Consider the following 57,671-nt stretch of genomic DNA (forward strand, 5'->3'; position numbering starts at 1 on the left):
GCTGGCCGCACCAGGCCGTTCCTCGTCAGGCTCGCCTGGGATGACAGCCAACCTGACAGACGAGCCCACGGACGACGACGGACCGCTGTGGACCTCGGTGGACGCAAGGGCCGAGGTGGGCGGACCCAGTGGACGTCAGCGGACGTCAGCGGACGTCAGCGGACGCCCCTGGATGATCCAGATCAAACTACGGATCAAAAGGTTGGGGGTTCGAGTCCCTCCGAGCCCGGTTCGCCGTCTCCCGGCCCTTGTCGTCAGCCGCCAGCATCTGCGCGCTGTCGAAGTTCCACGACTCCGGCAGTTTCCCATCGCAGAGGGCGCAGACAAAGTCACCTTCACGCACGATGTTGCGCTCGCCGCACCGCGGGCAGCGGCGGAAGACGAACCCGTCGGTGAATTGCCCGGGATGGGGCACACCCGCTCGGTCGAGAGCGTCAGCGACCGCCGGCCAGGAGGCGACCTCCGGGCAATAGCCCGTCGACTGGTTGGTCACCGCGACGCATTCCCAACCCTCCGGCCCACGTGCGAAGGTGATCTCACCCGCGCTCAGAACCTGGCCGCCTCCCGCGCACGCCACGTGCTCGCTACGCCGCGGAGCCAGGCGCAGAACACCGTCCACGCCGATGACGAAGGTGAACGGCTCCCGCGCCTCGGCGCCCTCGGAGCTGGTCAACCACGCCTCCAGATCGCCTCGTGACCTGATCACCCGGCCAGCGGCGCCGTGCGCCGCGCTCGCCCGGACTTCAGCCGGACCGACATAGCGGTACGCCCACATCCCGCCCGCCGCTCCGCGCGATGACCAGGTCATCCGTCCGTCTGCTCCTCCGAGTCGAACCAGGCGTCGAGCTTCGAGGCCGCGGCGTGGCTGACGCCTTCGACCATGTCGACATAGATGTCCCCCGCCATCGAACTGGCACCAGCGACCGCCTGCCCCGCCTCCATGCCAGCGGGAGCGGCCGCGGCGCATCCGCCTGCGTCCGCGGACTATGCACGGACTGACGCCCGGTTGCGCAGGTCCTGCTGAGCAGCATCGCCGATCAGGGCACCATCTCAGCCGTAATCTCAGCAGGCTTAAAATCTGCCGCCCGAGAGCGTGGGGGCTGTTTAGTCTCGACGCGGGCAGGTCTGGGTCTGCGATCCTGATTGGGTGGAGAGCGCAGACGCGGGTGGGCGGCTAAGCGACGCGGAGTTGCGGGAGTTGGCCCGGCTACTGGCACGGCTCGCCGAGCATGATCTAGATCAGTGGGAGAACTGGCGGCTCCAGACCTCGCAGGGTCCGGTCTACGTCCGAGTGAGCCGGGCGTTGGAGTCGGACTGGCCGGAGGATGCGTTCACCACGATCTGGCCGCCGATGGCGCAGATGAGCGACGGCCATCCCGGGGACGGCCGGCCGGGAGGCTGGACGGTATGGCGGCAGGACGACAACGGCAACCGGTACGTGGTGTCGCGGCACGACGCCCGGCCGGAGGCCGATCGGGTGGCCGAGACGATGGAGAGCCGCGGCCATAAGCAGACCTATTGGGTCACCCGGTCGGCGTGAGCCCCGGACCCGGTCACGAGATCAAGCATCGAGCCGGTCGGTCGGTCGGTCGGTCGGTCGGTCGGTCGGTCGGTCGGCGAAGGTTAGCGACGAATCCAGCCATGACCTGGCCGATCACGCGCGGATCCCACCGACGTCTCGCCGCCGCTCGAGTACATAGCCAGTGCCACCAAGGTCACCGGGAGACTCGCCGGAGCGCTTCCGGCGGTCCGCCCAATGGGTCGCAGACGAGGACCAAGGCGGCTAACAACGCAGGTCAGGTCAGGAGTACCCTTCTTGTCTGCCCGTCTGGCACAGGGGTGAGCCAGCGGACGTCGGTATCGGGGGCTCGCATGGACCGTCCCGCAACCAGTCGGATCCGCGTCGCCGCTCGCGCGGGTCTGCCCGCGCTCGCGGTTCTCGTGGCCCTCGGCCTGTCCGGATGCGGCACCTCCGCTGACGATGACGCGGCGTCATCGCCGCCCAGGACAACACAGACCGGGGCGGCCACCGCGGGCACGGCTACCCCCGGTGCGTCGGTCACCGCCTCACCAGCGACCGGGCTTGTCGACGCCTCCGCGAATCCCTGTGGACTCGTGTCCCAGCAGGAGGCCGAGCGGCTCGCCGGAACGTCACTGGCCAGCCCGGTCGCGGTGGATGAGACGTGCACCTACACCGCGCCGCCCGCCGGGCCGACCGCCCAGGTCGAGGTCCGCGTCGGGCAGACGGCGCTGGACTTCTACACCGCCGAGCGCCAGTCCAACAGCAGGCTCCAGCCGCTCCCCGGAGTCGGCGACGACGCCTACGTCGGCGACTACACGGTCTTCATCGCCAAGAACGACTTCAACGTGTCCATCAACCTGGTACGCGGCAACGACCCAGCGGAGAACCGCGGCCCCCTCGAGAACCTGGCCCGCACCGTCGCCGGCCGGATCTGACCCGCGCCACGCCCGGCACCAACTCCGCGCGGCCGAAGGCCGACGGCCAGCCGGGGCCGGCCCAGCAGGCCAGACCGCCGGGGCGAGGCAGGGTCCACCGGGCCGCGATGGACCCGACGCCCCACATCGACGAATCGGGAAGACTCCGTGGCTCGTCGACGTCCATGGGACGATGCGTCGATGACGGACGACGGGTGTCATATCCGCCATGCTGGCGCGAGCGACGAAGAACCCACTCCGGGCCGGCGTCGAAGACGGCGGACGCCTATTGCGTGGGTTCGCGATGATCTAACGAAGATAACAGGACCCCGCACTATGGTGCACACCATTCAAGATCACCCAGGTATCATATTGCGCTGGATTTCCTACCTCGTCATAGCAAACGGGCTGACCGCGCTTTCGTTTTGGCTTCTGGGAAAACTCGATCTTTTCGAGCGCTACTTCTTCGTCCCGACGGTTCTCGCCAGTGCGCTGATCGGACAGCGACTCCACGATCTCAAGGCTCAAGAAGAAGAGCGGCGTTCGTGATGTCGCGAACGAAGCCAGAATCAGTGTTTCGTCCAGCCGTGGATGCGCGAATGGTGTGCCGGTATGCCTTGACAGCCGGATTGGCGGCCAGGCCGCCGCGCGACGGCAGACGAGCGTGGACGCCTGAAGTCGCCGCCGGTACGGGCCAGCTTCGCGGCGGCTGGGGACATCTCGACGGCGCCAGCCCGTACCGCTTCACCTTGATCGTCACTTTGTGTAGCCACCCGCATTTTACTCACCGTGTCATCTCAAGCGCGGATTGCGATCAGGGCGCGAGCGTTCCACCCTGGATCAGTGCGGCTCCGCCTCGGGGCCGCGCATCGAAGTCCATCCGCGCTTAGGAGGACATATGAGCAGAGACATGCGATCCATGCTCACCACCCTCGACCAGGACGAGCTTGCCTGGCACAAGAGCTCCGCCAGCCCCTACCGCCTCGACTGCGTCGAGGCGGCGCCCGTCGACGGCGGCATGCTGCTGCGTGACTCCACCGACCCGAAAGGCCCGATCCTCGCCTTCAGCGACTCCGAATGGAACGCGTTCCTCACCGGCGTCCGCAACGGCGAGTTCGACCCGAGCTGACCCAGCAGCAGGACAGCCCCGAAGGCCACCTCGGCCTTCGGGGCACCACCCGGTGCAGAGCCCCCGTTGCCGTCGCGGGTGCCACCCCGGCGCAGGTGGCACTGGCCCGGCTGCTGGCCAAGGGTTCCGACGTGGCGCCGATCCCAGGCGCCAAGCGGGTCTCCCAGGCCGAGGAGAACATCGCCGTCAGGCGCTGAACCGCCGCAACGCGGCGTCGAGCACCACGCGGGCCTCGCGGACGACGCGCGTGACGATCTCACCCGCCGGCGGCACGTCGCGGATGATGCCCTGCACGAGCCCGACCCCCCAGATGCCCGCCTCGAGGTCGCCGTCCTCGAACACGCGGCGGCCGCGCGAGCCAGCCACCAGCCCCTGGACGTCGGCGAAGGTCCCGCCGCCGTCGAGGATGCGCACGACCTCGTCGCTCACCGAGTTCTTCGCGACGCGGGCGGTGTTACGCAGCGGCCGGAAGATCAGGTTGGTGTCGAGCTCCGTCGCCGCGACGATGCGGCGCTTGACCTCCTCGGCGACGGGCGACTCCTCGCTGCACAGGAACCTGGTGCCCATGTTGACGCCGTCGGCGCCGAGCACGAGCGCCGCGGCGAGGCCGCGCCCGTCGGCGAACCCGCCCGAGGCGATGAACGGGATGCTCAGCGCGTCGGCGGCCGCGGGCACCAGGACGAGCCCGGGGATGTCGTCCTCGCCGGGGTGGCCGGCGCACTCGAATCCGTCGATCGACACCGCGGCCACGCCGACCCGCTCGGCCTTGCGCGCATGCCGCACGCTGGTGCACTTGTGGATCACCCTGACGCCGTGTTCGTGGAAGAAGTCCATGTAGGGCTCGGGGCTCGCCCCCGCCGTCTCGACGATCGTGACCCCGGAGTCGACGATCGCGCGCCGGTACTCGTCGTACGGCGGCGGACTGATCGACGGGAGGATCGTCAGGTTGACGCCGAACGGCTTGTCGGTGAGCTTGCGGGTCCTCGCGATCTCCGCGGCGAGGTCCGCCGGGGTCGGCTGGGTGAGCGCCGTGACGATGCCGAGGCCGCCGGCCTCGGAGACCGCCGCGGCGAGCTCCGCCCGGCCGACCCACATCATCCCGCCCTGCACCACGGGATGCTCGATGCCGAGCAGCTCCGTGAAGGGGGTGCGCAGCTCGCTCACGGCGGTCACTCGTAGAGGTCGCCGCGCTCGGCCCGCTCGACCAGCGACGCGGGCGGCAGGAAGCGGTCGCCGTAGGCCGCGGCGAGCGCACGCGCGCGGTCGACGAAGCCCGCCAGGCCGCCCTCGTACTGGTTGACGTACTGCAGGACTCCACCGGTCCACGCCGGGAACCCGATGCCGTAGAGCGAGCCGATGTTGGCGTCCGCGACGCTTGTGAGCACGCCGTCGTCGAGGCAGTCGATCGTGTCGAGCGCCTCCGCGAACAGCATGCGCTCCTGGAGGTCCGCCAGCGGCACGACCGTCCGGCCCGACCCGAACCGCTCGCGCACGCCGGGCCAGATACCCAGGCGCCCGCCGTTCGCGTCGTAGTCGTACCACCCGGCGCCCACGCGGCGCCCGGCCCGCCCCTGCTCGATCATCCAGTCCACGACCGGCTCCGACGGGTGCTCGACCCAGGTCTTGCCCTCGGCCTCCTCCGCTTCCCGCGTCTCGATCCGGATCTTCTGGGTGAGCGTGAGCGTCAGCTCGTCGAGCAGTTGCAGGGCGCCGACCGGGTAGCCGGCCTGCAGGGCCGCCTGCTCGACGCTCGCGGGCTCGATGCCCTCGCCGACGGCGGCCACCGCCTCGGCGATGAACCTGCCGATCACCCGGGAGGTGAAGAAGCCCCGGGAGTCGTTGACGACGATCGGCGTCTTGCGGATCCGCAGCACATAGTCGAAGACCTTGGCGAGGGTCTCGTCGCTGGTCTGCGCACCACGGACGATCTCGACCAGCGGCATCTTGTCGACCGGGCTGAAGAAGTGGATGCCGATGAAGGCGCTCTCGCGCTTCACTCCCCCGGCCATGATCGAGATCGGTAGCGTGGAGGTGTTCGAACCGAGGACCGCGTCGGGTTCCACGATCTCCTGGATCTCCCGGAACACCTCCTGCTTGAGCGGCATCGACTCGAAGACCGCCTCGATGACGAGGTCGACGCCGGCGAAGTCGGCCGGGTCGCCGGTCGTCGTGATCCGCGCGAGGAGCGCGTCCGACTTCTCCCGAGTCGTCCGCCCCCTGGCCACCGCCTTCGCCTCGAGGCCGCGCGCGTAGTCCTTGCCCTTCTCGGCGGCGTCCCGGGAGACGTCCTTCAGCACGACCTCGATGCCGGCCTTCGCGCTCACGTAGGCGATGCCGGCGCCCATCATGCCGGCACCGATGACACCGACCTTCTTCGCGGTGGACGTCGGGTGGCCGGCGGGACGGCTGCCACCAGAGTTGATGTGCTGCAGGTCGAAGAAGAACGCCTTGATCATATTCTTGGCGACCTGGCCGATGGTGAGGCTGACCAGATAGCGCGTCTCGATGAGCGAGGCGGTGTCGAGGTCGACGTACGCGCCTTCGACGGCGGCCGCGACCGCCGCGCGCGGCGCCGGCAGCGGAGCGCCCTTGAGCTGCTTGCGCAGCAGGGACGGCAGGGCTGGCAGCATCGTGGCGACCCGCGGGTCGCGGACGTCGCCACCGGGAAGCCGGAAGCCCTTGGCGTCCCAGGGCTTCACCGGGGCCGGGTTGTCGGCGATCCACTGGCGGGCGCGCTCCGCCATCTCCGCGGGATCGCCGACGACCTCGTCGACCAGGCCGATCTCCAGCGCCGCGCGCGGGCTGAACTTCGCGGCCGGCAGGATCACCTCCTGCAGGGCCTTCTGCAGGCCGAGCATCCGCACCGTCCGCGAGATGCCGCCGCCGCCGGGAAGCAGGCCGAGGGAGACCTCGGGCAGGCCGAGCTGACTGCCACGGACGTCCGCGGCGATCCGGTGGTGGGCGCACAGCGCGACCTCGAGCCCGCCCCCGAGCGCCGCGCCCCCGATGAGCGCGACAACCGGCCGGCCGAATTTCTCGAGCCGGCGCATGTCGGCCTTCATCGCGTTGATGTAGGCGGTCTCCTCGGCGGCGTGCGCCGCGTCGCTCGCGCGCAGGCGGTTGAGGTCACCGCCCGCGAAGAAGCTCTTCTTCGCCGAGGTGAGCAGGACGCCGACCACGTCGGCACGCTCGGACTCGAGGCGGTCGACCGCCTCGCGCAGGCCGAGCATGAAGTTGTCGTTCATGGTGTTCACGGGCGCGTCGGGGTCGTCCATCGTCAGGGTCACGATTCCGTCCGCGCCACGGCTGTACCTGATGGCTGAGCTGGTCATCCGTGTCCTCCGTCAGACGCGCTCGATGATGGTGGCGATGCCCATGCCCGCGCCGACGCACAGTGTCGCCAGGCCGCGGCGGCCGCCGGTGCGCTCGAGCTCGTCGAGCAGGGTGCCGAGGATCATGGCGCCGGTGGCGCCGAGCGGGTGCCCGAGCGCGATGGCCCCGCCGTTGACGTTGACCAACTCGGCGGGGACCTTGAGATCGCGCTGCCACTTCAGGACGACGGCGGCGAAGGCCTCGTTGAGCTCGAACAGATCGATGTCCTCGATCGTGCGGCCGGCCTTGGCGAGCGCCTTCTCGGTCGCCGGCGTGGGGCCGGTCAGCATGATCGTCGGGTCCGAGCCGGTGACGGCCGTCGCGACGACGCGAGCCCGCGGGGTGAGCCCGAGCCGCTCGCCCACCGCGGCGTCGCCGATGACCATGAGCGACGCGCCGTCGACGATGCCGGAGCTGTTGCCCGCGTGGTGAACGTGCTCGATCTTCTCGAGGTGGTGGTACTTCTGGAGGGCGACCGCGTCGAAGCCGGCCTGTTCGCCGAGGGCGGCGAAGGACGCGGGCAGCTGGCCGAGGGCCTCGACGGTGGTGCCCGGCCGGCGGTGCTCGTCGGTGTCCAGGACGACCACGCCGTTCAGGTCGGTGACGGGGATGATCGACCGGGCGAACCGCCCCTCGCGCCACGCGGTGTCGGCGCGCTCCTGGGAACGGGCGGCGAAGGCGTCGACGTCCTCGCGGGAGAACCCCTCGAGCGTCGCGATGAGGTCGGCGCTGATTCCCTGCGGGACGACGTACGAGTCGTAGACCGTGGTGGGGTCCTGCAGGTAGGCCCCGCCGTCGGAGCCGAGCGGCACCCGGGACATCGACTCGACCCCGCCGGCCAGCACGAGGCTTTCGAAACCCGAGCCGACCTTCTGCGCGGCGAGGTTGACCGCCTCCAGCCCGGAGGCGCAGAAGCGGTTGACCTGCACGCCGGCGACGGTCTCCGGCAGCCGCGCGACCATCGCCGCGGTCCGCGCGATGTCGCCGCCCTGCTCGCCGACCGGGGAGACGACGCCGAGGACGATGTCGTCGATCTGGCCCGGGTCCAGACCGGGGTTGCGCTCCTTCAGCGCGTGGATCAGGCCCACCACGAGGTCGACCGGCTTGGTGCCGTGCAGCGCCCCGCCCCGGTTCTTTCCACGGGGGGTGCGAACGGCGTCATAGATGAATGCCTCGGTCACGTGGTCCCCTTTCTCGCCTGGCCGTCCGCGTCACAGGCCCAGGTCACGGCCGACGATCTCCTTCATGATCTCCGTCGTGCCGCCGTAGATCGTGGTGATGCGCGCGTCGACGAAGTCGTGCGCGATGCGGTACTCGGCCATGTATCCGTAGCCGCCGTGCAACTGCAGGCAGCGGCCGACGATGTCGACCAGCTGCTCGGTCGTCCAGAACTTGGCCGCGGCGGCCTCGGCCGCCGTCACCTCGCCGCGCGTGTGCCGCGCGATCAGGTCGTCGACGTAGACCCGGCTGACCCGGGTGGCGGTGACCATCTCCGCCAGCTCGAACCGGGTGTTCTGGAACGAGCTGACGGGCTTGCCGAACGCCTTGCGCCCGGTCACGTAGGCGACGGTGCGTTCGAGGACACCCTCGGCCGCGGCGACGGCGCCGGCGGCGATCGTGAGCCGCTCCTGGGGAAGGTTTCGCATCAGCCCGGCGAAGCCGGAGCCCTCCTCGCCGAGGAGGTTCGTGACGGGCACCCGCAGGTCATCGAAGAACAGCTCGCTGGTGTCCTGGGCGTGCAGGCCGATCTTCTCCAGGTTGCGGCCGCGGCCGAACCCGGGGGTGTCGGCCTCGACGACCAGCAGGCTCAGGCCCCGGTGCGGGTCCTCGCCGGTCCGCACCGCGGTGACGACCAGGTCGGCGTTCTGCCCGTTCGAGATGAAGACCTTGCTGCCGTTGACGACGTAGTGCTCGCCGTGGCGCACCGCGCTCGTGCGGATGCCGGCCAGATCGCTGCCGGTACCCGGCTCGGTCATCGCGACGGCGACCACCAGCTCGCCGCTGGCGATCCCGGGAAGCCAACGGGCCTTCTGCTCGTCGTCGGCGAGGTCGGTGAAGTACGGGATGACGATGTCGTTGGACAGCCCGATGCCGGCCAGGCCGTCCGACACCGGGTTACGGCCGAGCTCCTCGGTGACTATCGCGTTGAAACGGAAGTCCCGGGTACCCCCGCCCCCGTACTCCTCGGGGATGTTGAAACCGAGGATGCCCACGCCCGCGGCCTCCTCGAACAGCCATCGGTCGACCTTCCCCTCGGCGCGCCAGCGCTCGGCGTTGGGCTTGGCGTGCTTGTCGACGAAGGCACGGACGGTCGCTCGGAAATGCTCGTGCTCATCGTCGTAGAGGGCGCGGCGCGTCGCGAAGACGCTGCTCATCGATTTCTCCGTTCAGCGTTTTCATGCCATGGCGGGCGGAAACGAAGGAGCTCAGTCGCGCTCCAGCCCGAAGTAGAAATGCCGCCCGCCGTCGAGAACCACGCTGGGCTTGCCGTTCATGATGCCCATCAGCGTGCGGTCGTCGAGCCTCTTGAAATGGTCCAGGACCGGCATCCCGTCGTAGACCATCGTCGCGGTGACCTCCCCTCGGAACTCGACGTTCCACAGGCTCGCCTCGCCCCGGCCGGACTCGACGTCGGAGAACAGCTCGCCGTCCTCGCCGACACACAGCAGCGGCCGCGCGTCGTCGAGCGCGACGAACCGCTTGCCGTACCAGCGGCTACGCCTCAGCACCCGTTCGATCCCGTGCCCGGTGGGGAAGGCGAAACCGCGCCACTGACCGAGGATCTCGAGCGCGTCGACCGGCTCGAGCAGCGCCCACAGGGCATCCAGCTCGGCGGGCTCCACCGGCGCGCCGGACTCCCGCAGCGCCGCCCAGCGCGCGGTGACCGCGGGCGCCACGCCGGTGCTCGCCGTGAACTGAGAATTGCTGGTCACACTGTCTCTCCATACAGCCGGAACATTCTTTGACGCGCCGACCGCCCATTACCCGGCGCTTCGGCCCGAGGAGAGGCAGGAGCTTCTCGCGCTCCTCCGCCCATCTTTCCCCTCTGTTCCAGACAACACCATGCCATCTTGTTGGCAGTCTGTCAACAAGGCCGGAAACCGTCCTGATCGAAGACGAACCGGCGGTCGGGAAAACCGGCCGGGATCCACCGTGAGGACCCTGGTGCCGCCTCAGGCAATGCCGGCCCGGTCGACGGCCCGGCAGCGCGGAACCCCCGTTACTCCCCTCCCTCGCCTCTCCCACGTCGAGGCGACATCCGAGGGATCCCGGACGTCCTGGCAGACACCAGGGTCACGAAACGGTGCCGGTCCTGGCTCTGGCGTCTGACACGATTCCCCGTGACGTCGGACAGGACGACCGCGCCTCCGCACGCTGGCCCAAGGCGAACGGTGCCGGGCATGGCACTAGGTAAGCCTGGCGGCCAGGCGGCGCGCGTTCATGTAGGCAATCGCCTCGATCGAGATCATGGGATTGACTCCCGACGAGGTGGGGAAGCAGGACGCGTCCACGACCACGACGTTCGGCACCTCCCAGGTGGTGCCGTCCGGATCGGTCGCGCTCATGTCCTTGGAGCCACCCATCCGCGCCGTGCCCATGAGGTGCAGCGCGGCGATGGCGCACTGGCCGGGGCCGTAGCCGGCGGAGTGGCACGCGGCGACGAACTCCTCGTAGGAACCACGCCTCCCGGGCTCGTACGACGGTCCGGCCTGGTGCGCGGAGTAGATCCTGCGCGCGCCCGCGGCCTCGATGATCCTGGTCGCCCCCTCGACTCCCGCCCTCAGGTGCGCGGCGTCGTGGTCCGAGAGCCGGTAGCGCGGGACCGGCTCCCCGTCCCGCCCGACCCTGACCTCGCCGGAGTCACGGTCACGGGTGATGATGCCGACGCCCCCGGTGTGCACGAGGTCCTTCATGGTGGCAAGGTGCGCCGCACCGCCCCGCCAGTTGAGGAAGCCCTGGAGGGCCGCCGGGTTGCCCGGGCCCGTCTCGTAGATCACGCCGTATCCGGCGCCGTCGAGATCGCTGTGCTCCCGGGAGTAGCGGGTCTGCAGGCCGCCCTCCCACGGCCGGACCTTCTCGTCGTACACGCCCCAGACGGCGGTCGCCGGGTGCAGGCGCAGGTAGCGGCCGATGTTGGGGTTGGACAGGCCCGAACGGCGCAGCAGCGCGGGAGTCTGGATGGCGCCGGCGGCGACGACGACCGCTCGGGCGCGCACCGTCACGGCGTGGCCGTCCCGCGTGGTGCCCTGGACGCCGACGGCGTGGCCCCCACGCACGTCGACCCGGCGCACGTCGACGTTCACGACGAGCCGGGCTCCGTGGGCCTCCGCGTCCGCGAGCCAGGTCTTCGTGACCGACTGCTTGGCGCCGAGGCGACAGCCGTAGCCGCACCGGCCGCAGTCGGTTCCCATGTCGCAGTTGGTGACGTTGCGCGGCATCGCGTCGACATGCCAGCCAAGGGCGGCCAGGCCGCGTTCCATCACCACGTCACGCGCGGAGGCGACGCTGTGGTCGGCGTTGACCGAGAGCCGGCGGGACACCGCGTCCAGCGCGTCGGAGAATTCCCGCTGGTCGAACTGCCCGGCCCCGAGGGCCGCCCACTCCGCGCGGATCCGCGGCGGGGTCGGGAACGAGGTGGTCCAGTTGACGACCGTCCCCCCGCCCAGGCAGGACCCGGCGACCAGGGCGACCTGCCCCTCGGCGGTCGTGGCCGGCCCCGCCGCGTACAGCCGGCTCAGGCCCGACAGCTCGCCGCCGTCGAAGTCCGCGTCGTCGTAGTAGCCGCCCCGTTCGAGCACGACGACGTCGAGACCGGCAGCGGCGAGTACGCCGGCCGCGGTGCCGCCACCGGCGCCCGAACCGACGATCACGACGTCGCAGTCGTACGCGGTGTCCGAGGTCGGGGTCAGGGGGGCCAGCGGGGGCCGGGGGGCGTCCGGCAGCACGCCGAGCGGTCCGGGGTAGCCGATCGCCTCCCAGACCGGTGACGACCCGGTGGGTCCGGGCGCGGCGAAGTACGACGACGTCGCCAGACCACGCAGGGCCTGGAAGATCACCCGCTTCTGGGCCGACGACGAGGCTCCCAGCCGCAGGAGCGCGTCTTCTCGCGCAGTGGGCCCGAGCGAGGAGAACCGTTTCGGCCCCGCGCCGAGGAGCAGGCCCATCAGCCGCGTGTCCCACAGCGAGAGCAGCGTCGAGAGCTGCCTGCGGTCGGCGGCCCGGGGCAGGCCCGCCGCCATGGCAGCGGCGATGTCGACCGCGCCGAGCGCGCTGGCGGACGGGATGTCCGCGCCGTCGCCGGGCGCGAAGGTGTCGCAGATAGCGGCGAGGGCCGCGAGCTGCTGGGGCTTGAGTGTCATAAGCACGCCCCAGGGCCTCGGCCGGGGACGTCGCGCCGGCTCTCGCCCGGTTCCCACTCGCTGGTGAGGTGCCGCGCCACAGGCGCGCACGTCCGGCGGTACGCGAGGCTCGCGACTCCGATGATCATCGGATCAGGTGACGGCGCCAAGGTGCACTCCCTGTCGAACCGGGCCGGCTGGACCCGGTGGGGCAAGCGTAAGCCGCTTGTTGGCACCATGACAACAAGTTGTTGGCGCTGCGACAACGATCTGCCCAGGAGTCGCCCAGGGCCAGGAGGAGAAGACGACCAGGTCAGGCGAGACGGGCGCGCCGCCGCCCACCCCGAGGGACAGTCGAAAGATCAATCAGATGTTCCGCGTCACGGGCGGCGCACTACGTCTGACTGATCTTGTCTTTACATATGCGGCTGGCGGGGCGAACGTTCGCCGAGGTGACACCGACCGCGTCTACCGCGCCGCCGACATACCCGGCAGGACGTCGCGGACGATGGACGTCAGTGCGTTGCTCAGCAGCAGATGAACGTCTTCCCGGGTGAGGGTTCCGCGTCTGATCCACTCGCGGATGGCCGCGCGCGCGAGGCCGCCGTACGCCCGAAGGACCGCGCGTTGCCGTTCGTCGTCGAGTTGCGCGGCGAACCCCACCGCCTCCAGCACCTTGCCCGCGGCAAGGTCGTCGGCCTCGTCGATGATCTGCTCCACCTCCGGGTCGTCCCCCACCCCGCCGGCACCGGTCACGGCGACGAAGGTCGGGCCGTAGGCGCTGACCGTGTCGAGGAACCACGTGACGCTGTGGTCGACCCGGCGCTTCAGCGGTCCGCGCATCGGCCCGATCGAATCGGCGTACGGAAGCATCACCATGCGGCGCACCACCTCGAGGTAGAGCTCCCGCTTGGTGCCGAAGTAGTGGTTCACGAGGCCTCTGGCCACGCCGGCCTCGCGCGCCACCTCCGTCATGGACACCTGCGCGTAGGGCCGCTCACCGAGCAGGCGCACCGCGCACTCGAGGATCTGCTCACGCCGTACGTCCGGCTCGAGGCGTCGCCAGCTCGCGCCGACGTCCTCGGAGGAGGTCGTCATCGCGCCGCGGTCCCGTGACGCCGGGTCGTCGAGCGCCCAGGCCGCGCCCGCCCCGGCCCGCTCCCCACCGCGCGGGCACCCGCCGGACGACGGCGCCGTTCACGGACGGGGCGCGGCCACCGCTGGCCACCGGCGGACCGAGCACGCGCCGACGCGCCGCCGCCGAGGGCGGACGGGATCTCCAGGAAGCTCACCGACGGCAGGTTAACAGCCTTGTTGGCGGTCGGCTCACGAGTGCCATCTCCTGATCACGCTGTCCGGTGACCGTGAAGCGGGGCCGGCGCGGTGGCCGGCGCGGGCGTGCTGAAGCCACTCACGGTCGGGCAGTCGCACGGGCCGCCGTCGTGGTCCGCGTCGGTGGTCAGGGCATGATCGGAGAGGTTCACCCGCAGGTTCCCGGAGCCGGGTCAGGCGCGGGCCGCGCCGGGGCGGAGCACGCGACGGGCGACGGCCGGGGCCAGCAGGCTCGCCGGCGGGGCGAGCAGGTTGGTGACCCGCAGGAACGCCCGCGCGACCTCCGGGTCTCGGGCGGCCACGCGTTGCAGCCGCCGGACGTAGCGCCCGACGGGTGTGTCGCCGCGGCGGACGTCGCCCTCGGCACCGGGCAGCCGCGAGACCGTTCCCTGGACCAGGGTCCAGGCGCCGTCGACGATCCGGGCGGCGCGGCGCGGGTAGGCGTCGCGGACCGCGGCGAGGCCGCCCGCCAGCTCCTCGGCGAGCGCGGCCGCCTCCAGCGCGGCGACGCTCATGCCCTGCCCGAACGTCGGGTCGAGGCTGCAGATCGCGTCCCCGACCGGCGCGTAGCCCAGCGGAAGGTCAGCGAGCAGCTCGAACCGGCGCCGGCGGGCGTCCGGGAACCGGTAGGTCAGGGGAACTCCCAGCGGCTCCCGGTCGGCCAGCAGCGTGGCCAGCTCGGGACCGACGAGCCCGGCCGCGAACCGGCGCATCCCATCCGGGTCGACCGGGATCGGCTCGTCGCCGTACCCGAACAGCGTGAGGCTCCAGGTCAGGTCCTCCTGCATGATCGCGATCCCGCCGCGCGGCACCGTCGGCGTCGCGCCCGACACGACGAGCCCCCATCCGACGAGGTCCGCGTCGAGGATCTTGACATGGGTCGTGACATAGCGGACGCCCACGTTGATCCGCTCCTCGGCCGGGGCGGAGGCGCCCACCGCGGGCAGCCAGCGGGCGGCCCGCCCGGACCGGCCCGAAGCATCGACGACGAGGTCGGCGGCGAACAGCCGGGGCGCGTCGTCACCGTTCCTGGCGCGCGTGTGTACGCCGGTGACGCGGCCGCCGTCGGCGCACAGCCCGGTGACGTCGACCTCGCCGAGCAGCTCCACGTTGGGGAGGTCGCGGATCCGCTCCCGCATCATGTGCTCGATCAGCGGACGGGAGGCCGCGAGTCCTTCCGCGCCCAGGTCGCAGCCGGCGATCAGATCGCCGCCGACCCACCACCGGCCCGACCTGCCCGTGTCGGCGCCGGAGAGCGCGCCCGCCTCGATCATCTGGGCCGTGAAACCGGGGAGCAGGGTCTCGACGGCCAGCCGGCCGCCGGCGAGCAGACCGTGGGAGTGCCGGGCCTGCGGGGTGCCCGGCCGGGGCTCGGGCCCCGAGGGCATCTGGTCGCGGTCGAGGACGACGACCCGGTCGGCGCTCGGGCTCGCGGCGGCGGCGGCGAGCAGACCGGCGACGCTGCCGCCGACGACCACGACGGTGTCGAGACGGGCGGGGCTTTGGGGCATGCGGACCTCCTCGGTGTCGGGAGGCCCAGCGTCATGGGATCAGGTGCTCACTTCCCAGGCCAGTTCCTGCCCACTTTCCGAGGCCGTTCCTGCTCACGGGCCGCTCGCGCGGCCCGATTCCCCTCCCCCGCAGTTGGTCCCCCGCCCGTTCGCGGCCGGGTCGCGCGGCCGGGTCGTGCGGCCGGGTGCCGCGCGGGTCGTCCGCCGCGACGGCGCCCGGTCAGTCGTCCGGAGCTGGCGGGCCGTGCAGCTCCCAGTCCCACAGGAGCGCCTCGAGGCGCTCGACGCCGGTGGCGAGATGGCGGCGGTAGGTGCTGAACGGCAGCCCGAGCACCTCGGCGGCCTTCTCCTGGGAGCCCGCCGGGCGCAGGAACGTCCGGTCCAGGGCCCGCGTGGCCGGCTCCATCCGGGGCGCCTCGGCGAGCGCGGCGACCCCCTGGTGGACCCGCTCCGCGAGCCGCGCCGCCGGGTCGGGGCCGGGCACCGCCAGCCGCGAGTCGACCAGGGGGTTCGCCCGCAGCCGGACCGGGTCGCGCAGGTCCTTGAGCAGCCTGCGCACGGCGTCGCGGAAGTCGGCCCTGGCCAGCGCGACGGGCGCGGCGACCGGCGGTGACGCCGTGCCCGTCGCGTCGAGTTCGAAGTCGGCCATCGCGGCGAGCCACTCGGCATACGGGCCGCGCAGGAAGTCACGAGCCCACACGGCGACGTCGACGCCGTCGACGGCGCAGGCGCCGAGCCGCTCGAAGCCGGCGTAGGACCAGTGCGGCGCCCAGCTGGCCTCGTTGGCCGACGTCAGCACCACCCAGCCAAGCCCGTGGACCGCCCACTCGCGCAGGGACAGCGCGGCCACATGGTCGCTGACCACGCCGACGTGACCCGGGCCAGCGACGACGAGGCCGATCTGGTGCACCACCGCCTCCCCGGGCTGCACCGGGCGCCTCGCGGCCAGCTCCCGCAGCGCCCAGCCGGCGACCGGGTCGTGCTCCGCGGCGTCCGGCCCTGCCTGGTCGAGCCGCGCCACCATGCACGCGCCGGCGCGGTGGCCGCGGGCGTCCTCGAAGATGGTCCACGCCCGCGGCTGGGCCCGCAGCCAGTAGGCCGTGGCGGCGGGCCGGCGCTCGACGTCGCCGTACGCCTCGGTGACCCAGGCGAGCTCCTCGGGGTCGTCGGCGCGCAGCGGGCGGGCGAGCACCGCCCCCAGGTCCTCGAACGCGTACAGGTGCTGGGCCCGCGGGTTGCCTCGGTGCAGGTGCAGCAGGTCGGCGGCGTGGCGGACGTGCTCGGCGGCCGGGGCCCTGGTCATCCGGTCGACGACCACGGCGCGGACGCGGCCGTGTAGGGACGCGAAGGCCTCCCGGTCGCGCCAGCGCAGGTCCGCCTCGAGCGCGTCACGGACCACGTCGTGCAGCGTCAGCCCGTCGGGATGGGACTCGGCGTACGGGCGTTCCCGCAGCCAGTCGAGCAGCTCGTCCGCCCCCGCGTCGTCGAGGTCGAGGACCTCGCGCAGCAGGGCCCGGTCGACCCGCCGGGCATGGCCGCAGACGTGCAGCGCGGCGCGCCGCACGGGGGTGACGCCTTCCTCCAGGAACCGGCCGAGCAGCCGCGCGGCGACGTCGGGATGCTCCAGGAGCGCCCCCGTGCCCGTGCGCGAGCCCGCCGGCGCCGGCGCGTCGGTGGCGATCACGATGGCGAGCGGATGCCCGCGGGTCGCGCGGACGAGGCTGGCCACCCGCTCGTCGTCCGCCACCCCGCGCGCCCGGACCAGCTCCCCGGCCGCGTCGGCGGGCAGGTTGCGCACGGGCAGCACCAGGCCGTGGTCCGCGAACGCCCGGTCCGCGCGCCACGACTCGTGCGGCGGCCGCCGCCCGGCCACCACGACCTTGACGTCGGCCGGCAGGGACGGCAGGAACGTCCGCCAGAACCACGGGGCGAGCGGCTCCAGCAGCTCGAACCGGTCCACCAGCAGGACGCCGTCGGCGGCGAGGGCGTCGCCCGGGCCGCCGAGCACCGCTTGGGCGAACGCGGCGGCGCCCGGCGGGAGATCCGCGCAGTCCAGTACCCGCGCCGGGCGGGCGAGGCCCGCCAACTCCCCCGCGACGGCGTCCAGCAGGGCCGACTTGCCCACGCCGCCCGGCCCGTGCAGGTAGGCCAGCACCCGGCCGTCGTCGTCGAGGAACCCGCGCAGGACCGCGAGCTCCTCGGCCCGCCCGACGAGGGATCGCCGGCGCGACCTGGCCAGCAGGTCCGCCACCGTCTCCACGGCGAACATCGTCGCGTGCTTGGCGGGCGCCGTCCATCGCCCGCCGGCCAGGTGGAAGCGGGTGCGGCGCCGACGTCCCGGCTGTCCGGTCCAGACTGCGGGGACGAGCGTCGAGACGAGGGAGCTGGCGATGACGGCGGGACTGGTTCGGCCCGGAGCGGGGACGCTGATCACCTACGCCAGCTCTCCGCTGGAGATACTCGCCGGCGGCGACGGGGAGGGCTCATGGGCCGCCGCCACCATCGAGATCCCGGCGTTCTTCCGCGGGCCCGTGCCGCACGTGCACGACACGTTCGACGAGGCGCTGTTCGTCGTCTCCGGGACGCTGCTCGTGACCACGGGCACCGCGGACCCCGAGGAGGCGCCGGCGGGCTCCTTCATCAACGCGCCGCGCGGAACGCGGCACACGTTCAGCAACCCGACGGACACCCCGGTCCGGGTCCTGGGCCTGTGGTCGCCGCCCCGCGAGGGCCTCGACTTCATGCGTGCCGTCGGCGCCGTGCTGCCCGCCGCCGGCGCGCCCGACCCGGACGCGGTCCGGGCCGTCTACGAGGCTCACCACAGCCGCCTCGTTCCCTGACGAGCCCTCCGGAGAAGCCCTCCGGAGAAGCCCTCCGGCCGCGGCCCCACCGGGTTGACCCGCTTCAGCTCGGAGGCGGGTGGCCGGCGCCGGAGCGCAGGCCGTCGAGGAGCACCGTGGTCAGGTAGTCGTCGGCGCGCGCGCCCGGGCGGCACAGCATGACGTTGAGCAGACCGACGACCTCGGCGGGCGGCACGTCGGCGCGCAGCGAGCCCTCCCGCTGCGCCCTGGCCGCGATCTGCTCCAGCAGCGCGTTGAGCTCCTGGGTGAGTTCCCGCAGGTCGTCGCGCGGCGGCCGCCCACCCGCCAGCTCCTTGATCAGGGCCAGCGGCAGGCCCGCGCACCGCTCCACGAGCTGGAGCAGGAGCTGCCAGCCGGTCAGGCCCTGGGCCTGCTCGGTCCGGCCCGCCGCGAGCAACTGCCGGACGGCATCCGCCGCGATGTCCTCCAGTAGCGTCTGCCGGTCCGGGAAGTGCCGATAGAGGGTCCCGACCCCCAGGCCGGCGGCACGCGCGATCTCCTCCATCGACACCGCGGCCCCGCGCCGCGTCAGCAGCGCGCTCGCGGTCGCGACGATGAGCCCGCGGTTGCGCAGGGCATCGGAGCGCACGGAACGACCCCCTCGGCGAATCGGAACCCGATCTTCATGTTACCGTCGCTCCAGAACAGGAACCGGAACATCCGATTCATGTTGGAGGGATCATGAAGATCGGCCTCTACGTCAGCAGCGCCGGGCCAAGCCCGGACGCGCTGATCGAGCAGGTCCAAGCCGCGGCGGCCGCCGGGCTCGACAGCGCCTACTTCAGCCAGCTCCTGTCCTGGGACGCGCTCACCGTCGCCGCGCTCAGCGCGCGCGCCGTGCCCGGCATCGAGCTCGGCACCGCCATCGTGCAGACCTACCCCCGCCACCCGATCGCGCTCGCCGGGCAGGCGCTGACCGTGCAGGCCGTGAGCGGGCAGCGCTTCACCCTCGGCGTCGGCCCGAGCCACCCGCAGATCATGGAGGAGCAGTTCGGCTACACATACGACCGGCCGGTCGGCCACACCCGCGAGTACCTCACGGCGCTGCGCCCGCTGCTTCGCGGGGAGCAGGTGGACCTACGGGGACAGACGCTCACGGCCGTCGGCGGGATCGACGCGCCGGGCATCGAGCCGCCGTCGGTGCTGCTGTCCGCCCTCGGGCCGAGGATGCTGCGGCTCGCCGGCGAGCTGGCCGACGGCACCGTCACGGTGTGGACCGGCCCCGAGCTGATCGGGGACTTCATCGCGCCGACCCTGACCCGCGCGGCCGCGGACGCGGGACGGCCGGCTCCCCGGATCGTGTCGACGGTCGTGGCGAGCGTGACCGCCGATCCCGACGCCACCCGCCGCTGGGTCGCCGAGCAGGTCGGCTTCGCCGCCCAGTTCCCCGGCTACCGGGCGGTGCTGGAGCGCCAGGGCCGGTCGGGGGTCGAGGAGACGGTCGTCGCCGGCGACGAGGAGACCGTGGCGCGGGCCGTCGCCGAATACGCCGCGGCCGGCGTCACGGAGCTCGTGGTCGGCCCGGTCGGCGACGAGCGCGCATGGGCGAGGACCCTCGAACTGCTCGCCAGCCTGCGCAAGGAGCTCGCCCCGGCGACGTGACCAGTGGCGCGCGGCGGTGCCGCGGACGAACGCGGCGGGCAGGCGTCCGGGACCTCCGGTGCCCGGTCGCGCGCGCTTGGGTCCGTCGCCAGCGGGAACGGTCCTCCGTTGAGGGAAGAGGGGGTCCCAAGTTGTCTGCTCCCGTTGTCGTCATCACGGGCGCGCTCACCGGCATCGGCCGCGCCACCGCGTGCGCATATGCCCGTCAGGGCGCGGATCTTGTCGTCTCCGGCCGCCACCAGGACGTCGGCGACCAGCTCGCGGAGGAGTTGCGCGATCACGGCGCCCAGGCCGAGTTCGTCTGTGCCGACGTTCGCCGAGAACAGGATGTGCGGAATGTCGTCGACAAGGCCGTCGACCGGTTCGGCCGGCTCGACATCGCCTTCAACAACGCCGGCACCGAAGGAAAGATCGGCCCGGTCACCGAGGTGACCGACGAAGGTTACCAGTCGGTCTTCGATACGAACGTCAAGGGAACTCTGCTGTGCCTGAAGCACGAGTTCCGGGTCATGAAGGAGCAGGGTGGCGGCAGCATCGTCAACGTCAGTTCCATCTTCGGTCTGATGGGCTACCCCGACGCGACCGTGTACGCCGGCAGCAAGCACGCCGTCAGCGGCATCACGAAGGCGGCCGCGCTCGAGGGCGCCGCTCATGGCATTCGGGTCAACGCCGTCGCCCCGGGCTACACTCGCACCGCGATGTACGAACGGGTCAACAGCGCCAAGGATCGAGACGCGATCGGCTCGGTGCTGCCCGTGCACCGGCCGGGCACCCCGGAGGAGATCGCCGAGGCCGTCCAGTACCTGGCCTCCGACAAGGCCGGTTACATCACCGGACAGGTTCTCACCGTCGACGGTGGCCTCATGGCGGGCTGGCCCCTCTTCCCAGAGTCATGAATCCAGAGGACGGAGTCATGAATCCAGAGGACGGCGCACCGCGCCCGCGGCCATGGGCCGGGGCGCGGGCAACCGCCACCGAGGCAACCGTCCTTCGCTGGGACATCGGCCGTCCTTTGCTGAGGTAACCGTCGGGGCAACCGTCAACGTCGCCACCGTCAACGTCGAGGCAACCGTCAGTCGAGCGCGCGTCAGCCCGAACGTGTTTCAGTTCAGCCGAGCGTCAGCCGAGCGCGCGGTCCAGGTTGAACGCCGCGCTGATGAGCCCCAGATGGGTGAAGGCCTGCGGGAAGTTGCCCTGCTGCTCGCCGGCGCGGCTGATCTGCTCGGCGTACAGGCCCACGTGGTTCGCGTAGGTGAGCATCTTCTCGAAGGCGAGCCGCGCCTCATCGAGCCGCCCGGCCCGGGTGAGTGCCTCGACGTACCAGAACGAACAGATCGAGAAGGTGCCCTCCTCGCCGCGCACCCCGTCGGGGCTGACCGCGGGGTCGTAGCGGTACACCAGCGAGTCGGACACCAACTCCTCGCCGAGCGCGTCGAGGGTGGACAGCCACTTCGGGTCCGTGGGCGAGACGAACTTCGCCAGCGGCATCATCAGCACGGACGCGTCCAGGACGTCGCCGTCGAGGCGCTGGACGAACGCGCTCCGCCTCGCGGACCAGCCACGACGCATGATCTGGTGGTAGATCGCGTCCCGGCAGGTCCGCCAGCGCGGAATGTCGGCGGGCAGCCCCCGGTGGATCGCTATCCGCATGGCCCGTTCGACCGCGACCCAGCACATCAGGCGTGAGTACAGGAAGTTCTCGCGCCCGCCGCGGGTCTCCCAGACACCCTCGTCGGGCTGGTTCCAGTGCTCGCAGACCCAGTCCACCACGACGCCGATCTCGTCCCACAACCCGCTGGATATCGGCTCCCCCCACTTGTCGTAGAGATAGACGGAGTCGAGCAGCGCTCCGTAGATGTCCAACTGGAGCTGGTCGGCGGCGGCGTTGCCGATCCGTACCGGAACGGAGCCCTGATACCCCGCGAGATGGTCCAGCTCGCGTTCCGGCAGCCCGCGGCGCCCGTCGATGCCATACATGATCTGGAGCGGGCCGCAGGAACTCTGGCCGCGCAGAGAGAAACGCTCGGACAGGAATTTCATGAAAGCCCGCGCCTCGTCGGTGAACCCCAGCCGCAGCAGCGCGTAGACGCAGAATCCGGCGTCACGGATCCATACATACCGGTAGTCCCAGTTCCGCTCCCCGCCGAGTTGCTCGGGCAGGCTGGACGTCGGGGCCGCGACGATCGCCCCGGTCGGGGCGTAGGTCAGGAGCTTGAGGGTCAGCGCGGAGCGGTGCACCATCTCCCGCCACCGCCCCCGGTAGCGGGACGCGGCCAGCCACCGGCGCCAGAACGCCACCGTGGCGGCGAACTGCTCCTCGGCCTCGGCGTGCGGACAGTGGCGGGTCATGATGTCGCCGCCGACCCGGTCGAGCGCGAAGACCTCGGACTCCCCCTCGTGGAGCTTGAAACTCGCCCGCGCATCCGGGCCATCCTGGTCAATCGGCACCGTGGCGGTCAGCGCGAGGGAGAGTGACTCAGCCTCGAACAGCGTCGCGCGGTCCTCCACCCGGACGGTGTGCGGTTGCCGGGCGTAGTCGAACCGCGGAGCCACCCGCATTCGCATGGGGATCGATCCCCGCACGCATATGACGCGGCGGATCAGCCGGTGCCGGCCGACCTCGGCGGCGTCACCGATGATCGGCATGAAGTCCTGGACCTCGCCCACGCCGTCGTCGGTGAAGAACCGGGTAATCAGCACGCTGGTGTCCGGAATGTAGAACTGCTTGGATCTCGCGGGCGCGTCGGCCGCCAGTTCGAAGCACCCTCCCCGGTCCGCGTCCAGGATCGAGGCGAAGACGCTAGGAGCATCGAAGGACGGGCAGCAGTACCAGTCGATGGTCCCGTCGGTGCCGACCAGTGCCACGGTGCGCAGGTCGCCGATCAGCCCGTGGTCCGCGATCGGCAGGTAGCGCGAGGGCCCGGCCCACCAGTCCCGCCCGTCCATAGGGACGTCCTTCCCGACGCGGAGCACCCATAACGAGCGTCCCCGTCCGCGGGTCGTCCGCCGCGTCCGGCGGCGTGACACGGAGGGCGCCGGCCGGGCCACGACGACGCTTCCCATCGATCATGTTCCGCGGCCCAGGACCGCCTTGGCGATCTGCGCATACAACGAGCGATCACCGACCCGCCCCGACCCGGTCTCCCCGGAAGATCACTGCCAGATCTGTACGAGATCCAGGAACAAAACGGACAGAGACCACCGAACAGCGCACACATCTGGCGATCAAGGAAGTCGCCAGGCTCCCGGCGGGCCGGTGATCATCGGATGTGTACGCGGATCGGCGATCGAGCGGCCCCGGCAAGCGCCTACGGGAAGACCTAGGGGACCAGTTCCGGGTACAGGCCGGCCGGGTCACCCGCGAGGCCGGCCTTGACCTGTCGGGTGATCTCGTCCGCCAGCACCTCGAACGCGCCCGCCTCGACGCCGTCGAGGGCGAGTTCGGCGACCTCGCGCGGGTCGGCCTTTTCGGCGTCGACGGCGGCCGCCATGTCGGTGTCGATGTAGCCCACGTGCAGGCTGGTGACGCCGATGCCGCGCGGGTGTAGCTCGACGCGCAACGAGTTGGTCAGTGACCACAGCGCCGCCTTCGACGCCGCGTACGACCCGCCGAGCGCGAACCATGACAGCACCGAGGCGACGTTGAGGACGTGTCCGCCGCCGTTCGCCGCGATGACGGGCGCGAACGCCTGGGTCAGCCGGAGTGGCCCGTAGAAGTTGGTCTCGAACTCCTGGCGGACGGCCTCGACGTCACCACCGAGAAAGGGAGTACCGATGTACCCACCAGCATTGTTGATCAGGACGGTCACGTCGTGCGCGACCCCTGCCGCCGACGTCACCGCAGCCGGGTCGGTGACCTCCAACGCCAGAGGCACGGCGCCCGGGTGAGTGATGGTGCGCGGGTCGCGGGCCGTGGCGTAGATCTTCTTCGCCCCGCGCGCATACGCCGCGTCGACGAACGCCCGCCCCAGCCCGCGGCTGCCCCCGGTGACCAGCACGACTGCACCCTCGATCGCGACCATCGTCAGCTCCCTCGACCACATGGAAACCGATCGGTTTCCAACTAGTCGACGACAGTAAACCGATCGGTTTCCGTTCACAAGCCCCGAGGTCTACCCTTGGTTCGTGAGCAGCGCCACGTCCCCTGAGGCTCGCCCAGCCGCCCCGGTGACCACGCCCGTTCCGGCACCGGCGGCGACGGCCACGCCCACGGGCACCCGAGAAAGGCTGCTGGACACGGCGGCGCCGCTGTTCTACCGGGAGGGCGTGGGAATCGGCGTCGAGGCGCTGTGCCGGGCGGCGGGTGTCTCCAAGCGGTCGATGTACCAGCTCTTCGCGAGCAAGGACGCGCTGATCGCCGCGAGCCTGGACCGATGGGCGCAGGCCCTGCGGGCCCGGCTGTTCCCGGCCGCCGACGACCTACGCCCGCCGCGGGAACGGATACTCGACGTCTTCGAGCGGCTCGCGGACGCCAGCGCCGATCCCGACTTCCGGGGCTGCCCGTTCGTCGGCACGGCGGTCGAGGTCAAGGACCCCGCGCATCCCGCCGCCGCCGTCGCCCGCCGGCACAAGCAGGCCCTCACCGACTTCTTCGCGGCCGAGGCCGGCCGCGCGGGGGCCCAGGACCCGGCGCTCCTCGCCGAACGCCTCACCCTGATCTACGACGGCGCCAGCGCCCGGGCCGTGGTCCGGGCCGAGCCCCTCGGCGACCTCGCGATCACCACCGCGGCCCTCCTCCTCGACACCGCGGGCGTCCCCGCCGCCGGCGGCGAGGGCATCCACCAGGGTGCCGGCCCCGCCAAGGGGTTCGCCCCGCCTCGACGCCCGACATGATCGCCGTTTGTGCCCTCTGAAGGTCGTGACCTGGCCTGAAGGACGCCGGCGAGGGCGCCGTCGTCGTGCTCGGCAGCGGCGCGCTGGTGCGGCGGCTGGTCGCCGAGGGTCTGGTCGACGCCTACACCCTCTTCCTGCACCCGCTGCTTCTCGGCACCGGCACCCGGCTGTTCGGCGAGACCGCCAAGCCGCTCCCGCTGGAGCTGCGCGACGTCACCAGGACCAGCACCGGCGTCCTGATCCTCAGCTACGCGGCCAACCGCCCGGCAGGCCGGGCCGTCACGGCGGACCAGGGCTCATAGCGCGAAGACGGCCCGTGCCGTCGGGTGTCAGTCGACACCAAGGTCGAAGACCGCGTCGAGGTCGTGACGCGAGTAGGCGCGGAACGCGACGTGGGTCTCGCTGTGCTCCACGCCGTCCACCTTGCCGATCCTGCCGGGTATCACGTCGCCCAGCTGATCGTGTTCTCGCACCCTGACGACCGCGATGAGGTCGTATTCGCCGGTGACGGAGTAGACCTCGCTGACACCGTCGATTCCCGCGAGCTTTTCCGCCACCTCGGGCACCTGGTCGACCCTGGTCTTGATCAACACGATCGCGGTAATCATCCTGTCCTCCGTTCGATCGTCAGCCGGGGATGCGGCCATCGCGAGCGCCGCCCCACCCAGCACCCGTCACGGGACCGGACGCCCACTGAGCAACCCTAACGATCGCCGGCAGTGACGGTACCCAGCGCGGCGTCCCCTAGCCGACCGCGACGACCGGGGCGACCACGACGAACGCGACGACCGGGGCGAGCGCGGCCCGGCAGGCGCGGGCGGGCGGGCGGGCAGGCAGGCGCGGGCTCGGCGGTCGGCCTCAGCGGCGAGCGGCGTAGATGCGACGCACGACGTCCTCGATGTCGGGTTCCTCGACGGTGAAGTCGACGACCTCGGCCCGTTCGGCGACCGCCGCGAACACCCGGGCGGCGGTGGTGGACTCGGCGTCGAACGCGAGCCGCTGGCGCAGGCCGTTCGCCTCGCTGGACAGGTGGCGGGCCGCCGGGATCCCGGTCAGGTCCGCCGACGGCGCCGTCAGGTCGACGGTGAGCACCCGTTCGGCGCCGGCGGTCCGCGAGAGGCCGGCCAGGTCGCCGTCGTAGACGAGCCGGCCGTGGTCGATGAGCAGGACCCGGTCGCACAGGCGCTCGACGTCCCCCATGTCGTGGGTGGTCAGCAGCAGCGTCGTGCCATGGGCGCGGCGCTCGGCGACCAGGAACTCCCGCAGCCGCTGCTTGGAAAGGACGTCGAGGCCGATGGTGGGCTCGTCGAGGATCACCAGCCGGGGGCTGTGCAGCAGCGCGGCCGCGACCTCGGCGCGCATCCGCTGGCCCAGGGACAGCTGGCGGACCGGGACGGCGAGGAAGCCGGCCAGCTCGAGCCGCTCGACGAGTTCCTCGGTGCGGGCGCGCTCCGCCGCGGCGGACAGCGTGTGGATGGCGGCCAGGATCCGGAACGACTCGCGCACCGGCAGGTCCCACCACAGCTGCGAGCGCTGCCCGAACACGACGCCGACCTCGCGGGCGAGCCGGCGCCGGTCCTTGACCGGGCGCAGCCCACAGGTGGTCACCGTGCCGCTGGTCGGCACGAGGATGCCGGTCAGCATCTTGATCGTGGTGGACTTGCCGGCCCCGTTGGCGCCGATGTAGCCGACCGCCTCGCCGGCCGAGATCCGCGTGGTCAGGTCGTCGACGGCCAGCACCCGCCGCCGGCGCGCCCCGTCGCGCACGGTGAACTGCCGGGTCAGCCCCTCGGCCTCCACGATCGCGCTCATCCGTCCTCGCCTTTCCTCATCCGCCGCCCTCCCTCATCCGCCGCCACCGCGGTAGTGCCGGACTCCCCAGCGCCAGCACAGCAGCGCCATCGCCCACGCCCAGAGCGCGGCGAGCGGTCCACACCAGCCCAGCCAGGCCGGCAGCCACGCCGGCGCCGGCAGGTCGAGCAGGACCACCGCCGGAAGGAAGCCGGTGAAGGCCATCGGGAAGAAGTAGCCGAACACCACCTTGAGCGGGCGCGACCAGACCGAGGCCGGCTGGGTGGCGGCGTAACGGCCGCCGTAGACGAAGGCGTTGGTCATCTCCTCGCCCTCGACGAGGAAGAACTGCAGGCCGCCCGCCCAGACGAACATCGCCGCGAACGTCGCGATGCCGCTGACCAGCGAGATCACCAGCAGCGCGACGGTGCCGACGTTCCACGTGATGTCACCCGCGGCCAGCCCGGCGACGAGCGCCACCAGGCCGACGGCCGCGCGCGACAGCCGCCGCAGGCTGATGTCGCTGGTGACCAGTTGCAGCAGCAGCGGCTGCGGCCGCAGGTAGAAGATGTCGAGAGTGCCGGCCCGCAGATAGGTGGGCAGCCTGTCGCAGTGCCCGAAGAGCATGTTGGCGAGCGAGAAGGCCAGGTCGGCCATGCCGAACACCAGCAGGATCTGGCCGAAGTCCAACCCGCCGAGCCGGGTCACCGCGTGGAACAGCACCCAGACCTCGGCCAGCTCGACCAACCCGGACAGCAGCGAGCTGACCAGGTCGAGGGCGAAGTTCGCGCGGTAGGAGGTCTGGGACCTGGCCCGGGAGGCGAGCACCACCGCGTAGGGCCGCAGCCGGGCGCGCAGGGCGATCCCGTCAGCCACCCTGCACCTCCAGGTGGCGCCGGCCGGCGCGGGTCAGTGCCTGGCCGAGCCCGCCGACGCCGGCGAGCCAGGCGAGCTGCGCCCCGAGCAGCGCGAGCGCGCCGGCGAGGCCGACGCGACCCGAGAGGATCTCGATCGGGTACATCATCATCGACGGGAACGGGGACGCGTGGGCCACGAGCAACAGCCAGCGCGGGAACAGCTGGATCGGCACGAACAGCCCGGCCAGGAACCCCGAGACCACCATGTAGCAGACCTGCAGGCCGCGGGTCTCCACCAGCCAGAAGCCGGCGACCCCGACCAGGTACGCGGTCGCGGAGGAGATCACGATCCCGAGCAGCACGCTCAGCACGCCAAGCGGGTACGCCGCCGCGGACTCGGGCGCGGCCATCCCGACGACCGCGCCGATCGCGATCATCGGGAGCCCGCGCGGGATCAGCGCGAACAGCGACCGCCCGACCTCCGTCGTGATCTCCGCGGCCTGCACGTCCAGCGGGCGCAGGAAGTCGACCGCGACCCGTCCGTCCTTGATCCGCTCGGCGATGTCGGTCCGGCCATGGAGGTTGACCGAGCCGAGCATCGCCTGGGAAATCCAGACGTAGGTGCCCATCCGCCCGACGTCGTAGCCGGCGAGGCTGCCGCCCGCGGCCCGCACCGTCGCGAACAGCACCGCCACCTTGAGCAGTCCGAAGGTCGTGTTCGCGACCAGGCCACCCAGCGCCGCCAGCCGATACGCCGACTGGCGCTGGAACCCCGCCCGAAGCAGGCGCCAGTAGACCCGGACCGTTGTACGCATAGGAGGCTAAAGGCTATGTTCCGACACTATCTTGCGCAAATAGCACAAAACGGCGATGGACGGTCACGGTACTCATGCCTGTGGGCCTGGATCGGCAGAGAATTCCGCCATGACAGCGGTGATGCAGGGCGTACGCGTCCTTGAGGTAGCAGAGCACACGTTCGTACCCGCGGCGTCCGCGCTGCTGGCCGACTGGGGCGCGGACGTCGTCAAGATCGAGCATGTCGAACGGGGCGACGCGATGCGTGCCCTGGGGTCCACCGGCGTGGCCACCATCCCGTCCGACGTTCACGTGCTGTTAGAGCACTCCAACCGGGGCAAGCGCAGCCTGGGGCTGGACCTCACGTCGCCCGAGGGCCTGGACATCCTCTACAAGCTGGCGGCGCAGTCGGACGTGTTCCTGACCAACAAGCTGCCGGGCGTCCGCACCAAGCTGAAGATCGACCTCGAGGAGATCCGCGCGGCGAATCCCGACATCATCTACGTGCGAGGGACCGGCCAGGGCGAGCGGGGCCCGGACGCGGACAAGGGCGCCTATGACTCGCTGGCGTTCTGGTCGCGCGCCGGCGTCGCCGCCGGCACCATGCAGCCGGAGCACGGCCATGTGCCGGTTCCCCCCGGGCCGGCGTTCGGGGACTCGCTTGGCGCGATGACGATCGCCGGCGGCATCATGGGCGCGCTGTACCACCGGGAGCGGACCGGGGAGACCAGCGTCGTGGACGTCTCCCTGCTGGGTACCGGCCTGTGGGCGATAGGGGCCGGCATCGCCCTGTCGATGCAGCTGAACTTCCCGTGGAGCCCGCCCCCGCTGGACGCGGTCCGGGCCAACCCGCTCGCCGACAACTACCGGACCAAGGACGGGCGCTGGGTGGCGCTGTGTTGCCTGCAGGCCGGGAAGTACTGGCCGCCGCTGTGCGAGGCCCTCGGGCGGCCGGAACTGGCGACCGACCCGCGGTTCGCCGACCATTCGACGCTGATGGCCAACTCCGGCGCGGCGGCCGAGATCCTGCGCGAGGTCTTCGCCAGCCACACCGTGGACGAGTGCCGGGGCATGCTGGCCGACTTCGTCGGCCAGTGGACCGTCGTCCAGGACACCCTGGAAGCCGTCGCCGACCCGCAGACGGTCGCGAACGGCTACATCCAGGACTGTGAGAACGCGGCCGGGGCGCCGTTTCGGCTGGTCGCCGCGCCCGTCCAGTACAACGAGCAGCCGGCCGCGCCGAAGCGGTGCCCGGAGTTCAACGAGCATGGCGACGACATCCTCGCGGGCCTCGGCCTCGACTGGGACGCCGTCGTCGATCTCAAGGTCCGCGGCATCGTCGCCTGACGGCGATCCGGTCCGGGCTGGCACGCGCACCCAGGGCCGGACCCGGTGCCGACCCGCCGATCCGCCGGGCCGCGGCGCGGCCCCCCGGCGGGGGGGGCGCGCGCGCCGCCTGGCCGCCGGCCGGCTCCCCCGGGGAACAGCCGGCGCCGGCGGCCGCTCCCCCACGAGAACCAGCCACACATCGGGCCCGGCCGGCACGCGACCGGGTGCAGAGGATCGACATCCAGTGAGCAGCACGGCCAAACCAGGCAACAGACCCGACGCGCCCGTCGCCCTGACGGACGCCCCGCCCGCGGCCGGGCACGGCCTCGCGATCGGGGTCGACGTCGGTGGGACGAAGGTCGCGGCGGGCGTGGTGGACCGGCACGGCCGGATCCTCGGATCGGCGCGCAGGCCGACCCCGGGTCACGAGCCCGCGCTGGTGGCGGACACGATCGCCGAGGTCGTCGGCGAGCTGCGCGCCGCCCACGCGGTCGGCCTGGAGGCCCCGATCGGCATCGGCGCCGCCGGCTGGCTCGACCGCCGCGGGGCGCGGGTGATGTTCGCGCCGAACCTCGCCGGCTGGCGGGACGAGCCGCTGCGCGACATCATCAGCGCCCGGCTGGGGCGGCCGGTGGTCGTGGACAACGACGCGAACACGATGGCCTGGGCCGAGTACCGGTTCGGCGCCGGGCGCGGCTGCGCCGAGCTGGTCTGCGTCACGGTCGGGACCGGGATCGGCAGCGGGCTGGTGCTCGACGGGAAGGTGCGCCACGGCGCGTTCGGCGTCGGCGCCGAGTACGGGCACATGCAGGTGGTGCCGGCGGGGCTGCCGTGCGGCTGCGGCAGCCAGGGCTGCTGGGAGCAGTACGCCAGCGGGCGGGCGCTCGTCCGGGCGGCCCGGGAGGCCGCGAGCGGCTCGCCGCAGGCGGGCCGGCGGCTGGCCGGGCTCGCCGGCGGCGATCTGGCGACGCTGACCGGCCCGGACGTGACGACGGCCGCGCGCGAGGGAGATCCGGCCGCCGTCAAGTGCTTCGAGGAGGTCGGCTACTGGCTCGGCCAGGGCCTGGCGAGCCTCGCCGCGGTGCTCGACCCGGCGAAGTTCGTCATCGGCGGGGGCGTCTCGGACGCGGGCGAGCTGTTGCTCGGCCCGGCCAGGGCCCAGTTCCACGCGGCGCTCCCAGGACGCGGCCACCGGCCCGAGGCCGAGATCGTCCTCGCCGAGCTCGGTCCCGACGCGGGGTTCGTCGGCGCGGCCGACCTGGCCCGCGCCGGCATCCTCGGCCGCGCCTGACCGGCGGCCGCCCGGAGCCCGGTCAGGCCCCGGGCGCGGGGCCGGGAGTGAGAAGCTCGACCAGGTCCTTGGTCAGCAGGTCCCAGCGCCAGGTCAGCTCGACCCAGGCGCGGCCGGCCGCGCCCATCGAGCGGCATCGGGCCGGGTCGTCGAGCAGTTCGCCGACGGCCGAGGCGACGTCGTCGAGGCGGCGGCCGTCGACGACGAGGCCGGTCCGGCCGTCGAGCACGGCGTCGGGCGCGCCGCCGCTGTCGCCGGCGACGACGGGCAGCCCGGCCGCGGACGCCTCCAGGTAGACGATCCCCAGGCCCTCGACCTCCAGGCCCCCGAGCCGGGAGCGGCAGGGCATGGCGAACACGTCTCCGGCCGCGTAGTGCGCCGGCAGCTCCTCCCAGGGGACCGAGCCGGTGAACACGACGTGCTCGGAGACGTCGTGCTCCCGGGCGAGGCGGGCCAGGTCGGCGCGGTAGGGACCGCCGCCGACCAGCAGCAACGCCGTGTCGGGGTAGCGGCGTCGCCAGCGGGGCAGGGCGCGGACCAGCATGTCCTGCCCCTTGCGCGGGACCAGGCGGCTGACGCAGACGACCACCCGTCGCCCGGCCAGGCCGTGCCGGGCGCGGATCTCGTCCCGGCCGGTACCGGGTCGGAACAGCTCGGCGTCGACGCCGCTGGGCAGCCGTTCCAGCCGCGGGTGCGGCCCGAAGGCCGAGCCGATCCGGCGGCGGGTGTAATCGCCCAGGTAGGTGATCACGTCGGTCGTCGCGCCGATGCGGCGCAGCGTCTGCCGGGCGCCGGGAAGTGAGGCCCAGCCGACCTCGTGCCCATGGGTGCTCGCGACCACCCGCTCGATCCCGGTCGCGCGGCGCAGCCGGCCGCCGAGCAGACCGAGCGGCGCCGCGGCGCCGAACCAGAGCGCGTCGCACCGCTCGGCGCGGGCGATCTCGCGGGCGCGGCGCAGAACAGCCGGTGTCGGCAGCATGAGCGACGTCGGGTGCCGCACGACCTGGAAGCTCTGCGCCGCGTCGAACACGGCCGCGCCCCGCCAGGCGGGTGCGTAGACGACGACGTCGGCGGCGGGCAGCCGGCTCGCGAAGTTGTGCACGAAGGACTGGATGCCGCCCGGCCGGGGCGGAAAATCGTTGGTCACCACGAGCACCCGCATGCCCCCATGGTCCCGCACCCGCGACCCGCCGCTGTCCCCTCCCCCACTCGGCCTCGTCCGGCCTTGTTCGGCCTCGCTCAGCCGGCGCGCCGGCCGCGCCGGCCCGGACCGCCCGCGTCGGGGCGCCGGGCCGGCCGGGTGCGCTGACGAGGGCCGCCCGCGAACGGCTCGGGCAGCGGGATCATCGGCTGGGCGGGCGGCAACGGAGCCGTCGGCACGACCGGATCCGCCGCGCCCTCGGTGGGGACGACGTCCAGCGGGGTCACGAGCCGTAGCCGGGGCAGCAGGCCGGCGTCGGCGAGCAGCGCGAGCGCGCGCCGCTCGTCCTCGTCCCACTCGACGACCGGCGGCGGCGCCAGCAGCACCGATACCACGCAGTCCGCGCAGCCGTCGCCACGAACCGCGCAGGAGTCGCAGTCGATCAGCATCGTGCTCACCCTCTGTCGTCCGTCAGTCGTCTCGTGTCCGTACCTCTCGTCGCGGACAGTAGACGCGCGGTCCGACAGTTTTCGGCGCTCGGCCACCCCGCCGACTCGCGGGCCGCCCGTCCGGCGCGGGTCGGTCCGGGCAACGGCGGCCAGGCACGGGCCGGCACGGGCCGGGCACGACCCAGGCGCGGCCGGCCGGGCGGGAACGAGGCGCTAGCGTTCGAGGCGGGACAGCAGCGCGGCGGAGGGGACGGCGCGGGCGCCGGCGGACGCGCAGGCCTCGGCCACCTCGCGGTCGGAGGTCACGACCACGATCGGCCGGCCGGGCGGCTCGGCCCGTACCAGCCGGACGATCTCCTCGTCGGCGAGCTCCCCCAGCCGGCTGAACAGCACCCGCACCCCACGCGGCGCGGTGACGCCGACCGGCCGGCTGGCGACCGCCGTGGCGTCGAACACGACCGTGATCTCGGCCTCGAGCGCCCGGCCTGCGAGCGGGCCGAGGCCGGAGAGCAGCCGCACCCGCTGGGCCTGCAGAGTCAGCCCGCCGTAGCCGCGCTTGGTGACGTTGTAGCCGTCGATGAGCAGGTGGACGCCCGGGATGGCGAGGACCTCGTCGATGACCGTGGGATCGTCCTCCGGCCGGCCGCGGGCGCCGACCGCGGAGAACGGGTCGCCCGTCCGGGCGTCCGCCGACGCCAGCAGGTCGGCCGGCCGCGACACCGTGCTGGGCAGGCCGAGCTCCCGGCGGACGCCGTTGGCGGCGCCCATCAGCGTGTCCAGCAACACCCGCAGCCGGGCGTCGTCGAGGCTGCGGGCGTCGCGCCCCTCCCGCCGGGCGGCGGCGAGCGCGGCCTCCAGGTCGCCGACGCGGCCGCGCAGCCGGCGGACCTCGGTCTCGGCGGCGCGGGTCGCGGCCCGGGCCGCGTCCCGGTCGGCCACCGCCGCGGCCACCTCCTCCTGGGCCACCTGCTCGGCGCGCCGCACGCGCTCCGACGTGCCCCGCATCCGCCGGCGCAGCTCGTCGGCCTCCTGCCGGCTCGAGGCCAGCTGCTCACGCAGCTGCTCGCGCTCGGCGCGAACGGCCTCACGCTGGGCCACCAGCGCCTCGGAGAGCCGGTCGACCTCCCGCGCGGCCTCGTCGGCCCGCGCCGAGAGGGCGTCCTGCGCCGACAGGCTGGCGGCGGCGGCGAGCAGCTCCTCCCAGCCGGACGGGCGCAGCACGAAGGCGACCGCGGCCACCTCGGCGGGGGGCGCGGCGGCCGGCGGGCCGTCGGCCGCCGTCACCGCCTCGGCGAGACCAGGATGGGTCCGCCGGATCCAGTCGGCCACGCGGCCCCGGAACATCGCGTCGTGCTCGACCGCCGCCGCGAGCGGCACGGCGCCCTGCTTGGCCCTGCGGGCGGGGGTGAACCTGCGCACGGCGACCAGACTCGCCGGCACCTCGGCGTCCTCGAGGTCGGCGAGCGTGTCAGCGGCGAAGGCGACGACCTGGGTGCGCACCTCAGCCGGCAGCGGCTCACTCACCCGGCACCGGGCGGCGGCAGGTCGACGGGCACGATACGGACTCCCCTGCGCAGGAACGGACGGCGATACTCCAGCGTAGTCCGGGCCAACAGCGATCACCGTCCGTCATGAGCATTCGCCAACAGCGGGCGCACAGGCGGTCCGCCGGCCCGCCCGCGGCCGGTGAGTACGCCCCCGCCGGCCCGCCCGCCGGTGCCCCCGGCCGGGCTGGCACGACGGACGACTAATGCGCGGCCAACAATGCCTACCCGCCAACAATGCCCACGCCTGGAGCCCCCGGAGAGGTTGTCTCCGCAACCGAGCAGGCGGCCGGCCAGGGCTTTTCCATTGGGGATTTCCGACTTCTGTAATGTCGCCCTGTCCATCCTCATTGCTCCGTTTCTGGCAGCGGGGTGTAGGCCCGAGAGGAACATCGTGAGCGACCAGTACCCCCACAACCCGCCGGACGGCGGTGGCGGCTGGCCGCCAGCCACCCCGGCACCTGACTGGCAGGCGTCGCCGGGTGGTCACGACCCGGCTGGCCACACCCCCCACCCGACACCCCCCGGTCAGGCGCCGCCTCCCCCCGGGCAGGGCTGGCCGGGCTCCGCGCCGGACGGAGGGCAGTGGCCACCCGCCGGCCACGGCCAGCCCGGCTACCCGCAGGGCGCGCAGGGCACGCCCCCGCCCGGTGGCTACCCGTATCCCCCGGCCGGCGGCTACCAGCAGCCGGGGACCCCGCCCCCCGGCGCCTACCAGCCGACCACGCCCTACCCGCAGGCCGGCTACCCCCAGGGCCAGCCCGGTTACCAGGACGCGGGGTTCCAGCAGGGCGGCTACCCGCCGGCCGGCGGCACGCCGGCGCCCTGGGCCGGCGGGCCGGGACAGCCGCCCGGCCAGCCGCCGCGTCGGTCGAACCGCAACGGGATCATCCTGATCGTCTCGCTCGCCGTGGTGGCGGCCATCGTCCTCGGTGTCGTCATCGCGCTCGCGGTGAATGGCGACGACGAGAAGAAGCCAGTCACCGTCCAGCCCACCCTGCCGGCGGTGACGAACCTTCCTCCCCAGGGCGGGCAGAGCACCGCGCCGCAGGGATCCGCGCCGCCGGCGACCACGGCCCAGGGCGCTCCGGCCACGGCGGTGCCGGGCGCGCCCGCGGACTGCAAGCAGGTCGGCGTGCCCGCCGGCGCTCCGCCTGCGGGTGTCCTCGACATCGGCCAGACGGGCACCGTCGAGGGTGAGGACTACAGCGACGAGGTCATCTACAAGGCGCAGATCACGCTGCACGGCATATGCACGACGACCTCGGCGGTCCGCAGCTACGGCGACCCGCCGGAGAACGGCCTCTTCGTCATCGCGAACTTCACGGTCCAGATGATCTCGGGCCAGGCGAACGTGTTCGGGATCCATTTCTTCGGGCTGGCCGAGGACGGCAGCCGGTACGACGCGACGTACACCGAGGTCGGGTCGATGCTGAACGCCGATGATCTGAAGGCCGGCCAGAAGGTGCGCGGCAACATCGTCTTCGACGTTCCGCAGGACGTCCACCTGGTCTACTGGGAACCGCTGTTCGCCACGTCGCAGGTGACCTTCCGCTACTGACGGGCTTTGCTCGCCGGGTCCCGAGCTCGGGACCTGCCCCGCCCAAGCTCTCCTCGGCCCACCGCGGCCGGCCCAGGGCCGGCCGCGGTGGCGGCGCCACTCGGCGCCGCCCCGCCTCCGGCCTCCCGCCGAGCCTCGGCCGGCCCGGCGGCGCCGTCAGGCCAGCGCGGACCGGATCCGCTCAGCCACCTCGTCCAGCTCGTCCGACGCCGGGTTCGGGTCGGCCAGCGCGAAGTCGAGCTGCTTCTCGCTCTCGATCGGGATCAGGTGGACGTGGGTGTGCGGCACCTCCAGCCCGGCGATGATCGCAGCTACCCGCCGCGGCTGGAACGCCTCCTGGATCGCCCGGCCGACCTTCGCCGCCGCGCTCCACAGCTCACGCTGCTCCGCGTCGGGCAGGTCGATCCAGTGATCGACCTCGAGGCGCGGCACCACCAACGTGTGCCCCGGCCGGATCGGGGAGATGGTCAGGAACGCCACCGTGTGCTCGTCCTCGTAGACGAACCGGCCCGGCAGCTCCCGGTTGATGATCCGGGTGAAGATAGTCGGCATGGCTGGGACCCTACCGAGCCCGCCACCTCGGCGGATCTACCGGACGCGCCCGCGCGAGAGCCCAGTTCCCGGGCTTGAGGACTCCCGGCCCGCCCCGGGAACGGACGCCCGATTCACAACACGCCGACCACCTGTGAGCCAAGGCTCCCGCAATGCGGCATCATGCGCGAGTGGCCGGGTTTGAGACGCACGGGCTGAGGGTAGCCAGGGTCGGCGTCGACTGCGTGGACGTCGACCGCATGATCCGCTTCTGGTCGCGGGCACTCGGGTACGAGGTGGCCCGCCGCGGCGGTGACACAGCGGAGCTGCGCCACCCCGCGAGCGCCGGCCCGAAGCTGCTCCTGCGCCAGGTCCGCAAGCTGAGCCCTGCCCGCAACCGCCTGCAGCTCGACCTGTACGCGGTCGACGCCGAACGGGTCGCCGGCTGGCTCGCCACCCTGGGCGCGAAACGGGTCCGCCGCCTCGAGTCCAACGGCGCCTCCACCGAGGCCGGCTACCTGCTCGCCGACCCCGAGGGCAACGAGTTCCGCGTCATCACCGCCGGCCCCGCCGCCTTCACCCGCCCGTTCGTGTGAACCGGCAGGCGACCGCCATCCAGGGTGTCAGCCAGGATTCGGCGGGTTCAGGTCTGCCGGGTAACGCGGAGCCGAATGGGCGACGGCGCCGGTCCTGAAACAGCTCCAGACCGGTCCGGGCCCTGACGGGCTTGGCGTGGCCACAGATCCGGTAGCGGAGCGGTCTCGACGCCGAGTCTGGTCGATGATCAGGTGTGCCATCAACCGAAACGCGCCCGCACGCCCGCCACGGCGCCTTACAACGGGCGCTCCACCCTCTCGTCGCCGCCACATCTGCGCTTTAGGTCAAGCATGAGAGGGTGCGCCAGTAGCGCGGGGTATTCGCGCCCCAGATCCTCGATCTCGCGGCGGGCAAAGAGGCGCACTCCACTCGAGAACTCATCCAACGGGATCGTCAGCACATTCGTCGAGAAACTGGTCTCGATACGAACGTCGCCGCCCCTTCTTTGAAAACTGATGCTCTGGTCAGCCTCGGTGAAGTCGTACGAGTAGCGGGAGCCGGTACCGGAGGCCAGCTCGTCCCGGGCTCCGACCATCGCGGCGACGAAGTGGAGAGCCGGTACAGATCCGACCTCGGAAGCCAGGGACGTGCCATGGGAGAGTATTTCAACGTCCCCCGGGAAGAAGTACCAGAGCAATTCGGCACTGGTGGCCTGGTCCGGGGTGCCGAATCGCTCCCATCCCACAGTGCCGGACGACGCACTTCGCCGGTGGTTGATCTCCAGTGACACGGCCTCACCCCTCTGCCTATAGCGGGTGCATGGAGACGACATTACCATTCGGGTCAACCCAGACGCGCATCCTTGTACTTCCGTTCTCGCCAATCACTCTTCCAGGACCAAAATCGAAGTCATGCGCATGGTTGCCGGTCACGGAGTCGACGCGACTTGGCACCGGCGACCCGCTTACCGCCTCGTTAGCGAGGGCCCCGAAATTGTCCGGATCGACACTTTCATCGAACTTTGTACCTACAGACGGAGAGCCCGGGCCGTGCCGAGGAAGGATATGCGTGTCAATTACGTCATCCGAGAGATGGACAGGACCACCGCAGTTGTGGACGAGTACCGGCGTCTCGCCCGCGAGCACGTAGTACGTGGGAAGGGTGTCGACGGTCAGGTTGTAGACGGTCTGGGTGTTGTATCTCGCGAGTGCGCCGGCGGCGCCGACCGTCTGGCCGCTGGGTGTGCGGAGCCGGTCCTCGGGGGTGAGTGCGCCGGCGTTGACCCACTCGCCGTCCGACTGGTCCCAGATGGGGTGGCTGGTGGTGGCCGTGATGGTGGCGGGGCCGTCGGGGGTCTGGACGGTGATATCGACGAGGGGTTTGTCGCCGGTGCTAATGATGAGGCGGGTGACGGTGCGCGCTTCGGTTCGGCCGGTTTCGGGGTCGGTGGCGAGGACCCGGTCGCCGGGGCGGATGTCGCGGATGGGCTTGGAGGTGCCATCGGCGAGGAGGACACGCGTGTCGCCGTCGAAGCTGCTGGCGCATCGCGCGGCGAGCCTTCCGGGTGCCCCAAAGCCTCTCATGAACCGACCAAAGAACCCGAGCTTCGGCCCCGGAATCAGCAGTTCAGGAACGGACGCGACCGCGCACTCGCCCACCCCGTGGCAATCCTGCGCACCCGAGTCCTGCCACATGCGGTAGTACCTGTCAAAATGCTCGGGGTCATGGTCCATACAATCTATCGTTTCGCCGTTTTCCTGGCAGTCGCCCCATGCCTCCTCGAAGAGCGCCGCCGGCCCCTCCCACTCCAGCACACACCGTTCGATTCCAGTCGCCGAGAAATTGCATACCTGGCGATCACCCGAGCCACCCCCGCCGCCACCGCTCCCGATCGGGACGATGCGGTAGCCGGAATCGGAGGAGCCGGACTGGGGGAAGAAGGCAGAAACGACCCGTGGCTTCGCCGCCGCCTTTGGGACGGCAGAGGGGGGCTTCGGCTTCACGCTGCTGGCCGGCGTCTTGATCCGGGGTGCCGCCGCGGGCTTCGAGATCGGCGTCGGCTTTGCGTGCTGCTTGACCGGGGCCGTTCGAGGCTTGACTACCTGCTTGACCGGGGCCTTCTGCTTGACCGCCTGCTTGACCGGGCCGCTCAGAGGCTTGACCACCTGCTTGACCGGCGCCTTCTGCTTCACCGCCTGCTTGACCGGCGCCTTCTGCTTCACCGCCTGCTTGACCGGCGCCTTCTGCTTGGCCTTGGCGGCCGCCTGGAAGGCCAGGTACGCCCGCACCCCGGCCCAGAACGCCTCCTGGAAGGCCAGGTACGCCCGCACGCCTGCCCAGAACGCCGCGTCCTGGACCGGGCCCGAGGACTTGACCGGCTTTGACGCCGACTTGATGGGGGTGTACGCCGACTTGGTTTTGACGGCGGACTTGGTCTTGGTGTTGGCGGTTGATTTGTTGGCAAATCCGGTCGGGTCGTTGTAGGTGAGGGGGTTGCCCGCGGCGTAGGTGTAACGGTTGCTCGCGGCGGTGCCGGTGATGGGGAGGTTGGCGGTGTCGCGGCTGATGAACGTGCCGGTGCCGGGGGTGTACCAGCGGGCCTGGGCGTTGACCTTGTCGGTGGCGGGGTCGGTCCAACTGCCCTGGTAGCCGACGTGCAGGTTGGGGTTGCCGGCGGCGACGGGTTCGCCGAAGGGGGTATAGGAACGGCTGTCGGTGAGGACACCGGCGGTGGTGAACGCGGCGACCAGGTCGCCGTGGGTGTCGGTGAGGGTGGCCCAGTTGCCGGCGGGGCTGCCGATGGCGACGAGGTCGCCGTCGGGGTCGCGGGAGAACGAGGAACTGAAGTCTGTGGCGGGTTCCTTCTCCAGGCCGGCGTAGACGAACGGGGCGCCGTTGCGGGTGGCGAGGCGGTCGAGGCCGTCGTAGGTGTAGGTCTGGAGGGTGCCGCCGGTGTTGTCGCCGAGGAGACGGTCGAAGGCGTCGAAGCTGGTGGTGGTGACGGTGGCGCCTTCGGTGCGGGTGTTGAGGGTGCCGCGGGCGGTGTAGGTGTAGGTGGACGTGCCGTCGGAGGTCAGCCGGTTGCGGGCGTCGTAGGTCGAGACGACCGCGTTCTGGCTGGTGCGGTTGCCGGCGGCGTCCCAGCCGTAGGTGGTGACGACGCTTGCGGGGTCGGTCCAGGAGGTGAGGCGGTTGGCCCAGTCGTAGGTGTAGGTCTGGGTGCCGGCGCCGGCGACGCCGAGTGGGCCGGTGGTGGTGCTGAGTCGGTTGTCGTTGTTGTCGTAGGTGTAGGACTGGCCGCGTAGCGCGGTGGCGCCGGCGGTGAGGGTGTCGGCGATGGTGCGGCCGAGGTTGTCGTAGGCGAAGGTGCGGGTCGCGCCGGGGTAGGTGACCGACGTGAGCTGGCCGGCGTCGTCGTAGGCGAGCGTTCGGGTGCCGCCGGTGACGGTGCCCGTGATGGTGGCCAGTTCGCTGCGGGGGGTGTAGGTGAAACTGGTGGTGCTGCCGGGGTCGGTGCGTCCGGTCATCCGGCCGGTGGAGTCGTAGGTGAAGCTGCTGGTACCGCCGGCACCGGACGCGCCGGTGAGCAGACCGCGGTCGTTGTAGGTGAACGACTGCGTGCCGCCGGGGTGGTTGACGGCGGTGAGCTGGCCGGCCAGGTCGTAGGACAGGGTCCGCGAGGCCGTGGGAACGCCGACGCCGGTGCCGTTCTCCGCGGTGAGACGGCCCAGCGCGTCGTAGGTGGCGGTACGGGTGACCCCGCCTGGGGCGACGACGGTGACGGGCAGGCCGCCAGCGTCGTAAGTGGTCGTCCAGGTCCGGTCCGCGGCCGCCGGGAACGCCGGCGTCGAGGGCTCCACCACGGACTCGACGAGCCCAAGGCTGTTGTACTTCGTGATGGTGGCGTTGCCGCGGCCATCGGTGATGCGGGTGACGTTGCCGGCCAGGTCGTAGCCGACCGAGGTGGTGATCGTGGTGGAGCCGTTCACGGGAACCGTGATGGTCCGTAGCTGGCTCAGCGCGTCCAGGGTGGACGTGGCGGTGTGGCCGTTCGGGTCGGTAGTGGAGGTGACATTGCCCGCCGCGTCATAGCCGGTCGACGTGCTCCGGAGCAGGACGTCGGTGGGCGAGTACTCGGCCACGGCGGTCTCGCGACCGGCGCGGTCGTAGGTATAGCGGGTCTCCCGGCCGAGCGGGTCGGTGACCGAGATGACGCGGCCAGCCAGATCGTAGGTGTAGGTGGTCGTCTTGCCGAGCTCGTCGTGGGTGGCGGTCACGTCGCCGGCGCCGTTGTAGTCCGAGATCGTCGACGCGCCGGTGGCGACGTTGGCGGGCAGCAACTCCCGGATCACGTCGCCGGCATCGTTGTAAACCGTGTAGGTCGTGAACGTCTGGGTCAGCCACTGCTCGGTGACCGTCGTCGCCCACACCCGGTCAAGGTCGTCGTAGGCGTAGAACGTCCACGCGCCGACCTGGTCAACCTCGGTGACGAGGTTGTCGACGTCGTCGTAGACCATCCGGGTAACGCCCGCCGCCGGCGCGCCAGACACCTGCGGGTCGGTGACGGCGACCGGCCGGTCGCGCTTGTCGTAGACCGTGGTGGTCGTCTTGCCGCGGGTGTCGGTGTGGCTGACGGTGTTGCCGTTGTCGTCGTACGACCAGGCCTCGGTCGGGACGATCGCGCTACCGCCGCCGGGCGGCGTGTAGGACGGGTGAGTCACCTGCGTGACCTGACCAAGATGGTTGTAGCCGATGACCTTCACCTTGTTGCGGGCATCCCGCACATGCGTCGGCTCACCGAACGTGTTGTAGCCGATCTCCTCCGACGGCCGGTCGGTAACCGCCGCGGCGCCGTTCTCCTCGACCTGCACCGGCGGGTGGATCTCCTGGACGGTGTTGCCGTGGGCGTCGGTGACCTGATCGGTCACATAGGCCGAGTTCGGCGCGCCGCCCGGGACGTAGCCACGCGGGTCGACCGAACTAGTCACCTCGCCACGCTGGTCATAGGTGACCGCGCTGGTGAACCGTTCCACCCCGTTGCCGAACACCGTGGTCGACGTCGGCCGGGAGGCGTTGTCATAGCCGTACTCGATGCGTTCGGTCGTCGCCGTGCCCGCCGCGGACAGCTGAGCGGCGGTGACGTTGTCACCGGCGTCGTAGGTGACATCTGTCCGGCGGGCGACACCCTGGGGGTCGACGATGGTCGCGATCGTCTTGCCGTCGGCGTCGTACTCGGTCGAGACCTTGGAAAGGCCACCACCCGCGATGGTCGTGATCTCGTTGCCGGCACCGTCATAGGCGTACTCGGCGGAAATGATGTCGCGGGCAGCCGGACCGGACAGCACACCGTTGACCAGGTCCGGCGGCCGGTACCCCTCGAGAGTTTCCCGGAACGGCAGATCATCGAGCCAGTACTGGTAGCTGACCGTCCGGCCCTCGGCATCGGTGACGGACGCGACCCGGCCCGCCGGGTCGTAGGCCCGCGACTCTAGAACGACGTCGCGGGGCGAGGAGCCGGCGACCGGGTCGTCGACGAAGTCCTCCAGCGTCGTCGTCGCCACCTGGTCGTGGGCCGTGTAGGTGTAAGAGGTCACCGTCCCCGCAGGGTCCGTCGTGGTCGCGACATTGCCGTTCGGGTCGTAGGTCGTCGCGTACGTCGCCCATGGGAAACTCCCCGCGCCGACGGTCCGGTGGGTCTGCCGGTCGGCGTCGTCGTAGGCGTAGGTGGTCGTGCGGGCGGTGTCCCCACCGGTCGCGTCGGACACGGTGACCTGGGTCAGGTTTCCGTTGGCGTCATAGGTGTTCGTCGTGACCGGGGTGTGCACCACCGATGTGATCAGGTTGGCGGCTCCCGGAGAGGTGACCTGCGCGACCTGCCCGAGCTTCGTGTAGGCGTAGCTGGTGGTCAGGCCGGCGGGGAAGGTGTCGGAGATCTCCTTCGACGTCAGCTGGCGGCCCAGCTCGTCGTAGGTGTACTCGTGCACCAGCCCGGCCGGGTCCTGGTCGCGGCGCAGGTCCCCCTTGGCGTCGTAGCCATAGGTCGTGGTCTTGCCCCCCAGGTCGGTATGGGAGAGCAGCAGCTCGCGCGGGATCGTCCCGCCCCCGGCCACCGCCGCCTCGCTCCCGGTGGAGAAGGCCCACGACTCGGCACGGCCAAAGGGGAAGCCCGTCGTCGCCGGGGTTATCCGCGAGACCAGGTCGCCGAACGCGTTGTAGTTGTAGAAGGTCGCGAAGGTGTTGTCCGACGACGACGCCGACCGGCCGTCTCGGTAGATGGTGACCAGGTCGTTGCGTGGGTCACCCGGCGCTCCGACGTAGTAGCCGTAGTACTCGGTGTTGACGAACAGCGTCCCGTTCCAATACGAGCGGGCCTGCGAGCGGGCAAGAACGTTGCCACGGGTGTCGGTCTCGGTCTGGACGATGTTGCCGTTCTCGTCGATGACCTGGCGCAGGAATCCCCGGTCGTTGTAGACGAACTGCCGGTTCCCTATGTTGTCCCGCTGCGAGATCAGCTGGCCATCGTGGTACTCGTGCTCGGTTTCGTGGTCACGGGGGTCCGTCACTCGGATGATCGTGTTCGGGTTGGTAGCCAGCACCTCGTACTCGGTGCGGTTGCCCTCCCCGTCCTCGCGCCACTGCACGGTGCCGTCGAGGTTGTAACCGATGACCGTGTCGACGTTTCCCTCAGGCAGCGTGATCGTCCCGATCTTGCCGTTGAACGCGTAGCCATAGGTCGTCGGGCTGGTCGAGCCCGGGGCGGTGACCGAGGCAAGATTGTCACCGCTGTAGGCATAGGTCCACGTCAGTGAGCCGGCGTGGGCGGCGACGTTCTGGGTGGACACGGAGGTGACGTGGGCGCCGGTCCACGTCAGCGACAGCGTCCGCAGCGTGGTCAGGTTCACCACCGAGGTCAGCTGCGCGTTGCTGTTGTAGTTCAGCTCCAGCTGCCGACCGGTCACGTCGGTGATCTTCACCAGCCGGCCGTCGGACCGGAACGTGTGCGCGATCCCGGTCTTGTCGGTGAGCGTGGCGGCCGCGGTCGCGGTGAAGTCGTCGATCCGCCCCGCGCCGGCTGCCTCCGCGAACGGGCCGGCCCGGCTCCCGTAGAACACCGCCGGGTCGTTCGTCGACAGGATCTGCGCGCCGTTGCGCAGCACGGAGATCGCCGGCCCGTTCGTCACCACCGTCAACGTGTCCGCCGCCGTGCAGCACAACCCGCCGCTCGACGTCGCGACGACCGTCTCCACACCGTCGTCACGTTTGACCAGTTGCCAGGTGCCCGACGACGGCTGCGCCACCACCCGCCAGTAGTTGTTCACGTCCGCGAACCGGAACGCCAGTCCCAGGCCGGCCTGTGCCACCGGCATCTTGAACGAGAACGCCCCATCCGCCGCCGCCGATACCGTCGCCATGTTCCGGTTCCCGGACGCGGCCGCCAGGTAGGCGGCGTTCCCGGAAATACCCCAGGTGCCGTTGCCCAGCCCCGGCAGCGGCTGCACCTGCCACTGCTCACCGTTGTCCGTCATTCCCAGGGTGGTCGCCGAGTTGGCCCGGGTGAAGCTGTCGCGGTGCTGGTCGTCGACGATCGTGACCGACCCGACCCGCCCGGCACCGGTGTTGAGCGCGTACAGGCCAGCCCTGGTCGCGGTCGAGAACTGCGAGTCGGTCACCGACCCGACCACCCGGTCGTTGCGGTACACCGTCAGCACCGAGCCCGCCATCCGCACCGCGTAGACGTCGGCCGCCGCGCAGCACGCGCCGGCGTACGTAGCGACCGTCGTCACCACCCCGCCGACCCGCTTCGCCAGGATCAGCGCGTTACTCCCCGGCTCCGTCGTCAGCGTCCATAGGTTGCCGGCGTCCTGCACCCGAAACGCCACCCCCAGATGGTTCTGCGCCACCGGCGCCGTGAACCGGACCATCCCGTCCGACGGAGCGGGCATCACCGCCACCCCGGCCGACCCCGACACCAGATACGCGTTGTTCCCGTTGACCCCCCACGTCCCCGACAACACCTGCCACGACTCACCCGTATCCGCCACACCCAACGAACTCGCCGAGTTCGCCCCGGTGAACGACGCCACCTTCGGACTCGGCGCCTGCATCAACGAGAAATAACCATCCTGCGGCGTGAACGTGCCGTCCCAGTTCCGCCCGAACCGGCTGTCCCGCCCGTCCGGATACCGCACCACCAGGTTGCCCTCACCCGAGTCGTCGACCCGGACGTTCGTGTCCCACTGCGACGACCACCCCGCCCCGAACAGCCCCACGTTCGGGTCCCGGCTGTTGTAGGTCCGCGTCAGCTCCAGGCCCGGTCCCACCCCGGCCACCGAGATGTCCGTCGTCGACGACGCGTAGTTCCCGATCAGCGGCGTCACCGACCCCACCGACGGCGCATACGGATCCCCACCGAAATGCCCACTCGTCGCCGGCGACGGCACCTGCGCGATGATCGTCATCGGCTGGGTCCACGCGCTCGTGGTTCCGCCGGCCTTCACCCGCCCCCGCCAGTAGTACGGCCAGCCCCAGCTCATCCCACCCGCCGGCACCCGCCACGACGAGCTCGCGATGAACCCACCCGACGACACGCAGAAACCACTGGCCGCGTCCGGGTTCGAGCACAGCTGGAACTCGTACGTCAAACTCGGCTGGTTCCCCGACAGCGACAGCACCGGACGCAGCGTGTCGACCCGCTCGGCGTCCAACGGCGTCGACCCGGTCACCTGCACCCCGGCCGCCGGCGGCGCCACCAGCGCCACCGGCAGCATCGGCACACTGTGCGTGGAGAAGAACGCCCCGCCCGACCCGGTGTCCTGCATGTCGAACTTGACGATGTAACTACCCGCCGGCGGCGGGCTCACGATCGCCGTCACATCCACCGACTGGCCCCGGCCCACAGCCACCGGCAGATTCGTCTTGTACCCCTGAGCCACGATCTCCGTGGTCCCGGTGGCGTCATACACGTGATACGACAGCTTGTAGGCACCGTTCGCCGGCCACGTGAACTTACCCCGGTTCGTCACCCGAACCTTGATCTTCCCCGACTGCGTCGCGGTCAACGCCTGGTCCCACACCGGCGACCCCGTCGGCCAGGAATACACCGCGTCATACGGCGACCAGGTGATACTCATCTTCGGCCGATGGTCCCCCGCCGTCCCCGGCGCAGTGCAGGCACAGTTCTGCGACTCGAACTCTTTGTAATGGTTCGCATCCACCGCCGACGCCCGCACCGACAGGCCATGGTTCGCCGTCGTACCGTCGTTCCAGTCCTCCACCAGCTCCGTCAGCCGCGAATCAGAGAACGTCTCCCACCCCGCCGGGCAGCCGCCGTTCCCGCTCTGATGCGAGAACGTGCTCTGAGCAACCTCACCACTGATGGACGCGCCGGGCCAGGTCAGCGTGGTGCCGTTCCACGACCCCGTTACCTGGTACAACGACACCGGATGCGCCGTGCACGCGTGGTGCGACGCCGTGTTGAACAACGACACCGTCGCCGACAGGATGTTCGCGTTCGCCAACGCCGAGTTGTTCGGGAAATGCAGATAGCCCCGGTTCTCGTCCCCCGCCGCCTGCAACCCCACCCGCAACGACCCGTCCGACCCGTGCGCCGTTCCCGGCGTCGCCGACGACACATAGGTGTCATCCGTACCGGCCCCGACCTGGGTGACCGTCGGGTCGACCCGCACCGGAAACACCCGCTCCGGCGCCCCCAACCACGCCGCGTCCAGATCCACCCGCAACGCGACCTGACCCGTACTGTCCGCCTCCACCAGGCTGTAGGTCACACCCTCAGACGTCGCCCGGCCCGGCGACGAGTCCTCCATCCACCCCCGCGGAATCACCGCCACCGCCGCGCCCGACCCGTCGGCAAGCACCACCTGGCCCCGCTCGTCCAGGCTCGCGGTCAGCCCCGCCAACGCCAGCGGGAACGTCCAGCTCGTCGGAGCGTCCGACGACCGCAGGACGATGACCTCCTTGAGCCCCGACGCCGTCGCCGACAGCTCCAGATCCGCCTGCTCGTGCACGTCGGTGAACGTCACCGACTCCCCGTCAGCCGCCCCCTCAGCGGCCGCCGCACCCTCCAACGCGAACCCGGCCGACAGCCCCTCGCCCAGCTCGATCCGCGCCAGCTCCGGGGCATCCGCCGCGCCGGCGATCTCCACCGGCGACGCCACCGACCGAGCCTCAAACCCACCGCCCTGCTCCTCCAGGCCGGTGTCGACCTCCACCCACCGGCCCTGGTCGTCCTTAAACCGCACCGGCTCCGTCGACAACTCCGTCGTGTAGGTGCCGTCCGGGTTCCGGAACACCGTCGCGGTGTCCGTCCGGGCCGCCTCGACCTCCACCCGACCCGACTGCGGTACCTCTGGATCTTTAGCCCCCGCCGCCAGGTCCTCGTCCGCGGGCGCCTCGGCACCGGCCGGCACCTCCGGAAGGATCACCTCGCCCGCCGGCGCATCCGGGCCCGTCGGGTACACCACCTCCCGGGGCTCCACCTCCGGAGACGCCGGCACCGCGCCCTCGACCGTGCCGACCCGGGCCGCCACCTCCGCCAGATCCGGCGCGACGTCGCGTGAGGTCAGCTCCGTCGGGACCACATGGTCCCGCCCCTCCGCGCTGCCATCTGACGACTCGGGCAACTTCACGTCCCGAAACGGGTTCTGCTCCGAGATCGGCACCAGACCCGGGTTTGTCACCCGGTCCACCACCAGCACCACGACACCCGACAGCAGCAACACCGTGACCAGCGCAAGCGCGACGCGGCGTGCCCGGGAACGGCGGCGCCACACCTTCCGGCCAAACGACGAGAGACGACGCGCGGGCACAGGCCAGCCGATCATGAAGCCGCTCCGGGCAGGTCAGGGGAACCGACGGAACCAGCACCGACCACCCAGAACGCGGAATCCACCACCCATCCCAGCGCACGACAAAGAAGGGCGGGAGGTGGAAACCATCGGCGCGCGAAAAAGGCCGCGCGCAACTATCTCGACGAAGCCCGGGAAGGCTAACGAAAGCTATGGCCTCCTGACCCACGAACCACCGAGAGGCGCGCGGGCGGCAACGCTGAGCAGAAGCGCTCCAAGGAATCGGAGAGTACGCCCCGAACACGTCATCGTGTCGGTGAGATCACCCGCAGACGCGGGCCAGAGAACCCGGCGACTTCTACAGATGCGTAGGACCAGAGGCGAGCGGAGCCAAATATCCCGTACGGACAACCAGCCCGTCAAGCGGTTCACACACAGTCAACCAGAAGCCATGTCAAGCCGACGGTCAGCCCACGTGAGCAACAAACAGGCGGTAACGAGCGCCAGTACAGCCGCCGAGTGATCCGGACACCGATGGGCGTGGCGGCGGACCCCGGCGGCCGTCAGGCGCGGACGAGGGTGCCCGCGAGGCCCTCGGGTTGGGGCCTCGCCTTGTCGCCGATCCGCGGCCGCCGGACCGCCCTGGGACGGATCTGTCCCGGCCAGCGGCGCGGGCCGGGCAGGCCAGGCACAGGAGTGTCGGACCTGGTCACTAGGTTCCGGGTGTGCCTCCTGTCCCTCCCCGCCCCCGGCAGGGCAGCCTCGACGAGCTGGGGCGGCCGCTGCGCGACGTGACGTTCGTGGTCTTCGACCTGGAGACGACGGGCACCGGGCCGAGCACGGCCGAGATCACCGAGTTCGGCGCGGTCAAGGTCCACGGCGGCGAGGTCGTCGCCGAGTTCGCCACCCTGGTCCGCACTACCGACGGGGTCCCGCCGCTCATCACGGTGCTGACGGGGATCACGGACGCGATGCTCGCCGAGGCACCGCCGCTGGCCGAGGTGCTGCCGGCCTTCCTGGAGTTCATCCGCGGGTCGGTGCTGGTCGCCCACAACGCCGGCTTCGACCTGAGCTTCCTCAAGGCCGCCTGCGAACGGGTGGGCTACCCCGTCCCCACCTGGGAGCACCTCGACACCGCGAAGCTGGCCCGCCGGGTGGTGACCCGCGACGAGAGCCCGGACAACAAGCTCTCCTCGCTCGCCCGGCTGTTCCGCGCCCGCACCGAGCCGTGCCACCGGGCGCTGGCCGACGCCCGCGCCACGGTCGACGTCCTGCACGGCCTGTTCGAGCGGCTCGGCAACCTCGGCGTGACGACGCTGGAGGACGTCCACGAGTACAGCGCCCGGGTCTCGCCCGCCCAGCGCCGCAAGCGGACCCTCGCCGACGACCTGCCCACCGGCCCAGGCGTCTACCTGTTCCGGGACGGCTCCGGCCGGGTCCTCTACGTCGGCAAGTCGGCCTCGGTGCGCACCCGGGTCCGCACCTACTTCACCGCGAGCGAGACCCGCACCCGGATGGCCGAGATGGTCGCCGCGGCCGAGCGGGTCGACGCGATCTCCTGCGCGCACGCGCTCGAGGCCGAGGTCCGCGAGCTGCGGCTGATCGCCGAGCACAAGCCGCCCTACAACCGCCGCTCCCGCTTCCCCGAGCGCGTGGTGTTCCTCCGCCTCACCGACGAGCCGTTCCCCCGGCTGTCGATGGTGCGCGCCGTCCGCGCGGACGGCGCCACCTACCTCGGCCCGTTCCGCGACGTGAACGGCGCGGAGCTGGCCGCCGAAGCGCTGTTGGAGGCCGTGGCGCTGCGCCGCTGCGGCGGGCGGCTCTCGCCACGCCGACCGAGCCCCGCCTGCGCGCTGGCGGATCTCGGCAAGTGCGGCGCCCCCTGCGACGGGCGGCAGTCCGTCGACGAGTACGCCGTCCTCGTGGCCGCCGCCCGCGAGGCCATCACCGGGGCCCCGGACATCGTCGTCGCCGCCGCGCACCGCCGGATGCGCTCGCTGGCCGAGCAGGAGCGATACGAGGAGGCGGCGCTCACCCGGGACCGGATGGCCGGGTTCGTGCGGGCCGCGGCCCGTCAGCAGCGGCTGGCCGCGCTCGGCGCCATCGCCGAGCTGGTGGGCGCGGTGCCCACCGCCGAGCGCGGCTGGGACCTGGCCGTCGTCCGCCACGGCCGACTGGCCGCCGCGGCGACGGTGGCCCGCGGCGTCGACCCGCGCCCCTGGGTGGACGCCGTCGTCGCCACCGCCGAGACGGTGCGCCCCGGCCCTGGCCCGACCCCGGCGGCCTCCGCCGCCGAGATGGAGCGGATCGAGCGCTGGCTGTCCTCCCCCGGCGCCCGCCTGGTCCAGCTCACCGGCACCTGGGCCTGGCCCGCCGCCGGCTCCGCCCGCGCCGCCGCCGAGCTCCCCGCCCCGCCACCGGCGGACCCCCGGACGAGCCACCGCACCACCCACCAGCCCGGCGAGCCCCGCCGGCCGCTCCATCGGTGATCAGGGCTGGCCTCGGCCGACCACACGGAGCGACATAGGAGCTGGCCATCGGCCCGGCACCCGGCACCCGGCACCCGGCACCCGGCACCCGGCACCATGATCGCGAAGACGCCCGCGTGACTGTCACCCTGCCCCAGGGTCACGCGGTCCTCGGGCCCGCGCTCGATGGCGCCTTTCCCACTGGCGCCGCTCCAGCGACGTCGGCCGCCGTGGACGCGCACTCCACCTGCTCGTCCTGTCCGATGTCAGGGGCGATTCTGTCCGACGTCAGGGCTCCAACGGGCGTCGTTTCGCGCCCCTCGCGCCTGACAGGATTCACCGTGGTGTCGGACCGGTTTGCGTCCACACTCGCGCCGTATCCCGGAAGGCTCGCCCGGCCGATGATCCGGCGCGGGCCCCGATTCCGGGCATGGCCACGTTCCACCCCCCCGCGCAGGGATCTTGGATGTCCTGTCCGATGCCAGGGGTACGAAACGCCGTCCACCAGCCCCCCATGTCGGACGGGACCGCCCCTCATGTCGGACAGGATGACGACACGGTGCCGCTGGCGCGGGCCAACGTAGCCGGAAACAGCACTGGCCGCGCGAAAGCGCGACGGATCGTGGCACGGGGCGGCCAGAGGTTCCGCGCCGACGGCTCAACACGGCTCCGAAGCGAGGTCCGTCCCGCTGGACGCGGCCAGCCTTCTCCCCGCTGGGTACGGGCCAGCCTTCTCCCCGCTGGGTACGGACCGGCCCTCTCCCCGCTGGACGTGGCCAGCCCTCTCCCCGCTGGACGCGGCCAGCCCTCTCCCCGCTGGGTACGGACCGGCCCTCTCCCCGCTGGACGCGGCCAGCCCTCTCCCCGCTGGGTACGGACCGGCCCTCTCCCCGCTGGACGTGGCCAGCCCTCTCCCCGCTGGGTGCGGGCCGGCCCTCTCCCCGCTGGACGCGGATGTGTCCCTGTGGATGACGGCCGGCTGTCCCCAGGGCCGCGGGACGGCGTGGACAGAACGACCGAACGACCCGATCGTCCTGATGTGCCCAGAAGATCGCCTCGTCCAGTCTCGGAGGCGATGCTGCTTGTCGGGCGGGTGGCCCGTGGCCAGAGCGGAATGATTACTTACGCCCAGGCGATCGAAGCCGGGCTGACCCGGCAGGAGATCCGGACATTCGTCCGGCGGGGCTGGTGGGAGCGCCCGGTACGCGGCGCCTACATCATCAGATCGATCGCGGACCGGCTCGCCCCGCCCGACCATCCCGACCAGCGCGCCCGGCTGCGCCCGCGGGTGCTGGCCGCCCTCGCCACCCATCCGGACGCCGTCGTCTGCGGGATCACGGCGGCCCGGCTGCTCGGTTTCGGCTCGGTCGTGGAGGCGGCCGACGACGAGCCGGTGCACCTGCTGATCGCTGACCGGGGCAGTCGGCGGTCGGCGCGCGGCGTGGTGCTCGTGCCCCGCCGTGAAGCGCCGCCACCCGACAGCGTCGTCGTCCTCTCCGACATCACCATGACCTCGGCAGCCCTGACACTCGCGGACCTCGTCCTGACAGCCGGCAGTCGGGAGCACGCCGTGAGCCTCATGGACGCCGCTCTGCGGTCCGGCACGTTAGCCGACCTGGCAGCGGCCCGCGCCGCCAGCGCGTGGCGTCCCGGATGTCGGCGTGTCGCCCCGTGGTGGGTCCTGGCCGATGGACGGTCGGAATCTGTGTTGGAGACACGCACCCGCCTCCTGTTGCTCGATCACGACCTTACGCCCGAGGAGCTCCAGTGGACCGTCCACGATGACGACGCCGGGTTTGTGGCTCGGGTGGATCTCGCTTATCCGAGCCGCCGGGTCGCCGTGGAAGCGGACGGGGCCCGATTCCACGGCGCCAGCGCGAGGGTTCGCCTGACCGAATCGGGCTCACGCCCTTCCAGAACGACGGCGGGCGGTCATTCCGAGGTCCCTGACCCGCTCTTCCGGGACCGCCGCCGTCAGAACGCGCTCACGAGGCTCGGTTGGAAGATCGTGCGTGTCACCTGGGATGACGTGACAGACCGACCGCTCCAGGTGGTTGACGACATCCGAGGCACCCTGCGGCCGCATCGTTCCTGAAACAGGCCGCGCCCGGCCATGCAGGTGCGCCGCGGCCGGCAGGGCGTGCTCCGTCCGGCGTGACTGCCAATCCCGTCAGACCCAGCGCCAAGAACGGATCGCCTACCGCCGGCGCCTGGCAGGGGCAGGACTACTCCGCCACGACATTCGCTAGGAGCCGAGAGCCCAGGACCCGAGGCCGCGGGCGGATGCTCCCCGGCCAGCGGCTCCGACCGCGCAGAGGGGGCCGAGGCAAGGCCACCCGGTGGGCTCGTCGTCCTGTCCGACGCCGCGGTGGATCGTGTCCGACGTCAGGGGCATAGGACAGCGCCCGCCGTCCCGCTGACGTCTGACAGAACCAGGATTCCTCTGGCAAGAGGTCCGTGAGGAGCCGAGGGCCGCGAGCGGGTGGTCCCTGGCCCGCGGTTCCGCCGGCGCGGACGAGGCCCGAGGCGGGGCCACCCGGCGGACTCCCCATCCTGTCCGACGCTACGGCGAATCGTGTCCGACGTCAGGGGCACGAGACGACCCCCGCCGTCCCACTGACGTATGACGGGATCCGGAAGGGGCGGTCAGGGCCTTCGGCTGGGCCCGTCGGGGCGGTCCTCCTGGAGACGCGGCGGCGTGAAGCGGCCCGCGGCGCGCCGCGGGCCGGGCGCCGGGCGCCGGGCGCCGGGCGCCGGGCGCCGGGCGCCGGGCGCCGTTCAAGGTACGAGGAAGTCGTCGGGCATGGCACCATGCCCGAGGTCGAGAGGCTGCCCGCGAGCCCCGACCTCCAGAGACGCCGCAAGGGGCGCGCTCGGGTGAGCACGCCCCCTGCGGGGTGGACCAGCTGACGCGTCCGGAGGCTGGTGCGTCCGGTCAGTGGCGGGCGCCGCTGACCGGTTCCTCGCCGCCCTCGGCCTTCTCCTCGGTGAAGAAGCCGGTGACGGCCTTGCGGGCGCGGGTCGCCACGCCGGTCTTGCCGTGGCCGTTGCCGTGCTCGCCGGGCGGCGACAGCTCGAACCGGTGTGTCGGCACCACTGGGTGGTCCGGTACGGGGTCCGGCTTGGGCCGGTGGTCCTCGACGAACTCGCCCGACGGCAGCTGCCGGATGATGCCGGTCTCGATGCCGTGGTGCGCGATCTCGTGGTCCCGGGCGTTGAGCGCGATACACAGCTTCTTGGTCACGACATAGGCGATCGGCGGCAGGATGATGATCCCGACTCGGCCCGCCCAGGTCATCGCGTTCAGCGAGATGCTGAACGTCTTCGCGATGACGTCGTTGCCACCGGAGATCCACAGCACGACGTAGAAGGTGATCGACATCGCGCCGATGGCGGTGCGGGTCGGCGCCTCTCGCGGCCGCTGCAGCAGGTTGTGCGACTCGCGGTCCCCGGTGAACTTCGACTCGAGCCACGGGTACAGCGCGAGCAGCGTGAACAGGATGCCGGGCAGGATCACCGTCGGCCAGAACACCGCGGCGACGGTATGCCCGAGCCCGCGGAACTCCCAGGGCGGCATCAGGCGGGTCGAGCCGTCCAGGAAGCCGATGTAGAAGTCGGGCTGGGACGCCGAGCTGACCTTCGACGGGTCGTACGGGCCGAACAGCCAGATCGGGTTGATCTGCGCGAGGCCGCCGAGCAGCGCCAGCATCGCGAAGACCATCATGAAGAACCCGCCGGACTTCACGGCGAACACCGGGAACACCCGGTGCCCGACGACGTTGTCCTCGGTCTTGCCCGGGCCCGGGAAGTCGGTGTGCTTCTGGAACCAGAGGATGCCCATGTGCGCGCCGATGAGGGCCAGCAGGAGGCCGGGTATCAGCAGGATGTGGGCGACGTAGAGCCGGGGTAGGAAGTTCGTGCCCGGCCACTCCCCGTTGAAGACGAGGAACGACGCCCAGGTGCCCACCACCGGGATCGATTGCGCGATCGACGAGGCGATCCGCAGACCGGTGCCGGAGAGCAGGTCGTCCGGCAGCGAGTAGCCCGCGAAGCCCTCGAAGATGCCCATCACCAGCAGACCGACGCCGATCAGCCAGTTGATCTCGCGAGGCTTGCGGTAGGCGCCGGTGAAGAACACCCGGAACAGGTGGACGATGATCGCCGCGACGAACAGCAGTGCCGCCCAGTGGTGGATCTGGCGGAAGACCAGCCCGGCCCGGGTGTCGAAGCTGATGTCGAGCGTCGAGGCGTACGCCCGGCTCATCTCCACGCCCTTGAGCGGGACGTACGAGCCGTCGTAGATGATCTCCGTGTTGCTCGGGTCGAAGAACAGGGTCAGGTAGATCCCGGTCAGCAACAGGATGACGAAGCTGTAGAGCGCGATCTCACCGATCATGAACGACCAGTGGTCCGGGAAGACCTTGTTCAGGTTCTCCCGCAGGGACCGCTGAGTGTGGAACCGCTCGTCGACCGCCCGGTTCATCTTGCGGACCGGGCTCGGCCGCTTCGCGAGCTTCGGGGCCGGGGCGCCTGGCCCGCTCGTCGTCGTCATGAGCGCTCCCAGAACGCGGGCCCGATGGGCTCGGTGTAGTCGCCGTCCCGAGCGATGAGGTAGCCCTCGTCGTCGACGCCGAGCGCGAGCTGCGGCAGCGAGCGGCTGGCCGGGCCGAAGATGGCGCGGCAGCCGTCCGGCACGTCGAACACCGACTGGTGGCACGGGCAGAGCAGGTGGTGGGTCTGCTGCTCGTAGAGGCTGACCGGGCAGCCGGCGTGCGAGCAGATCTTCGAGTAGGCGACCAGGCCGTCGACGTCCCAGCCATCCCGGCCCTGCCGGGGCTTGTTGATCCCCGGCTCGAGGCGGACCAGGATCGTCGCGCTGTCGGCCTTGGCGTGCAGGTCGAGCAGCGGCTCGAACTCGGTCTCGCCGCTGGCGTTGGTGATCGGCACCGCGGGGAAGACGGTCTCGATGCCGCCGATGGCGATCTCGCCGAGCTTGACGAAGCGGCCCTCGCCGGTGACCATCCGGGCGCCCTTCACCCAGTGGGTGTGGTCGAGCTTCTTGCCCGGCTTGGCGTTGGTGAGGTTGAGCAGCGGCACGACGGTCAGGCCGCCGAGCACCGCGCCGGCGCCGAGCAGGCTGCGGCGCAGCAGCTTGTGCCTGCCGAGGCCCATGTCGTGGAATCCGAGCGCCACCTCCTCCTCGAACACCGCGGTCTCCTCGTCGGTGCTCTTGAACGAGTGGCGCTCCTGCACGGCCTGCTCGTGCGGCATCAGCCGCTTCGCCCACAGGATCATCCCGATGCCGAGCCCGCCGACGGCGAGGCCGAGCGCCGTGCCCAGCACCGGGGTGTAGTACGCCTTGTGCTTGTCGCCGACGAAGTTGGCGACGATGAAGCCGAGCGTGCCGATCACCGAGGCGGTGAACCAGAAGGCGATCAGCCGCTCGGCCCGCCGCTCGGCGCGCCGGTCGACGTCCTCGGCCCGCGGGGCCCGGTGCGCGACCCCGGCGTGCCGCCAGGCGGTGTGCTCCTCCAGCTGGGTGGAGTCGGTCGGGGCCGGCGGGGTGCCGAGCACCTCCGGACCGCCGCTCCCCCCGTCCGAGCCGCCGCCGGCCGGGCGCTTCACCCGGTCGAAGACGCTCCCGCCGCCGCCGGCGGGAGTCTCGTCCTGCTCGCTCATACCTTCTGCCTCGCTCCGATCCACAGGCACACGCCGAGCAGGCCGCCGATGCCGACGAGCCAGGCGAGCAGGCCCTCGGGCACGGGGCCGTAGGAGCCCAGCTTGTGACCACCGGGGCTCGGGGTGTCGCGCATGTGCAGGATGTACGCCGCGACCGCCGTGGCGCCCTCTTCGTCGATCTGGCTCTCGGCGAACACCGGCATCGACTCGGGGCCGACGCGCATGGCCTCGACGATCTGCTCCGGCGTGGCGTTGGTCAGCGCCGGGGCGTACTTGCCGTAGGTCAGCGGAGCGCCCTCACCCGCGGCCTGGTGGCACTGCGCGCAGTTCGCGCGGTACAGCTCGCCGCCGAACATCAGGTCGGCGTCGGCGAGCGCCTCCTCGCTGACTTCCGGCTTCTCGATGCCGCCGCCGAGGGTCTGGATGTAGGCGGCGATCTGGTCGATCTGCACCTGGGAGTAGCTCGGCTCCTTGCGCTCCGCCTGGGCGCCCGGCTTGGCGAGCGGCATGCGCCCGGTCGACATCTGGAAGTCGACCGCGGCCTCGCCGACGCCGATCAGGCTCGGGCCGGAGACCGTGCCGGCCGCGTTGAGGCCGTGGCACGTCGAGCAGCCCTGCAGGTAGAGCGCGCGGCCCTCCCGGACCGCCGCGCTGTCGGCCGCGCTGTCCTGGGCGCTGCCGCTCGGCGCGAGCACCGTCCACAGCACGCCCGTGGCCATGAGGGCGAGCGACAGGACGAGCGTGGACGAGCGGCGCCGCCGGCGCGCGCTGGCCGGGCGGGACCTGCGCGCGGTCGCGGAGACCAGCCGCCCGCGTACGCTCGCGGGCCGCGCCACGGCCGGCTCGGCGGCCGGGTCGGCCGCCTCCGGGGCGTCGGGGGACGCGGTCATGTCGGAGTCCGTCGATGCAGTCATGTCGCTCACTGGAGGAGGTAGATGGTCGCGAACAGGGCGATCCAGACGACGTCGACGAAGTGCCAGTAGTACGACACGACGATCGCCGACGTGGCCTTCTCCGGCGTGTACCGCCCGTAGGTCGACCTGGCCAGGACCATGATGAAGGCGATCAGACCACCGATCACGTGCAGTCCGTGGAAGCCGCTGGTCAGGTAGTACACCGAGCCATAGGCGTGCGAGTTGAGGCCGAACTCGTTCTCGGCGAAGAACTCCCACGCCTGGCCACCGATGAAGATCGCACCCATGATCAGCGAGATCGTGTACCAGCGGCGCAGGCCGAACACGTCGCCCCGCTCCGCGGCGAACACGCCGAGCTGGCAGGTCACACTGGACAGCACCAGGATGATCGTGAAGACCAGCGCGTAGGCGACATGCAGGTGCACCGGACCGATCTCGGAACCTGCGGGGTCACCGGTCGTGGGCGGCCAGTTGCCGCTGTTGACCGAACGGATCGTGTAGAACATCGCGAACAGCGCCGCGAAGAACATCAGCTCCGACGACAGCCACACCACGGTGCCAACCGAGACCATCGACGGGCGGTTAGCCAAGGGGTGTGGCGGCGGAGCCTTCTCGAGAACGGGTGCCGTGGCCACGCCGGTCATTCTGGCACGCGCCCGCGCAAGCGCCACCGAAGGTTCGACGTTCGGTAGGACTACGACCGGTCGAGGACCGGTCGACCCACCTCCTACAGCCCGTAGAAGACCCCCGGACACCCGCCGAACGCCCCTTGACAGCCCACCACGCCCACATGGCGACCATCACCTCAGCACCACCGCGACGCCGACACAAACCTGAGAACCCCTGGTCAGCAGGGGTTTCCGCGCCGCCACGCCAGTCGCGCCCGAACAGGAGCAACCACCCGGCCACCGTCCGCGCCCGCCGCGCACCGATGTGCCAAGACTCACGACCCGCGGCGGCCGGGACAGACGGCGGCCGGGCCGTCACCGACACGGCGGCGGTGGCGACCGGCCGGCCGGTTCTCGCGGTGGAGCCACCCACGAGGCGCGTGGCCGCCGGCCAGGGCGATTCGGTCAGGCGGGCACGCGGTCAGCCGCGCGGCGGTCAGGCGCGCAGCGTGAGGTCGGCGATGAGGCTTCGCCGGGTGCCGCCCTCGATGGGGGTGGAGTCGCTGTAGGCCTCGTGGTCGACGGCGAGCTCGACGGGCACCGCCGGGTCACGGAACTTGTCGCGCTGCTCGTCGGTGAGCGGGAAGCGGAACATGTGCACCGACACGGTCTCGCTCGGCACGTTCGGGTCTTCGTCGATGCCCCGGATCTCCTCGGCGGGCACGACCTCGCCGTCGATCTCCAGCGAGATGGCGTCGTGCAGCCCGGCCAGCTTGACCAGCTCCTCGCGGACCGACTCGGAGGACTTCAGCTCGATGAACATCGTGGCCGTCAGGGCATGACTGGAGGGCATCAGCCGGCCGTACACCGCGACCTCGTGCGCGACCTCGGCCGGGTCGGTGAGCCGCTCGGTGTAGACCATTTCCTGCACCTGGTAGCGCAGCGTCTGGGCGTTC

Annotated in this window: 43 protein-coding genes and 1 pseudogene (1 of these 44 running past the window's edge); 16 read left to right on the plus strand and 28 right to left on the minus strand. The window is 71.5% G+C overall.

The window, feature by feature from the left end; translation table 11 throughout:
- Positions 1–187: 187 nt before the first annotated feature.
- Positions 188–808 carry a TFIIB-type zinc ribbon-containing protein gene (locus tag I6A81_RS31120; protein ID WP_203003011.1) on the minus strand — a complete coding sequence of 207 codons (621 nt, stop codon included), beginning with the start codon at positions 806–808 and terminating at the stop codon, positions 188–190.
- A gap of 552 nt (positions 809–1,360) precedes the next feature.
- Here I6A81_RS31120 and I6A81_RS46360 point away from each other — a divergent pair.
- The 5 genes and pseudogenes from I6A81_RS46360 to I6A81_RS31145 form a co-directional block, all read left to right on the plus strand.
- The gene (locus I6A81_RS46360) at positions 1,361–1,540 is read left to right on the plus strand and encodes a hypothetical protein (RefSeq protein WP_407661407.1); all 180 of its coding nucleotides are present in this window, start codon (positions 1,361–1,363) and stop codon (positions 1,538–1,540) included.
- A 575-nt stretch (positions 1,541–2,115) separates the two neighbouring features.
- A complete protein-coding gene (locus I6A81_RS44170; protein ID WP_238429072.1) occupies positions 2,116–2,457 on the plus strand; it encodes a hypothetical protein in 342 nt (113 codons plus the stop codon).
- Positions 2,458–2,772: 315 nt separating this feature from the next.
- Positions 2,773–2,985 carry a hypothetical protein gene (locus I6A81_RS31135; protein WP_203003008.1) on the plus strand — a complete coding sequence of 71 codons (213 nt, stop codon included), beginning with the start codon at positions 2,773–2,775 and terminating at the stop codon, positions 2,983–2,985.
- Between the two features lie 349 nt (positions 2,986–3,334).
- Entirely contained in the window at positions 3,335–3,565 is a 231-nt protein-coding gene (locus I6A81_RS31140; RefSeq protein ID WP_203003007.1) for a DUF397 domain-containing protein, read from the plus strand.
- Between the two features lie 68 nt (positions 3,566–3,633).
- Positions 3,634–3,750, plus strand: a pseudogene (locus I6A81_RS31145) (aldo/keto reductase); the annotation flags it as partial.
- 1 nt (position 3,751) lies between these two features.
- On the opposite strand, the gene I6A81_RS31150 reads toward I6A81_RS31145, so the two are convergent.
- From I6A81_RS31150 to I6A81_RS31190, 9 genes are all read right to left on the minus strand, one after another.
- Positions 3,752–4,729 (minus strand): NAD(P)H-dependent flavin oxidoreductase, encoded by a 978-nt coding sequence (locus tag I6A81_RS31150; protein WP_307875031.1) that lies wholly within the window; start codon positions 4,727–4,729, stop codon positions 3,752–3,754.
- A 5-nt stretch (positions 4,730–4,734) separates the two neighbouring features.
- Positions 4,735–6,897, minus strand: a complete 2,163-nt coding sequence (locus I6A81_RS31155; RefSeq protein WP_203003005.1) for a 3-hydroxyacyl-CoA dehydrogenase NAD-binding domain-containing protein — start codon at positions 6,895–6,897, stop codon at positions 4,735–4,737.
- A gap of 12 nt (positions 6,898–6,909) precedes the next feature.
- Complete coding sequence (locus I6A81_RS31160) at positions 6,910–8,118, minus strand: acetyl-CoA C-acetyltransferase (protein ID WP_203003004.1); 1,209 nt, start codon at positions 8,116–8,118, stop codon at positions 6,910–6,912.
- 30 nt (positions 8,119–8,148) lie between these two features.
- Entirely contained in the window at positions 8,149–9,312 is a 1,164-nt protein-coding gene (locus I6A81_RS31165) for an acyl-CoA dehydrogenase family protein (RefSeq protein WP_203003003.1), read from the minus strand.
- A 51-nt stretch (positions 9,313–9,363) separates the two neighbouring features.
- On the minus strand, positions 9,364–9,870 hold the full coding sequence (locus tag I6A81_RS31170) for a DUF4334 domain-containing protein (protein ID WP_203003002.1): 507 nt from the start codon (positions 9,868–9,870) through the stop codon (positions 9,364–9,366).
- Positions 9,871–10,344: 474 nt separating this feature from the next.
- Positions 10,345–12,297, minus strand: coding sequence for a GMC family oxidoreductase N-terminal domain-containing protein (locus tag I6A81_RS31175; RefSeq protein WP_203003001.1), 1,953 nt, complete (start codon positions 12,295–12,297; stop codon positions 10,345–10,347).
- Positions 12,298–12,744: 447 nt separating this feature from the next.
- Positions 12,745–13,374, minus strand: a complete 630-nt coding sequence (locus I6A81_RS31180; protein ID WP_203003000.1) for a TetR/AcrR family transcriptional regulator — start codon at positions 13,372–13,374, stop codon at positions 12,745–12,747.
- A gap of 407 nt (positions 13,375–13,781) precedes the next feature.
- Positions 13,782–15,119 (minus strand): NAD(P)/FAD-dependent oxidoreductase, encoded by a 1,338-nt coding sequence (locus I6A81_RS31185; protein ID WP_203002999.1) that lies wholly within the window; start codon positions 15,117–15,119, stop codon positions 13,782–13,784.
- Positions 15,120–15,339: 220 nt separating this feature from the next.
- Positions 15,340–17,379: a P-loop NTPase family protein gene (locus I6A81_RS31190; RefSeq protein WP_203002998.1), complete on the minus strand. Its 2,040-nt coding sequence runs from the start codon at positions 17,377–17,379 to the stop codon at positions 15,340–15,342.
- 130 nt (positions 17,380–17,509) lie between these two features.
- On the opposite strand from I6A81_RS31190, the gene I6A81_RS31195 reads away from it, so the two are divergent.
- Positions 17,510–17,959, plus strand: a complete 450-nt coding sequence (locus tag I6A81_RS31195; protein WP_203002997.1) for a cupin domain-containing protein — start codon at positions 17,510–17,512, stop codon at positions 17,957–17,959.
- A 64-nt stretch (positions 17,960–18,023) separates the two neighbouring features.
- Here the strand turns inward: I6A81_RS31195 and I6A81_RS31200 are convergent, their stop codons facing one another.
- Positions 18,024–18,569 carry a TetR/AcrR family transcriptional regulator gene (locus I6A81_RS31200; RefSeq protein WP_203002996.1) on the minus strand — a complete coding sequence of 182 codons (546 nt, stop codon included), beginning with the start codon at positions 18,567–18,569 and terminating at the stop codon, positions 18,024–18,026.
- A 92-nt stretch (positions 18,570–18,661) separates the two neighbouring features.
- Between I6A81_RS31200 and I6A81_RS31205 the strand changes: the two genes are divergently transcribed.
- Both I6A81_RS31205 and I6A81_RS31210 read left to right on the plus strand, forming a co-directional pair.
- The gene (locus tag I6A81_RS31205) at positions 18,662–19,582 is read left to right on the plus strand and encodes a TIGR03564 family F420-dependent LLM class oxidoreductase (RefSeq protein WP_203002995.1); all 921 of its coding nucleotides are present in this window, start codon (positions 18,662–18,664) and stop codon (positions 19,580–19,582) included.
- 131 nt (positions 19,583–19,713) lie between these two features.
- A complete protein-coding gene (locus I6A81_RS31210; RefSeq protein WP_203002994.1) occupies positions 19,714–20,478 on the plus strand; it encodes an SDR family NAD(P)-dependent oxidoreductase in 765 nt (254 codons plus the stop codon).
- Between the two features lie 223 nt (positions 20,479–20,701).
- On the opposite strand, the gene I6A81_RS31215 is transcribed toward I6A81_RS31210, so the two are convergent.
- Together I6A81_RS31215 and I6A81_RS31220 are read right to left on the minus strand one after the other, a co-directional pair.
- Positions 20,702–22,528: a glycoside hydrolase family 15 protein gene (locus I6A81_RS31215; protein WP_203002993.1), complete on the minus strand. Its 1,827-nt coding sequence runs from the start codon at positions 22,526–22,528 to the stop codon at positions 20,702–20,704.
- A 374-nt stretch (positions 22,529–22,902) separates the two neighbouring features.
- Positions 22,903–23,604: an SDR family oxidoreductase gene (locus tag I6A81_RS31220; RefSeq protein ID WP_203002992.1), complete on the minus strand. Its 702-nt coding sequence runs from the start codon at positions 23,602–23,604 to the stop codon at positions 22,903–22,905.
- A 145-nt stretch (positions 23,605–23,749) separates the two neighbouring features.
- Between I6A81_RS31220 and I6A81_RS31225 the strand changes: the two genes are divergently transcribed.
- Together I6A81_RS31225 and I6A81_RS31230 are read left to right on the plus strand one after the other, a co-directional pair.
- Complete coding sequence (locus I6A81_RS31225) at positions 23,750–24,415, plus strand: TetR/AcrR family transcriptional regulator (protein WP_203003015.1); 666 nt, start codon at positions 23,750–23,752, stop codon at positions 24,413–24,415.
- Between the two features lie 35 nt (positions 24,416–24,450).
- Complete coding sequence (locus tag I6A81_RS31230; protein ID WP_285222904.1) at positions 24,451–24,717, plus strand: dihydrofolate reductase family protein; 267 nt, start codon at positions 24,451–24,453, stop codon at positions 24,715–24,717.
- Between the two features lie 27 nt (positions 24,718–24,744).
- Here the strand turns inward: I6A81_RS31230 and I6A81_RS31235 are convergent, their stop codons facing one another.
- The 4 genes from I6A81_RS31235 to I6A81_RS31250 all read right to left on the minus strand — a co-directional run bounded on the left by I6A81_RS31235 (position 24,745) and on the right by I6A81_RS31250 (position 27,878).
- Entirely contained in the window at positions 24,745–25,023 is a 279-nt protein-coding gene (locus I6A81_RS31235) for an Lrp/AsnC family transcriptional regulator (protein ID WP_203002990.1), read from the minus strand.
- Positions 25,024–25,273: 250 nt separating this feature from the next.
- On the minus strand, positions 25,274–26,227 hold the full coding sequence (locus I6A81_RS31240) for an ABC transporter ATP-binding protein (protein WP_203002989.1): 954 nt from the start codon (positions 26,225–26,227) through the stop codon (positions 25,274–25,276).
- Between the two features lie 33 nt (positions 26,228–26,260).
- Positions 26,261–27,082 (minus strand): ABC transporter permease, encoded by an 822-nt coding sequence (locus I6A81_RS31245; protein ID WP_203002988.1) that lies wholly within the window; start codon positions 27,080–27,082, stop codon positions 26,261–26,263.
- Positions 27,075–27,878, minus strand: coding sequence for an ABC transporter permease (locus I6A81_RS31250; protein ID WP_203002987.1), 804 nt, complete (start codon positions 27,876–27,878; stop codon positions 27,075–27,077). The genes I6A81_RS31245 and I6A81_RS31250 overlap by 8 nt, the downstream gene beginning before the upstream one ends.
- Positions 27,879–27,987: 109 nt before the next feature.
- Here I6A81_RS31250 and I6A81_RS31255 point away from each other — a divergent pair, with 109 nt between their 5' ends.
- Both I6A81_RS31255 and I6A81_RS31260 read left to right on the plus strand, forming a co-directional pair.
- Positions 27,988–29,205: a CaiB/BaiF CoA transferase family protein gene (locus I6A81_RS31255; protein WP_203003014.1), complete on the plus strand. Its 1,218-nt coding sequence runs from the start codon at positions 27,988–27,990 to the stop codon at positions 29,203–29,205.
- Positions 29,206–29,431: 226 nt separating this feature from the next.
- Positions 29,432–30,478, plus strand: a complete 1,047-nt coding sequence (locus tag I6A81_RS31260; protein WP_407661406.1) for an ROK family glucokinase — start codon at positions 29,432–29,434, stop codon at positions 30,476–30,478.
- Between the two features lie 22 nt (positions 30,479–30,500).
- On the opposite strand, the gene I6A81_RS31265 is transcribed toward I6A81_RS31260, so the two are convergent.
- The 3 genes from I6A81_RS31265 to I6A81_RS31275 all read right to left on the minus strand — a co-directional run bounded on the left by I6A81_RS31265 (position 30,501) and on the right by I6A81_RS31275 (position 33,592).
- Complete coding sequence (locus tag I6A81_RS31265) at positions 30,501–31,640, minus strand: glycosyltransferase family 4 protein (RefSeq protein WP_203005862.1); 1,140 nt, start codon at positions 31,638–31,640, stop codon at positions 30,501–30,503.
- A 77-nt stretch (positions 31,641–31,717) separates the two neighbouring features.
- Positions 31,718–32,068, minus strand: a complete 351-nt coding sequence (locus I6A81_RS31270; protein ID WP_203005865.1) for a hypothetical protein — start codon at positions 32,066–32,068, stop codon at positions 31,718–31,720.
- Between the two features lie 213 nt (positions 32,069–32,281).
- Complete coding sequence (locus I6A81_RS31275; protein ID WP_203005861.1) at positions 32,282–33,592, minus strand: NYN domain-containing protein; 1,311 nt, start codon at positions 33,590–33,592, stop codon at positions 32,282–32,284.
- Positions 33,593–34,006: 414 nt separating this feature from the next.
- Here I6A81_RS31275 and I6A81_RS31280 point away from each other — a divergent pair, with 414 nt between their 5' ends.
- The gene (locus I6A81_RS31280) at positions 34,007–35,173 is read left to right on the plus strand and encodes a DUF4352 domain-containing protein (RefSeq protein ID WP_307875033.1); all 1,167 of its coding nucleotides are present in this window, start codon (positions 34,007–34,009) and stop codon (positions 35,171–35,173) included.
- 156 nt (positions 35,174–35,329) lie between these two features.
- Here I6A81_RS31280 and I6A81_RS31285 read toward each other — a convergent pair whose 3' ends face one another.
- Positions 35,330–35,725 carry an HIT family protein gene (locus I6A81_RS31285; RefSeq protein WP_203005859.1) on the minus strand — a complete coding sequence of 132 codons (396 nt, stop codon included), beginning with the start codon at positions 35,723–35,725 and terminating at the stop codon, positions 35,330–35,332.
- Positions 35,726–35,877: 152 nt separating this feature from the next.
- Here I6A81_RS31285 and I6A81_RS31290 point away from each other — a divergent pair, with 152 nt between their 5' ends.
- The gene (locus I6A81_RS31290; RefSeq protein WP_203005858.1) at positions 35,878–36,300 is read left to right on the plus strand and encodes a VOC family protein; all 423 of its coding nucleotides are present in this window, start codon (positions 35,878–35,880) and stop codon (positions 36,298–36,300) included.
- Between the two features lie 236 nt (positions 36,301–36,536).
- Here I6A81_RS31290 and I6A81_RS31295 read toward each other — a convergent pair whose 3' ends face one another.
- Positions 36,537–37,031, minus strand: coding sequence for a hypothetical protein (locus tag I6A81_RS31295; protein WP_203005857.1), 495 nt, complete (start codon positions 37,029–37,031; stop codon positions 36,537–36,539).
- 16 nt (positions 37,032–37,047) lie between these two features.
- Complete coding sequence (locus tag I6A81_RS31300) at positions 37,048–47,082, minus strand: DNRLRE domain-containing protein (protein WP_203010390.1); 10,035 nt, start codon at positions 47,080–47,082, stop codon at positions 37,048–37,050.
- Between the two features lie 689 nt (positions 47,083–47,771).
- Here I6A81_RS31300 and I6A81_RS31305 point away from each other — a divergent pair.
- Complete coding sequence (locus I6A81_RS31305) at positions 47,772–49,535, plus strand: DEDD exonuclease domain-containing protein (protein WP_203006782.1); 1,764 nt, start codon at positions 47,772–47,774, stop codon at positions 49,533–49,535.
- A 1,054-nt stretch (positions 49,536–50,589) separates the two neighbouring features.
- The gene (locus I6A81_RS31310) at positions 50,590–51,609 is read left to right on the plus strand and encodes a type IV toxin-antitoxin system AbiEi family antitoxin domain-containing protein (RefSeq protein ID WP_203006781.1); all 1,020 of its coding nucleotides are present in this window, start codon (positions 50,590–50,592) and stop codon (positions 51,607–51,609) included.
- An 840-nt stretch (positions 51,610–52,449) separates the two neighbouring features.
- Here the strand turns inward: I6A81_RS31310 and qcrB are convergent.
- The 5 genes from qcrB to I6A81_RS31335 form a co-directional block, all read right to left on the minus strand.
- Complete coding sequence (qcrB, locus tag I6A81_RS31315) at positions 52,450–54,066, minus strand: cytochrome bc1 complex cytochrome b subunit (protein WP_203006780.1); 1,617 nt, start codon at positions 54,064–54,066, stop codon at positions 52,450–52,452.
- On the minus strand, positions 54,063–55,193 hold the full coding sequence (qcrA, locus tag I6A81_RS31320) for a cytochrome bc1 complex Rieske iron-sulfur subunit (protein WP_203006779.1): 1,131 nt from the start codon (positions 55,191–55,193) through the stop codon (positions 54,063–54,065). The genes qcrB and qcrA overlap by 4 nt, the downstream gene beginning before the upstream one ends.
- Positions 55,190–56,107, minus strand: a complete 918-nt coding sequence (qcrC, locus tag I6A81_RS31325) for a cytochrome bc1 complex diheme cytochrome c subunit (RefSeq protein ID WP_238430708.1) — start codon at positions 56,105–56,107, stop codon at positions 55,190–55,192. The genes qcrA and qcrC overlap by 4 nt, the downstream gene beginning before the upstream one ends.
- Positions 56,108–56,112: 5 nt before the next feature.
- A complete protein-coding gene (gene ctaE / locus I6A81_RS31330; RefSeq protein WP_203006778.1) occupies positions 56,113–56,751 on the minus strand; it encodes an aa3-type cytochrome oxidase subunit III in 639 nt (212 codons plus the stop codon).
- A gap of 460 nt (positions 56,752–57,211) precedes the next feature.
- Positions 57,212–57,671, minus strand: partial view of a DUF3501 family protein gene (locus I6A81_RS31335; RefSeq protein WP_203006777.1) — the 3' portion only. Its footprint extends 137 nt past the window's final position; the window shows 460 of its 597 coding nt (coding positions 138–597); its start codon lies off the right edge, out of view — the gene reads right to left on this strand; its stop codon occupies positions 57,212–57,214.

This window comes from Frankia nepalensis (genome assembly GCF_016786325.1).
Classification (GTDB): domain Bacteria; phylum Actinomycetota; class Actinomycetes; order Frankiales; family Frankiaceae; genus Pseudofrankia; species Pseudofrankia nepalensis.

Bases quoted from the DNA above. Each gene is read 5' to 3' on its own strand.
- I6A81_RS31140 (WP_203003007.1), top strand. From the start codon at position 3,335: ATGAGCAGAGACATGCGATCCATGCTCACCACCCTCGACCAGGACGAG.
- I6A81_RS31180 (WP_203003000.1), bottom strand. From the start codon at position 13,374: ATGACGACCTCCTCCGAGGACGTCGGCGCGAGCTGGCGACGCCTCGAG.
- qcrB (WP_203006780.1), bottom strand. From the start codon at position 54,066: ATGACGACGACGAGCGGGCCAGGCGCCCCGGCCCCGAAGCTCGCGAAG.
- I6A81_RS31240 (WP_203002989.1), bottom strand. From the start codon at position 26,227: ATGAGCGCGATCGTGGAGGCCGAGGGGCTGACCCGGCAGTTCACCGTG.
- I6A81_RS31120 (WP_203003011.1), bottom strand. From the start codon at position 808: ATGACCTGGTCATCGCGCGGAGCGGCGGGCGGGATGTGGGCGTACCGC.
- I6A81_RS31310 (WP_203006781.1), top strand. From the start codon at position 50,590: ATGCTGCTTGTCGGGCGGGTGGCCCGTGGCCAGAGCGGAATGATTACT.
- I6A81_RS31195 (WP_203002997.1), top strand. From the start codon at position 17,510: ATGACGGCGGGACTGGTTCGGCCCGGAGCGGGGACGCTGATCACCTAC.
- I6A81_RS31165 (WP_203003003.1), bottom strand. From the start codon at position 9,312: ATGAGCAGCGTCTTCGCGACGCGCCGCGCCCTCTACGACGATGAGCAC.
- I6A81_RS31290 (WP_203005858.1), top strand. From the start codon at position 35,878: ATGCGGCATCATGCGCGAGTGGCCGGGTTTGAGACGCACGGGCTGAGG.
- ctaE (WP_203006778.1), bottom strand. From the start codon at position 56,751: ATGACCGGCGTGGCCACGGCACCCGTTCTCGAGAAGGCTCCGCCGCCA.
- I6A81_RS31250 (WP_203002987.1), bottom strand. From the start codon at position 27,878: ATGCGTACAACGGTCCGGGTCTACTGGCGCCTGCTTCGGGCGGGGTTC.
- I6A81_RS31270 (WP_203005865.1), bottom strand. From the start codon at position 32,068: ATGCTGATCGACTGCGACTCCTGCGCGGTTCGTGGCGACGGCTGCGCG.
- I6A81_RS31265 (WP_203005862.1), bottom strand. From the start codon at position 31,640: ATGCGGGTGCTCGTGGTGACCAACGATTTTCCGCCCCGGCCGGGCGGC.
- I6A81_RS31215 (WP_203002993.1), bottom strand. From the start codon at position 22,528: ATGGACGGGCGGGACTGGTGGGCCGGGCCCTCGCGCTACCTGCCGATC.
- I6A81_RS31205 (WP_203002995.1), top strand. From the start codon at position 18,662: ATGAAGATCGGCCTCTACGTCAGCAGCGCCGGGCCAAGCCCGGACGCG.
- qcrA (WP_203006779.1), bottom strand. From the start codon at position 55,193: ATGAGCGAGCAGGACGAGACTCCCGCCGGCGGCGGCGGGAGCGTCTTC.
- I6A81_RS31185 (WP_203002999.1), bottom strand. From the start codon at position 15,119: ATGCCCCAAAGCCCCGCCCGTCTCGACACCGTCGTGGTCGTCGGCGGC.
- I6A81_RS31220 (WP_203002992.1), bottom strand. From the start codon at position 23,604: ATGGTCGCGATCGAGGGTGCAGTCGTGCTGGTCACCGGGGGCAGCCGC.
- I6A81_RS31135 (WP_203003008.1), top strand. From the start codon at position 2,773: ATGGTGCACACCATTCAAGATCACCCAGGTATCATATTGCGCTGGATT.
- I6A81_RS31155 (WP_203003005.1), bottom strand. From the start codon at position 6,897: ATGACCAGCTCAGCCATCAGGTACAGCCGTGGCGCGGACGGAATCGTG.
- I6A81_RS31285 (WP_203005859.1), bottom strand. From the start codon at position 35,725: ATGCCGACTATCTTCACCCGGATCATCAACCGGGAGCTGCCGGGCCGG.
- I6A81_RS31300 (WP_203010390.1), bottom strand. From the start codon at position 47,082: ATGATCGGCTGGCCTGTGCCCGCGCGTCGTCTCTCGTCGTTTGGCCGG.
- qcrC (WP_238430708.1), bottom strand. From the start codon at position 56,107: ATGACTGCATCGACGGACTCCGACATGACCGCGTCCCCCGACGCCCCG.
- I6A81_RS46360 (WP_407661407.1), top strand. From the start codon at position 1,361: ATGAGCGACGGCCATCCCGGGGACGGCCGGCCGGGAGGCTGGACGGTA.
- I6A81_RS31255 (WP_203003014.1), top strand. From the start codon at position 27,988: ATGACAGCGGTGATGCAGGGCGTACGCGTCCTTGAGGTAGCAGAGCAC.
- I6A81_RS31235 (WP_203002990.1), bottom strand. From the start codon at position 25,023: ATGATTACCGCGATCGTGTTGATCAAGACCAGGGTCGACCAGGTGCCC.
- I6A81_RS31175 (WP_203003001.1), bottom strand. From the start codon at position 12,297: ATGACACTCAAGCCCCAGCAGCTCGCGGCCCTCGCCGCTATCTGCGAC.